Genomic DNA, 52618 nt, shown 5'->3' on the forward strand with positions numbered 1-52618 from the left:
GTGATAGGCATCGCCTGACAGCCCGTAGCCGACAACCTCGGCGTAGATCTTCGCTCCGCGCGCCTTGGCGTGCTCATATTCCTCAAGGACCACCACGCCGGCGCCCTCGCCCATGACGAAACCATCGCGATTCTTGTCATAGGGACGGCTGGCCTGCTCGGGCCGATCGTTGAAGCTCATGTTAAGCGCCTTGGCCTGAGCGAATCCCGCGACACCGAGCGGATTGATCGTGGATTCCGCGCCGCCGGCGAGCATCACGTCGGCATCGCCGTCCTTGATCATCCGCGCCGCGTCGCCGATCGAGTGCGCGCCGGTCGAACAGGCGGTGACGACCGAGTGGTTCGGGCCCATCAGCCCGTATTTGATCGAGACCTGGCCGCTGGTCAGGTTGATCAGCCGGCCGTGCACGAAATGTGGGCTGACCCGGCCGGGACCTTTTTCCGAAAGCACCAAGGACTCGCTCTCGATCCCTGGAAGCCCGCCGATCCCCGAACCGATCGAAACCCCGGTCCGCTGCTTTAGGTCATCGTCCATTTCCACAAGGCCGGCGTCTTCGAGCGCCTGTCCCGCGGCATCGATGGCATAGACGATGAAGGGATCGACCTGGCGCTGGACCTTGAAATCGACGCGCTTGTCCGGATCGAAGCCCCATGGATGATCCTTGGGCTTCACTTCGCCAGCGATCTTGGCCTTCTGGTCAGTCACGTCGAACCGGGTCAGGGCCGCAATGCCGCTCTTGCCCTCGATCAGGTTCTGCCAGGTCGTCTCGACGTCGCCGCCCAACGGCGTGACGAGACCCAGTCCGGTGACCACAACACGGCGCATCGCTTACTCCATCCCGTTCAAAAGCAAACGGCCTCCCGCGATACGGGAAGCCGTTCGTGCCGCCTCAACTGGCGTCATGCAAGGCGGCCAAATCGGCTCCGATCAGCCCTTGTTCTGGTCGATATAGTCGATCGCATCCTTGACGGTCGTGATCTTCTCGGCCGCGTCATCGGGGATCTCGACACCGAATTCCTCTTCGAACGCCATCACCAGCTCGACGATGTCGAGGCTGTCGGCACCCAGATCGTCGATGAAGCTCGCTCCTTCGGTGACCTTGTCGGCATCAACACCGAGATGTTCGACGACGATCTTCTTCACACGATCGGCGGTCTCGCTCATGAGGACTTTCCTTCCTGTTGTTCTTTGAAATTTGCCCTAGCGAGCGCCGATGCCGCCCGCAAGCATGTTAAGGCAGTTCCGATGAAGCAGTCGCGCCCGCTCACCGAAGGAGAAATCGACCTTGCCCGCTCGGTATTCGGAGAGAGCATCGACTATTCCAGAGTGCGGATCATCCGGGGCAAATGGTGGCCATTCCAGCCGCGCGGGATCGTCATGGCGCCTACGGGCAACGTGCATTTTCATCCCGATGATCAGCGCTGGTCAGAGGATTTTTCGAAAACACCGCTCGAACTCCAGGGGTTGCTGATCCACGAGCTTACCCACGTTTGGCAGAGCCAGACCAAGGGGCGCTTTTACCTGCCGATGATGAGGCATCCTTTCTGTCGCTATTCCTACGACCTCATTCCTGGCCGAACCTTCGACCGCTACGGCCTTGAGCAACAAGCGGAAATCGTTCGACATGCCTTTCTCGACAAGCATGGCATCCGCCTCGCCGCCGTCCCCGATCAGGGGCTCCTGCCATTCGCTTGAGCGCCTACATTCAACGAATCGACGAATGGCCAAGGGCTTTGCGACCAAGTTTGTGCTAACAATGCCGTAACGAATCGCCGGGGCTGTGCTTGGGCGACGAGTTGGCGGCATCCGCTGCCCTCTCGCGAGCGCCATGGCCCCGCAGAATCGGCCTCACCCTCCGTAAGGCGTTCGGACGGTGAGATCGACGGGGGGCGGTGCGCAGTCCAAGCCGCTCCCCGATAGTTTCAGCGCCGCTTGCTCCACCGGAGCGGGCGGCGCTGCTACATGGGCACGATGAAGCCCGTGATTGCTCCCCAATCGAAAGCCCGTGTCGCCGTCGTCGGCGCCGGCGTGTTCGGCGCCTGGACCGCTGAATATCTCCGTCGTGCCGGCCATCAGGTAACATTGTTAGATGCCAGTGGGCCTGCCCATCCTAAGGCCTCTTCGGGCGGCGAATCGCGCATGACGCGCGCCGCGTATGGCAAGGACGCGATCTACTCGCGAATGGCTCGGGACAGTCTCGCCGAGTGGAAATCGCTCGGTGAGCGCTTGAGCCTGACAATATTCCAGCCGCTCGGAGTCCTCTTCTTCACGACCACGCCCGACGATTTCTTCGCCCAGAGCCTGAGCGCAAGCCGCGACCTCGGGCTGCCAATCGTGGAAATGGACCCCAAGCAGCTACAGGCGCGCTTCCCGATGATCGACTTCCGCGGCGTCGAACTCGGGCTGTACGAGCCGCATTTCGGGGCGCTGATGGCGAGGCGCGCCGTCCAGGCGCTAGTCGCCGAATTCGTGGCTCAGGGCGGCGAATATCAGCAGCTGGAGGTTCGGGTCCCGAGCTCTCAGGGTGCATTAGCCTCAATTCGCCTCTCGGACGGGTCGCAGCTGGAAGCGGATGCCTTCGTCATCGCCGCCGGCCCGTGGTTAGGAAAAATGTTTCCAGAATTGCTGGGGGGCCGCATCGTCCCGACCCGGCAGGAAATCTTCTATTTCGCACCTCCTGCGGGCGAAACCTGCTTCGCGTCGCCACACCTGCCTGGCTGGGCCGAGTTCAGTGACGGCGATTTCCATTATGGCTTTCCGGCGCTCGAAAACGGCGGCGTCAAATTCGCCCATCATTGCGACGGCGCGATCGTCGATCCGGACACTCAGCGCCGGGAACATACGAAGGCAGCACTCGATGAAATCATCGCCTACCGCGACCGACGCTTCCCGTTACTTCGTGACGCGCCGCTGATCGCCGCCGAGGTCTGCCAATATGAGAACAGCTCCAACGGCGATTTCCTGATCGACTTCCACCCCAATATGCCAAACGTCCTGATTGTCGGCGGTGGCTCGGGGCACGGATTCAAGCATGGTCCGGAAGTCGGTCGCTATGCTGCCGAGCTGCTTTCCGGACAGGCACAAGTCGAGCCTCGCTTCAGCCTAGCCAGCAAGAGCGCCGCGCAACATCGGGAAGTTCATTAACCTAAGTCAGAAAGCAGCCCTGGTCTTAGCGGAATATTTACCGGAATCGGCGCAAACCTGTCCTTCCGCGGATGTTTGGCGGTGGCATGGGGCCTCGAGGAAACGTGAACGCATCAATGGACGAGAGCACCAACACTCAGAACCGGCGCTCACGGCGCTCGAACGTGTTGATGGCGGCGGCCATCGAGACGGAGAACGGGCTCGCCAACGTCATGTTGCGTAACCTGTCTGCGGACGGCGCGCTCATCGAGGGCGACGGAATCCCCTACCAAGGCGCACCCGTGGTCTTCCGTAAGAAGGACCTCGTCATTTCCGGTCACATCGCTTGGGTAAACGAGCGTCGTGCCGGCATTGCCTTTGATGCCAAGTTGGAGCCGGAGACGGTCATGCGCCACATCCCGGCGCCGCGTCACCGCATCGAGCAACAATTCAAGCGCCCGGGCCTGACATCCCAGCACCTGACTGCCGAAGAGCGCCGCTGGTGCGAAACGTTCATCTGGGACGGCCCGTTGCCGTCATACCAGAGCTAAAGCTCAGGGTTTCCGCGCGACCCCGACGAGGGCGGGCCTCAGCAGCCGGTCCTTCATCACATAGCCGGCCTGCATTTCTTCGACGATCGTTCCCGGTTCGACCTCATCGCTGGGGATTTCGATCATCGCCTGATGCTTGTGGGGATCGAGTGGCTGGCCCTTGGCTTCGACGCGGCTGATGCCGTTCCGGCTGAACACTTGGTCGAGCTCGCGAGCGGTCGATTCAATGCCCGCCAGGAAATTGGCCGCCGTCTTGTCGGCGCGCAGGTCGTCACCGACCGCCGCTAGCGCCCGGTCGAGATGGTCCTTGATCGCCAGCATGTCGCGGGCGAAGCCGGCCGAGGCATAGGCCTTGGCGTCGCTGACTTCCTTTTCCATTCGCCGGCGTGCGTTCTGCAGTTCGGCCGCTGCATAGAGCGCCTTCGAATTGGCCTCCTCCAACTGCTTCTGCAGCGCCGCCAACTGGTCGTGCTCCTGGAGCTCGGGCGAGTCCGCCGCCGTCCCGGAACGGATTTCCTCGGCTTCGTCGTGCAGCTTGTCGTTTTCGTCGTTCATGCCATCCATCTCGTCAGCGCCTGCGCGGTGAAATCCACCATGGGGACCACGCGGGCATAGTTCAACCTCGTGGGGCCAATGACACCGACAACGCCCACCACGGCGCCATCGCTCCCGCGATAGGGCGCGGCGATCACGCTGGATCCGGACAAAGCGAACATGCGGTTCTCACTGCCGATGAAGATCCGGCAACCCTCCGCCTCGCGCGCCTGCTCCAGCAATTGGGCGATTTCCTGCCGGTCTTCCAGCTCTTCGAGCAGCTTGCGGACGCGCTCAAGGTCGGCGGCCGCGGCCTCATCGATCAAATTTGCCTGGCCACGAACGATCAGCACCGGACGCTGCGCCGCGTCCCTGCTCCAGCTGGCAAGGCCAGACGCGACCAACTCGGCGGCGGCGGCGTCGATTGCTTCACGGCGCTCGGTGATCTCGGCCCTCAGGCGCGTCTCGGCTTGTGCCAGTGTCAGCCCAGCCAGGCGGCTGCTGACGTAATTGCCGACCTCGGCCAGAGCGACGGTGCTGGTTCCGGCGGGCAAGTCGACGACGCGATTCTCGACCGAGCCGTCGGCGCCGACGAGCACTGCCAGCGCCCGGCCCGGCGACAGGGGCACGAAGCTCAACTGGCGAAGGCGCAACTCCTGCTTTGGCGTCAGCACGACTCCTGCACAGGCGGACAGGCCGGAAAGGGTCGCGGTCGCCGCCTCCAGCGCCTCTTCGATCGGCCGGTCGCGGATTTGCCGTTCAATGGTTGCCTGGTCGGCAGGATTGGGAAGCGCGGATTGCATGATGCCGTCGACGAAGAGCCTTAGCCCGGTCTCCGTCGGCATCCGCCCGGCAGAGGTGTGCGGATGGGAGAGCAGCCCCAATTCCTCGAGGTCCTGCATGACACCGCGGATCGAGGCCGGCGACAGGCTGACGCTGCCAGTCAGCATCTTGGAACCGATCGGTGCGCCCCGGTCGATATAGGCCTCAACCACCAGTCCGAAGATCTGGCGCATGCGGTCGGTCAGTTCTGGGATCGGCGCGCTCATCGTGCGGGACATCTAGGATTGCGCCGCCGCCCGGTCTAGGGAGCGGCCCGCACCAGTATCAGGAGACCTGCATGCGCCCCTCCGGCCGCGCCCCCGACCAAATGCGTGAATTGAAGTTCGAACCCGGTTTCACCAAGCATGCCGAAGGCTCCTGCCTCGTCAGCTTCGGCGAAACCCGTGTACTCGTCACCGCCAGCGTCGAGGATCGCGTACCGCCATTCCTGCGCGGCAAGGGCCAGGGCTGGGTCACCGCCGAATATGGAATGCTTCCGCGTGCCACTCACACGCGTGGCAACCGCGAAGCCGCCAAGGGCAAGCAGTCGGGCCGTACGCAGGAAATCCAGCGGCTGATCGGCCGCTCACTGCGCGCAGTCGTCGACCTGACGAAGCTTGGCGAACGCCAGATTACCGTCGATTGCGACGTCATCCAGGCAGACGGCGGCACCCGCACCGCCTCCATCTCCGGCGCTTGGGTAGCGCTCCGCCTTGCAGTGGACGGGCTGAAGTTGGACGTCGATCCGATCGAAAAGCAGGTCGCTGCGGTGAGCTGCGGCATTCACAATGGCCAGGCCGTGCTGGACCTAGATTACATCGAAGACAGCGCCGCCGGATGCGACGGCAATTTCGTCCTCACCTCCGACGGCAATATCGTCGAGGCGCAGGTGACGGCCGAGGGGGAATGCTATGACGAGGAAGGCCTACTCCGCCTTCTCCGGCTGGCCCGCATCGGCTGCAACGAGATTTTCCAGGCGCAACTGAAGGCGGCGGGCCGGTGAAGAGCATCGAAAAGCTGGTCATCGCGACCCATAACCCAGGCAAGCTCAAGGAAATCCAGGACCTGTTGGCCCCGCTTGGAATCGAATGTGTGTCGGCGGCCGAGCTCGGGCTCCCGGAGCCGGAGGAGATCGGCAACACTTTTATCGACAACGCCGATTTGAAGGCCCGAGAGGCGGCAGACCTGTCCGGGCTTCCTGCCCTCGCCGACGACAGCGGCCTGGCGGTGGACGCGCTGCACGGATTGCCCGGCATCTTCTCTGCGCGCTGGGCAGAAGACGAAGATGGCGTTCGCGATTTCGGCCGGGCGATGGAGCGCGTTTGGCGCGAAGTCGAGGCAGCGGGCGAGGATGCCGGTCACGACGCCCATTTTGCCTGCGCTTTGTCGCTGGCTTGGCCCGATGACGGGCAGGTGCAGAGCTTCGAAGGGCGCGTCGATGGAACGCTCGTCTGGCCGCCGCGTGGCGACAAGGGTTTCGGTTACGACCCCATGTTCGTGCCCAATGGCTACGACCAAACTTTCGGCGAGTTCGACCCGGAAGCGAAGCACCGCATCAGCCACCGGGCCGATGCCTTCAGGAAACTAGTCGCCACTCTGGGCTAGCTGCGTGGAAGCCGGAATCGGTGCGAGCGGATCATGGCCGCTGGCGAGGAAGAAGCCATCCTTGTTGCCGGTCGGGGCGTAGCGGCAAACGAAATAGTCGGTGGTCACCGAGCTCGCCAGCGCGCAGCCGACTTCGGTCGTCGTCGGCCAGACGATCTGCGTATAGTGCGCAACCGAATGCCAATCGCCGTTGACGGCATTGTCCGGGAAAGCGCCGGGGCGGAAATATCGAGCCTCATCGACCATCACGCCGACCATGATGTCGTAGGAGAAGACGCCGCGCGTGCCGCGCCACAAATTCTCGCCGGACTTCTTGCGGCGGCCAGGCGTCTGGTCGTGTCCGTAGATGCCGGTCGCGGCCATATATTGGGCATGCGCCATGGCTCCAGCGGCGAGTTCGTCGCTCCAGGTAACAGGTGCGACGCCGAACTTGCTGCGGGCTGAATTGTGGGCCTTGAGGACGACGGACTTCAGCAGGTCGGGCCCACGATCGGCCGGTGCCGGCCAGTGCGGGTTGGGCACGCTCGCCGCCGAGCATGGCGTTGCCGCCAATAGGGCAATAAGGACCCAGCGCATCATGACGGCGAGTCTTGCAATTCAGACGGTTAAGGATGTGTCGACAGGCGTCCCGCAGCGGGACGGCCTGGCACTTTATGTGCACTGGCCCTTCTGCGTCTCGAAGTGCCCCTATTGCGATTTCAACAGCCATGTCCGCGACAGAATCGACCAGAGGGCATGGCGCGAGGCGCTGCTAGCTGACCTCGCCTACGAAGCTCAGCTTCTGCCCGACAAGCGCCTGACGTCCATCTTTTTCGGCGGTGGCACGCCTTCGCTGATGGAACCGGCGACCGCAGCGGCGATCATCGGGGCGGCCCGAACGCACTGGCGCGCCGATGACGACATCGAAATCACGCTGGAGGCCAATCCTTCGTCGGTCGAGGCCGCACGCTTCGCCGACCTCGCAGCCGCCGGCGTCAATCGTGTCAGCCTTGGGCTTCAAAGCCTTGATGACCGGGCGCTCGCCTTCCTTGGCCGCGCTCATTGCGTCGACGAAGGGCTCGCCGCACTTGAGACCGCGCAACGGTACTTCGGGCGCGTCAGCTTCGACCTGATCTATGCTTTGCCCGGACAGTCGATGGTCGAATGGGATGCCATGCTGAAGCGGGCGCTCGGCTTCGGCACTGGCCACCTGTCGCTGTACCAGCTGACGATCGAGCCGGGCACGCGGTTCGCGACGATGGTCGCCAAGCATGATTTCGAGCCGCTCGACGCCGACCATTCCGCCGAATTGTTCGAGTTGACACAGGAGCGTACGGCGGCCGCCGGCCTCCCGCTCTATGAAATCTCAAACCACGCCCGCCCCGGCGAAGAGAGCCGCCACAACCTCAGTTATTGGCGCTACCGCGACTATGCCGGTGTCGGCCCGGGTGCACATGGGCGCAGGCTCGGCCAGCGCACGGTCCGGCACAAGAAACCAGAAAATTTTCTCGCCGCAGTCGCCCGCAATGGCCATGGCATGGTCGAGGAAGAGACGCTTAGGCACCGCGAGGCGGCCCATGAGGCGCTGGTCATGGGCCTGCGTCTCGCTGAAGGTATCGATACGGACGAGCTGGCCCTTCGCCTCGGCGTCGACTCCATGGTCGACCAATCGGCGGTGGAGCGGCTTGAAAGGCTGGGCTTGATAGGCCGGCAAGGCACGCGGCTCACCGTCACGCCGGCGGGACGTTTGCTCCTCGACTCGATTCTCGGCGAAATCGCCGCCTGATCAGTCCTTCTTGGGCGCCGGGGCTGCGGCCGCGACGACCGGCGCGGGCGCCGGTGCTGGCGCTGCGCGCGGCGCGTCGAACTTCACCTTCGCCGCATATTTCTCCTGTGAACTCGCAACATAATCATCGAGCTGCATGTCGGCGTCGGAAGATGCCCTGTCGCGCTTGACACCATTCTTTGTGTCGAAGGCGACGAGCGCTGCCTTGAAGGTCGCGCCCTGCGAGGAACATTGCTGCTTGGCGAAGGCGCTATACTGGTCTGGGGCCACCTTCTGGGCTTCTGCCTGCGATTGAATTTTGTGCAGACAATTGGCGTAATCGTCCCTTGGACCCGCGATCGAGGCCTGAAGAACCATCAAACCAGCCACCACCCCAATTGCGAACGGAGTCATATCGACACTCCCGCACTTGGCTTCCGCGCGGGAGAATGACTCTTTTTTGACGGTGATGGAAGCGATTTAGGGGAAGGCGGTCGCCGCGGGTGAAACGACGGTCGTTCCCGCCGCAGTCACTTCTCGCACTTCGAGCGCCCGCTCCGCAACTCCATCGCGGCCGAAGCGGAAGATCCCATCGACTCCGGCGAAACCGTCGCTCTCCGTAAGGACTCGCTGCGGGAAGGGTTTTCCGGCTCCCCAGTTGCGCGACGCGCGCACCGTCAACAGGACGGCGTCATAGCCCAGGCTGCCAAGGCGGTAAGGCACCTTGCCGTAGCGCGCACGATATCGGGTCACGAGCTGGTTGAACCGTGCATCTGGCGCCGCCGCATACCAGGCGCCGCGCATGCGCGGCGTCGCGCCAATGGCATGGTCGTTCGCCCAAAGCTCCGTGCCAAGCAAACGCGGCCCGGGTTTCACGGCCGCGCCGGCCTGCGTCGCGACACGGCTGCTATCGCCGATGAGCACTGCGTCGAAATGGCCCTTGCCATTTAGCGCATTGGCGGCGGTCCGGACGTTTGCGGCGGTGCGGTTGTATGTCTCGACCGCGCCGACCGCGCCGCTTGCTTGCTGAACCGACACCGTGAAGGCCTGCGCGGCCCGCTCGCCGTAAACGCCGGACGGCACCAGCGCCCCATAACGTTTGGCACCGCGGCTGCCCGCGAAGGCAACGACCCGGCCGATCGACTGCCTTGGCGTGAAGCCAAGAATATAGACGCCGTTGCCGGCAACTCCTTCATCATTGGAGAAGGCGATAACCGGCACATGCGCGCGCTGCGCCACTGGCGCGACGGCTCTTACATCCTCAGCCAACAGCGGACCGAGGATCAGGCCATTGCCCTCTCCTATCGCCTTGGCCGCCGCTGCGGCCGCGCCGCCCTGCGTGCTGTCGTATGTAGTGAGGTCGATGGTCTGGTTGGCCATATCGAGCAGGGCCAGCCGCGCGGCATTGCTGATGGACGTACCAATGCCGCCGTCCTCTCCGGTCAGTGGCACGATCAGTGCCACGCGCTGCTTGGCGCCGGTTTGGGTTTGTTCGATTTCCCCGGGCCTGGGGCCACTCGGGGGCCTGGTCTGGCACGCCGACAGCGCGAAAACGCTGCAGATGATTCCTGCTGTGAAAACTCGCCGCGCTTGCCGCCAGTCGAAGGAAGGTGTCATTGGTCGCTCAACCTATGGATCAGTCTCTCCCCCCAGGCCTGTATATCGTCGCAACGCCGATCGGCAATCTGTCCGATCTCAGCCCGCGCGCGGCCGAAACGCTGCGGCGGGCTGAGCTGATCCTCGCCGAAGACAAAAGGGTCAGCGCCAAGCTCTTAGCGCATGCCGGCGCGCGCGCGCCGATGGTGACCTATCACGATCACAGCAGCGACGAGGATCGCCGGAAGGCGCTGGATGCGATTGCCGCCAAAGCAGTCGCATTGGTCAGCGATGCTGGAACGCCGCTGATTTCCGACCCTGGCTATAAGCTGGTGCGCGCGGCGCGGATGGCGGGCCTTCCGATCTTCACAATCCCCGGTCCTTGCGCAGCGATCGCCGCACTGACCGTCGCCGGTCTCCCGACAGACCGCTTCCTCTTCGCCGGATTCCTGCCGGCGAAATCGAAGGCGCGGCGCGATGCCATAGGCGAAATCGCCGACATCAAGGCCAGCCTCGTCTTCTACGAAAGTGGGCCACGGCTGGGCGACAGCCTGGCCGACCTTGCCGCAGTCCTCGGCGATCGCGACGCGGCGGTGGTTCGCGAAATTTCCAAGCTCCACGAGGAATGCGTGGCGGGCGGGCTGGCCGACCTTGCGACGCAATACGGTGACGCTCCGCCAAAGGGCGAAATCGTCATTGTGGTTGGACCGCCGAACGAGCGGGAAACAACCCAGGAGGACCTGGATACGGCCTTGCGCGCTGCCCTTGCCGAAATGTCGCCGTCGCGCGCCGCCGCCGACGTCGCTGCCCGTCTCAAAATCCCCAAGAAGCGTGCCTATTCCCGCGCGCTGGAGCTTGGGCGCTGAACCGGCGAGTCGTCGCCGAACAGCGCGGTCGCAAGGCGGAAACCGTCGCCGCCTGGTGGTTGCGTCTGCATGGCTGGCGAATCCTGGCGAGCCGCGCACGGGTGCCAGGTGGCGAAGTCGATCTCGTCGCGCGACGCGGACGGATCGTCGCGTTTGTCGAGGTCAAGGCGCGAGCCACGGAGGAATCTGCGGCCTTGTCCCTGGACGAATACCGCTTGCGCCGCGTCGTCGTCGCCGCCGAGCGGCTGGCGCCCCGCTTTGCCCGCGAAGGCGATGACATCCGCATCGATGCCGTCTTCCTGGTGCCGGGCCGCCTGCCCCGCCATCTCGCCAATATCTGGCATGGGTGACAGAGTCCTTCACCCACTCTAGAGGCGGGCCCATGTCGCTGACCGTCGCCGTGCAAATGGACCCTCTGGAGAAGATCAACATCTCCGGCGATTCGACCTTTGCATTGATGCTTTCTGCACAGGCGCGCGGGCACAAGCTCTATCACTATCTGGCCGACGCGCTGACCTGGCAGGACGGTCGTCTCTATGCCGGTGCGCACGCGGTGACGGTCCAGGCCGTTTCCGGCGAGCATTTCCGGATGGGTGAATTCGAGATCCTAGACTTGGGCAAGGACGTCGATGTCGTGCTGATGCGACAGGATCCGCCCTTCGACCTTGGCTACATCACGGCGACGCACCTGCTCGAACGCATCCGGGACGAGACACTGGTGGTCAACGACCCAGCATCGGTGCGCAATGCGCCCGAAAAAATCTGGGTACTCGATTTTGCTCGCTTCATGCCGCCGACGATGGTCACCCGCTCGCTGGGTGCAGCGCGCGAATTCCTGAAGGCGCACGACGACATTGTTCTCAAGCCTCTGCACGGGTTCGCTGGCGGCTCGGTCTTCCGGATCACGCGCGACGGCGCGAACCTTTCGGCGCTGATGGACTTGTTCAACGCGACCTATCGCGAACCCCATGTCCTGCAGGCATTCCTTCCTGCCGTTGCGGACGGCGACAAGCGGATTGTGCTGATCGACGGCGAAGTCGCCGGGGCCATCAACCGGCGGCCGGGCGCTGGCGAATTTCGGTCCAACCTCGCCGTGGGCGGGACCGCCGAGGCCACCGAACTAACGGATGGTGAGCGCGCAATCTGCGAAGCGCTCAGTCCCGAGCTGAAACGCCGCGGCCTTCTGTTCGTCGGCATCGACGTCATCGGCGGCAAATGGCTCACCGAAATCAACGTCACCTCGCCCACCGGAATCGTAGCCATCGACAAATTTAACGGGACGGACACCGCCGGTCGCCTATGGGATGCCATCGAAGCGAAGATTGAGAATCGGCGGGCAGCATAAAATATGAGTGACTGGGTTGTCCGCCTGATCGAGCAATCGGGCTATCTCGGCATCGGCTTCCTGATGTTCCTGGAGACCATTTTCCCTCCCATTCCTTCGGAAGTGATCATGCCGGTCGCGGGTGTCGCCGCTGGTCAGGGCAAGCTCAGCTATGCCTTAGTGGTGCTCAGCGGGACGAGCGGCGCCATGCTCGGCAATATCGTCTGGTACCTCGCCGCCCGCGCTTTGGGCCTCGACCGACTGCATCCGTTCATCGACAAATGGGGCCGTTGGCTGACCATTACCTGGCCGGAAGTTCAACGCGCTGATCGCTGGTTTCGGAGCCACGGACTGCCATTCGTGTTACTGGGACGCCTTGTTCCGACCGTACGTTCGCTGGTCTCCGTTCCTGCCGGCCTACTCCACATGCAGTTCCGTCGTTTCCTTGTTGCATCCATCTTGGGGACTGGTGCCTGGACGGCGTTGCTCGCGTTAGCCGGCTTCAAGATGGGCGAGAATTATGCGCGGATCGACGATGTTCTTGGGCCGATCTCGACTGGGATCATGGCCGTGCTTGTGATCGGCTATTTCTGGCGAGTCTGGACGCACCGCAATTACGAACCGCCCAAGGCCTGAGACCTAGGCTCGCGGATGGGCGTGGCGATAGATATCGAGCAACTGGGCGGCGTCTACCTGGGTGTAGATCTGGGTCGATGACAGGCTGGCATGGCCAAGCAGCTCCTGCAACGAGCGCAAATCGGCGCCTCCCGCCAACAAATGAGTCGCGAAACTGTGTCGAAGTGCATGCGGGGTCAGGCTGTCGGGTAGCCCGAGCCGGCGGCGTGCGGAGCGGACCGAACGCCTGACCAGGTCCGCATTGAGCGGCCCGCCTCGCGCGCCGAGGAATAATGGCGTGCTGCCGGTCAACGGATATGGACAGGCTTGTGTGTAAGCCGTGATCGCCTCGCGAACGGCGTCGACGACCGGTACGACCCGCGTCTTGTTGCGCTTCCCTGTGACGCGAAGAGTGCGGCCGATAGGCAGCACCGAAGCCGGAAGGCCCATGGCTTCGGCGATTCGCAGGCCGGAACCGTAGAGAAGCAGCAGAATCGCCATGTCGCGCGCAGCGGTCCAATCCTCGCTGGCGGAGCCGGCCTCTTCAGCCAAAGCGAGGGCGTCGTCGGGGCTCGCTGGGCGCGGCAAAGTGCGCGGGCGCTTGGGCGCACGCGTTCGCGGCAATTGCGGGATCTCGCCGAGATCTTCTGCGGCGAACGAAAGGAATGCACGAACCGCCGACATCTCGCGCGCCGCTGAGCTGGCGCCCAGTCCGCTGGCACGCCGATCGGCCAGGAAAGCGCGCAGATCCGATGCCGGTAGCGTCAGCAATCCGTAGCGGCCAATCTCTTCGCCGCGATGGCGGCCGAGGAATTCGAGAAAGCGGTGTGCTGTCGCGACATAGGCGCGCACGGTGTGCGGCGAGCGGCGACGGTCGTGAGCGAGGAAGCTGGCCCAGCGGACGGCGAGCGCCTGGGCAGGATGAGACAGGCCTATGTCGTCGGGTTGGTCAGCCACCGGCGGATCATAGCGGCGAGGCCGTTGCCAAGGAACAGCAGCAATTCCGAGCCGTGCCGGCCGTCGAGCTTCTGCTCGGAACGCTGGCCCAGCACGAGCAGACCGTAAGGCAGCGGGCTGTCGGCATCGATTCGGACTAGCGCTTCGGAGCGGATCAGGCTGCAGGCCGGGCCGAAAAGTGGATGGCCGCGCCCGACATTGCGCATTTCGACACCATCGACGCCCTTCACCGCCCTATCGACGATCTGCGGCGCGACGAATTGGACGCCATCAGCGTCGGCCCGGAATCCCTGGTCGCCAATGACCAGCGCCAGCGCGACAGAGTCGAGCCCGAGGATGAGCGGCCATTCCTGTGTAACGACGTGGAAGAGGCTCTCGAGACTATCGGTATCGAGCGCCGCCAGCATCGCTTCGTGGATCGATGCGACCGCGCCAGAATGGCCGCGGGCGAAGGCCAGAAGGTCCTGATTGGCCTCTTCGACCGCGCCGAGCCGTTCGCGCAGCCGCGCTACCGCGCGATCCTCGAAGGAAATCACCTTGCCCATGGCCGAAACGATACGCCCGAACCGGTTAATTTCCTACTTGCGTGCGCCGCCCCTACCCAATCTTTTGACCGGTCTTGTCCCAATCGGCGAGGAAGCTTTTGATGCCGGCGTCGGTCAGCGGATGCTTGAATAGCTGCTGGATGATTTTCGGTGGTGCAGTCATGACGTCGGCGCCGAGCTTCGCCGCTTCGACGACGTGCATTGGATGGCGGACACTGGCGACGAGGATCTGGGTCTCAAAGTCATACTGGTCGTAGATCTGGCGAACGTCGGCGATCAGTTCCATCCCGTTCTGCCCGATGTCGTCCAGGCGACCGACGAAGGGCGAGATGAAGGTCGCACCCGCCTTCGCGGCGAGCAGCGCTTGAGCTGCCGAAAAGCAGAGAGTCACGTTCACCATCGTCCCGTCGCTCGTCAGCTTCTGGCAGGTCTTGAGGCCGTCGGGGGTCAGCGGCACCTTGACCGCAATATTGTCGGCGATCTTCCGCAGCACTTCGGCTTCGCGCATCATTCCTGCGTGATCGAGCGCGACGACCTCGGCGGAAACGGGGCCCTTCACGATGCCGGCAATTTCCTTGACCACCTCGATGAAGTCTCGGCCGGATTTCTGCACCAGGCTCGGGTTAGTGGTGACTCCGTCCAGCAGGCCTTGGTCGGCGAGCTCACGGATTTCGGAGATTTCGGCGGTGTCGGCGAAGAACTTCATTGCGGTCCTCAGGATCAGGCTGGCTTGAAGCTGCGATAGCGACTGCTATCCCTCCCGTCATCCTATTCGCGAAGGACCCGTTGATGAGCGAGCATATCCAGGTCGAACGGCGAGGCGGTCGCCTCAGCATCCGCATGAACCGGCCGGAGCGGCGCAACGCCATCACCGTCGCCATGTATGCGGCGCTGGCCGACGCCATCGAGAACGCGGCCGACGACGACAGCATTCGCCTCATCACGCTGGAGGGCGTTGGCGAGGATTTCACCGCGGGCAACGACCTTGCAGACTTCATCGCCGAGATGCCGCCGCCTGGCACAACCGATATCCCGGTCTGGCGCCTGCTGAGGGCGCTGGCGAAGAACCAGGTTCCAATCCTCGCTGCAGTGCATGGCAATGCGGTGGGGATCGGGACCACCATGCTGTTCCATTGCGACATCGTGCTGGCCGAAGAAGGCAGCCGATTTGTCATGCCGTTCGTCGATCTCGGCCTGGTGCCGGAAGCGGCGAGTTCGCTGATCCTGCCGCGGCTGGCAGGGCGGCGCCGCGCGGCGCGCTATTTACTACTCGGCGAGAGCTTCGGCGCCGAGGAAGCGATGGAATTCGGGCTGGTGAGCCATGTCGTGCCGAGGGGAGAACTGGACTCAGCAGTGGTTTCCAAAGTCGATGCTTTGCTCGCAAAGCCTACAGAGGCCTTGCGCTTGACCCAGCGATTGCTGCGGCGGGAGGACACGGACGAAATCCTACAGCGAATGGAGCTGGAAAACGGCCACTTCGGCGAGCGGCTCACGTCCGACGAGGTGAAGCAGGCCATCGCCGCCTTCTTCGCGGCGCGGACCAAGAAGGCGTCCTAGCTCGCGACCCAGACGCGCTTCGAGCGCGTGACGGAAATATCCGGCCCCGGGAAAAGGAGCATGTCGGTCGACTGTGTGTAGGTCACGGTCAGGTCGAGATAGTTGGCGCCGTCAGCGGCGCCGGGGACCGGATCCTGGATCGTGAAATTCCCGGGCCCAATGCCGTAGACCGCGGCTTCGATCTTGTCGTGGATCTCTTGGTTGGTGGGTTGCGGATAGAGGGTCGCAAGACGTGCACCTTCGCCCAGGCCGTGCTGGATGCCCGACATGGCGCGGAAGACGAGGCCCATCTGCACCAACATCCAGAGCATGATGATGAGGGTTGGCAGAGCGAAGGCCATTTCGATGACCGCCGCGCCGCGCTCGTTGCGCCGAAGCTTGCGAAGCAGGCGCATCATTCCGTCCTCATGCCGGCGATTGTCGTGATGTGATACTTGCCGTTGTCGATCGCGGAGAAGTGATACGAGAAGAGCGGGTCGTAGTCGTAATCAACCTGGACCTGGATCCACCGGGACTCTTTCTGGCCCACCGGGCAATCATCGTCAGTGGCGGTCGTCTCCTTAAGAACGCCGTCGCACTCAAGCCGGTGCGTAACCGTGACGTCGGAGGTTGTCAGCGGCGCCGACTTGCAGGTGCCGTCCTCGTTGGTGCCATTGTACTGGCAGACGGCCTCGTTCGCGATCGTGTCCTCGACGGTCAATTCACCCGTCGTCTGCATGACCTTCTCGATCGAACGCTGAGCAGCCTGCTCCAGCCGCAGCTTGGAGCCAAATGCGTTCGCCATGTCGACGGTACCGATCGTCAGCAAAGCGAGCACGGGCGCGACGAGCGCCAGCTCGATGATGGCGGCGCCATCCTCGTCCGAACGAAGAGAGCGAACCAGGCGGATCACGCGACCAGCCTCACTTTTTGCGGGGCGGTGATCGCCGTGATGCCCTTGAGCGTGCAATTCTTGGTGAAGTTGTTGAGGCCCGAATTGCCCGACCAATAGATGCGCTTGGCGACGAACTGCGTGCAGGTCGCGGTGCCCGTGCCGGTGCCGTTATAGGTCAGCTGCTGGCTCGGGAAGTAGAGCACGCCCGTGACCTTCTGGGTCGAGTTGCCGTTGACCTTGTTCGGGCTCGACGCAGTGATGTTGCCGGTCGGTGCATCGTCGACGGCGCGGCGGTCCTGGTAGAGCGCCATTCCGGCCCATTTACCCGAGGTCATGGCTGTCGCGCTGATCGTTCCACTGGCGTTGTTGTCGAACTTGCCGATGGAGGCGGTCGTCGACGAATCTTTGTTCGTCAGCAACAGGACCGCATTGTCCAGAATCAGGTTACCCTGAATATCGGCGTTGCCGCCGTTGACGACAAAGACACCGTTTTTGAGCGTCAGCGCACGATTGCTCTGAACACTTAGCGAGGCAAAGCAGGCGCCGCCCGAAGTTGCGGCATCGGCGCCGTTGATCACCAAGCCGGTGTTGCCGTTGTTCACGGTCAGGGCCTTGCCTTTGTAGGCGGTGGTCGTATCCACGCAATTGTCGAAGTCGCCGTCAGCAGCCGACGGCGTCAGGTCCGCATAAGGATCTTCGAGCGACGGCGAGTAAGGCTGATAGCTGTTAATGTTCCAGGTCTTCGACTGCTGGATGCCGCCAGATGCCGCGAGCGTCGTGGCCGTCACGTTGGCGCTACCCTGACCCGCCGCTGCGTTGGTCGCCGTCGAATTGGTCATCATGCCGCAGTCCATGGTAATCGAGTTGTTACCCGTCGCCTGGATGCCGGTCTTGCTGTTGTTCTGAAGGCTGAGCACGCAGAATTCGCCCGAAACACCGACAGTGGCCGCCTGCGCGGTCGCGGTGATCATTGGCGCGGCGGCCATGAACATGGAGCTGAATGACAGCGAGCGCTGGACGCGCAGAACGACCCGAACCTGGTTCTTGTTGCTGCCCGCGTCAGCCGGATAGCTGAGCTGCGGATAGTTGGTCATCAGGTTGATGTTGGTGTGCTGGTTCAGCGCAAGATCGTGATCGACCGCCGTCGGCACGTTGTCGGTGCCGCCAGTATGCGCGACGCGGTCGTAGACGCCCGCAATAGCGGCCGAATCGGCTGCCCGCTGCAGCTGGCGCTTCCAGAGGGCCCACTGGATGGTGTCGGTGGCAAGGCCGGCCGAACCCAGCAAAAGCGGGAGCGCGGCAGCCGCCAGGATCAGCGCGTTGCCGCGCTTGTCATTCCACAAATTGCGAAGGTGTTTACGCATGCCGTCCTCTAGCCGCCGGTTAGATAGATGACGTGCATGTAGGCCGAACAAGGTGAGTAAAGGGTTCAAGCCAATGGTTAACGTTCGGCAAGCGGAACGAGTGTTCCAAATAAGGATGGCTAACCCAGAATAGTTTTCAGGAGTCGGCGAGCCCGAGCTGCATGTAGAGGGTGTCCAGCCAGCGCCCGAACTTGAAGCCGACCGACTTCATCCGGCCAGCCTCGACGAAGCCGAGGGAGCGGTGAAGGGCGACGGAGGCCGGCTCGGCACCGCCAACGACGGCGATCATCTGCCTGAACCTCTTGCCGCGCGCGGCAGCGATCAATTTGCCCAGCAGGGTTTTGCCGATACCCTGCCCCACATGGTCGGGCTGGATGTAGATGCTGTTTTCGCAGGTGAATGCATAAGCAGGACGGTCGCGGAACTGCGTCGCATAGGCATAACCGACGACCTGCCCGCCGGCCGTTGCGACGAGGAAGGGCCATCCTCTTCCCAAGACTGCTTCGATCTTCTCCTTCCAGAATGCGGCGGGCGGAGGAATCTCGTCGAAGCTGGCCGTCCCGTGGAGGACATGGTGGCCATAGATGGCGGCGATCGCGTCCGCGTCGTCAGCAGTGGCCGGCCTTATGTCGATCACGTGCGGCCTCCCCTTCGTGCAGGTCAGCGCGGTTATCAGAGATATTGAGCGTGGTTTCCAGCCGGCCGGTCAAACTGGCGTAGAGTCTGCTTTCGATCCAAATCGGCCTCTAGCCTTGGCCCGAAATCTCGACCCGCTACAGACATTTATCGATCAACGCCCTATCCTGTCTCTGGTGAAGACCTGGGGACGAGATGGATAAGAGAAAGCCACAAGGCCAATATCGGACGCAGCCCCAAGGAGGCCACGTACCGATGGTCTATGTCTGGGGCAGCGGCAGCCCGACCTATGTCACCGAAGCCGTCTACCGGGCGAAGGGCTATTTGCCTGCCTTCGAGGATCTTCCCACAGAAGACGAGTACGACGCCGCGAAGCCTTAAAGAACGAGAGTCGCGCGAAACTATCGCCTGGCGCTCTTGGTCGACCCATCGGCGTCCTTGTCGATCGGCATTCCCGCGTTGGCCCGGTCCCGAGACTGGCGGTCGAAGTCCTTGTTGGCGAGCCTTGCCGCGAGAGCATAAATTGCGATGAGTGCGGCCAGGCCACACCAAATGCTCACGAAGAAAAGGGGCATCACGGCAATCGTGAGCGGGACCAGCGCCAGTTTATACCAGTCCACGATTCATCCGAGGCGGCGGCGGTTTTCGCGCACCCGCTTTGCGTAAATACTGAGCGCCTTGCGAGCGGCCGATTGGGGAGAATTTACCTTGCCGCCAATCAGCGCCCCAGCCAGCTCCGCCCCAGCTTCGACCTTTTCGCTGATCATCCGCTCGACTTCCTGCCGGGCGACGGCGGGACCGCCCGCGATGATGCGCCAGGAGCGGAGGGCGACTACCATGGCGGCGTCGTCCCATAGTTGCGAGGTATCGAGCATCAGGCGAGGCCATTCGGCGGTCGTATTGGAGCGGGTCATGGGGATCCTTGGCCGAGGGAGAGAGGCGAGTGGCAACGTATGGTGAATTGGATTGGGCCCAGCCGAAGAGGCAGGAGCCGGAAATGTAAGTGAGGTTTTGCCGGCCATTTTGGCGCGCTCATCGGTCGTTGGCGGCCTTAGGGTCTGCCGGCAACGCCTGTGCCGACTTGCTACTTTCCACTGGCAAACTCTGTTCGCGGCTGCCCAGGCCCATGTCGAGGATCATGACGATTGGCGGGTCGCGCAACATGTCCTGAATGGTCTTGCTCATCTGTGAAATTCCTTCGGTTGAGTGCCGCCAGCGATCATGAAAAGGCGAAAAAAAGCGCACCTCCGATGGCTGTGACGGTCAGGAGTATCGGCAGTGCCCGTTTGGGCCAGGTATGTTCCATCATGTTGTGTTCCTTCATTGAAGCAAAGTGGTCGGACAGGCGGAGGATTACAGGCCTCCGCCTGTCCCCCTTGCGTTAGATCGAGTTCAGGTTGACTGCGCAGGGCTTGCCGTCCGTGCCCGTCCCCATCTCATAAGATAGGCGCTGTGCGGCCTGGGGATGGTCGCTGCGATTCCATTTGATTGCACTGTTTTCGAAGCGCAGGGCGTCGCCGCCGGCTTCCGGCTTGATCGAGCCAAAGCCCTTGTCCTTGTCGAACGACTGGACAGTTCCGAAGAGTTTCATGAAATTGATCCTTCCTTCCAGAACGGCCGGAATTGGCCGCTCGCGGCTAGAGAGGCGTCAAGGAGGGAATCAGGAGTGGCGTAACGCCTGGGACCGTCGATTACGACTGGTAGCCAAGCTTAGATGGGGATGAAGAGTGCGGAATGTAAGGAGGCCGCCGACGCCGATTGGCGCCAATGCAAATACGCGCGGCTCTTTCGAACCGCGCGCATCCGTGCCCCCGCTCTTCCGCAATCGCGCAAACTGTTACCCGCGGCGATTGCGGCTGATGTTGAGTTCCGTCACCTGGCCGCGATAATCGACGCGGCAGTTGAACCTGAGGTCAGCATAGGCCGCGTTATAGGCCTGGTTGCCATAGCCCTGGTTCGGATAACCGGGATTTGGGTAGGCCTGGTTCGGATAGCCAGGATTTGCCTGACCGTACTGTCCGTACTGGCCATACTGATTGTACTGGCCGTAGCCGCCCATGCGGGTGTCGATCAGGCCCGAAACCTTAAGGCCGTTGCGCTTGCGCTCGACGCCGGTGATGCCGACTACCTGCGCGTGGCCATAGGCCTGGTTGTACGCCTGGTTGCCATAGCCCTGATTGCCGTAAGCGTTGTTCCAGCGGCCATAGACGCCGCGGCGATTGTCCTGACTGACGCGAACTTCCACGGCACGGGCGCACTGGTCGACCGCGACGCGGTCGTTACCCTGGCCATAGGTGCCGTAGCGGCCGCCGCCGAGGACCGAATTGATCACCTGCCCGACTACGTTAGGCTGGCCGTAGCCCTGGTTGTACGTCGGCGGATAAGTCGGCGGATAATAAGTCTGGGCCGAAGCCGGAAAGGCAACAGCGGCGACGCTCGCGCCGGCAACACCGACGAGAAGCTTTGAAAATACTCTCATAACATTTCCTTCAAAAATGCAGCGAATTTCAGCGCTGTCGTTCAGTACAACAGCTGATGAGCTCTTTCGGATGCATTTAATGTGAATATCAATAAAGACAGCCGTTCATATTTATTCATGAACGTTATTTAAGAGTCGCGCTATTGGGCGCAGTCATCTGTCCGGCCGAGGCGCGCTCGTGCATGATCCGACACCCAGAGTCCGCTTTCCGCCCATTCCGGACTCTAGCGTGTCGCCGTCAGAACAGCCCTAATCCGCGCACCAGCGCCGCAGCCGCAGCCGCGAGCCAGATGCAGGCAATGGTCGCCGCTCCTCGCCGCGCCATGGTGAAATCGACCGAAACCGCGCGCTCACGCAATTCTGCCATGAGCGGCTTCGGGATCAGGCGTGCCGTGAGGAACATGCCGATCGCCAAAAGGAAAAGGTCGTCCATGTAGCCAATAACAGGGATGACATCGGGCGTCAGGTCGATTGGCGAAATGGCGGACGCCGACGTCAGGCCTGCGATCAGCTTCACATACCAGGGCGTTTGCGGTTCCCATGCCGCGAGCCACAAGGCGCCGGCGTCGCGCTGCGCGGCGTCCATCAGCGACTGGATACCGTGCCAGAGGCCGATGACGGCAGCGCTGATTGCTCCGAAGGCTGGCGCCACAACGGAAACCGGCTGCTCGATTGCCTCCGCGATGGGGGTCGTCGCCAGATATGCGGTGACGATCAGTGCAGCGGCTGCAGCCGAAGCCGCGACCGCCGCCGTCTTCGGGCGCAGCGCCGTTCCCGCAAGGCCCTTGTCCCAAAGCTCGGCCCAAAAGCGGCGCATGTCGCGTCGCTTTGAGCCGGAGCCTTCGGAAGCGGCGACAACGCCAATCTTCCTCGCGCCCTTATTGTTGAGATCGAGAGGGACCAGCCCGACCGGCTTCCCGGTCAACACCGCTTCGGTCACCATCGACATGCTGTCGCCCGTAACCACGACCTCGTCCGCGGCCGCGAACATGGCGGCAAGTCCGGATGTGCGCGAGGGTGCGATCCATCCATGCCGGGCATGCCGAAGCGCATTCCCTGCCGCGAGCAGAAGCTCGTCCGGAGTCCGCGGGCTTCCGCTGACCAGCAGCGAACCCCCGGCCGCATTGGCCTTTTCGGCGAGCGAACGGACGGTCTCGGCGACTCTTGCCGGCGCCAGCTCCCAATATTTGATCGACGCGCCAATCAACAGCAGCGTGCGGGGATGCGGAAGGTGGACGGCCCAATCGGCCGAGACGACATCGCTCGCGGTTGAAGCCGCAAGCGGCATCGGCACGACAACGACATTCGGGCCGCGCGGCTCAAGGTAATCGCGGGTGGCAAAGACAAGGTCGAAATGAGCCGGGTCGATGCGCGGATTGCCGAGGAAGACGACCCGCGAGCGGCCTTTGCTCCTCGCCTTGATAGCCCGGGCCACCGGCACGCTCCAGCGGCCAACGGCGATGACCAGCGGTGGCCAGGGCGGCGCCAGCTGTTTGCGGCTATCGCGATCTAGAGTGAGGAAGGTCGGTCCGAGGCGCAGCCCGAACCGCCGCAACCAATTATATTTGAGCTCTTTGGTTTCGAACGGCTGGCCGAGCGACTTTGCCAGTGCCAGAGCCTGGTTATTATCGCCGGTACGTGAGTAGAGCAGGACCCAGTTGCGCGTGTCGTCCAACGTCGATGCCTTCCGCCCCCGCGCGCCCTTTAGCGCCTGCGTCCGGCAACTGGAACCGAAATCATCGCTGACATCGTGATCGCTTGAAGCGATTCCGTATTACTCTTATAATACAGTTGAAGCCTTGCGCGGCGCTTGCCAGTGGTTCATCGCTGGAAGCGCAGTTTGCGCGGGCAGGGAGACGAACAAATGGCCAGTGATCCGGCAGGCACGGAAACGACGACGAAGACGGCGAACAAGCTGAAGCTCGACCCGCCCGAGGCGCTGCAGCCGGTGGCCGTGCAAGAGGCCGCGGGCCTGGTGCCGCTGAAGGACAGTGAGACCAGCGAACTCGACGACAAGGTCGCGAAATTCGTCAGCGAATTGGCGGCGCTGGACAGCAACAGCCCGGAATTCGGCAAGAAGGTCGACCAACTGACGGCGATGGGCCGCAAGGAAATCGCGGAAGCCGCCAATGCCTCGAACCGCTTCCTCGACCGGCCGGTGAAGGCGATCGACAGCGACACCGGCATCGGCGCCGACCTCGTCGAGCTTCGCCGCACCGTCGAGGAGCTGGACCCCAAGGAAAACAGCAAGTCCCTGACGACCCGCAAGTTCCTGGGGATCATCCCCTTCGGACGCCGCATCAACAATTATTTCGACAAATATCGCAGCTCCCAGACGCACATTTCGGCGATCCTCGGGCGACTGGGGAATGGCAAGGACGAGCTGTTGATGGACAATGCCGCCATCGACACCGAGCGCGCGGGCCTCTGGAAGACGATGCACCGCCTGGAGCAGATGATCCACATCTCCAAGGCGCTGGACGCGAAGCTCGAGGACAAGGCCAACGAGCTTGACGCGACCGAGCCGGCCAAGGCCAAGGCGATCCGCGAGACCGCGCTGTTCTATACGCGGCAGCGGACCACCGATTTGCTGACGCAGATGGCCGTGACGGTGCAGGGCTATCTCGCGCTCGACCTCGTCAAGAAGAACAATGTCGAGCTGGTGAAGGGCGTCGACCGCGCGTCGACGACGACGGTGTCGGCGCTGAGGACGGCGGTGACCGTCGCCCAGGCGATGACCAACCAGAAACTGGTGCTCGAGCAGGTCACGGCGCTGAACACCACCACCGCCAACATGATCGACTCGACCGGCGAAATGCTGCGGACGCAGACCGGCGCGATCCACGAGCAGGCGGCAAGCTCGACGATTCCGCTGGAGACGCTGCAGCGCGCCTTCCAGAACATCTATGACACGATGGACCAGATCGACCAGTTCAAGCTGACGGCGCTCGCCAACATGAAGCAGACGGTCGATACCCTGGGGAACGAGGTCGAGAAATCGAAGGGCTATATCGCGCGGGCCGAGGGCGTGGCGCAGAACAAGCTGGAAAGCGCCGCATCCCCGTTCACGCCCATTGAGAGCAAATGACCGGAGTAACCGACAAGGTTGACCGCGCGGTCGCACGCTTCGACCGCGTTACTGCGCAGCTGGATAGCCGCAGCGGGCTGGTGCGCGACGCGCGCAGGCGCGAACTCAAGCGGCTGAACGAGGGGCTGGTCGCGACGATCGTCAAGATCGGCCTCGCCGTCGGCGTCATCAGCGTGCTGACGATATTGGTAGGGCTCGTGACGCCGATCGGCATGTTCGGGTTCCTCGCTGCGGTCGGGCTCGCGATCGGCATAGGCGCGGCCATCGCGTTTTCCGGCGGCAAGGAAATCGCCAAGCCGGAAGTTACGCCGGACCTGCCGAACGGCGAAATGGTGCAGAGGTTCGACAGCTATATCTACCGGACGCGGGCGGCCCTGCCCGCCCCTGCGCAGGCCGAGATCGACCAAATGTCCGCGGCGCTGCCGGATCTCAAGAAGACGCTGGAGCGGCTGCCGACACTCGACCCCAGTGCGCAGGACGCGCGGCGGTTGATGTCGGTGCATTTGCCCGGCTTGATCGACAGATATCTGCACGTGCCACCCGCCTATCGCGGGGAGCTGGATGGCGAAGGTGTCAGTGTCGACGGGCGGCTGGTCGAAGCCTTGAACGCGGGCCGGAAGGCGCTGGCCGATATTTCCGAGAGTTTGGCGAAGGCCGATATGGCTGCGTTCGAGACGCAAGGGCGCTTCATCCAGACCCGCTACGGTGAGGAAAAGATCGACTAGGCGATGACACCGGCGCTACGGAGGCGCTCGATTTCGGCTGCTCCTAGCCCGAACTCCGTCAAAACCTGGTCCGTGTGCTCGCCGAGCGCGGGCGGCGGGAGATCGGCGTCGGCGCGCTGGCCATTGAAACGCAGTGGCGATCCGACGGTCGGGATTTCGCCGAGCGCGCCGGAGCCGAAATGGCGGACGGTTTTGCGGTGCTCCGCCTGAGGGTCACCGAGGGCCTGGCTGATGCGGTTGATCGGTCCGGCCGGGATGCCCGCAGCTTCGAGCCTGTCGAGCCACTCTGCTGCGGGCTTGCTGGCGATGCGTTCGGCGATCAGCGGCACGAGTATGTTGCGGTTGGCGACGCGGTCGGCGTTGGAGGCGAAGCGCGCGTCGTTTGCCCATTCGGGGGCACCGACCAGGTCCGCGAGTCGGGCGAACTGGCGGTCGTTGCCGACGGCGATGATGATCGGCTGATCGGCGGCCTCGAACGGCTGGTAGGGCACGATATTGGGATGCGTATTGCCCTGCCGCGGCGGATCCTTGCCCGAGATGAGGGCATTGGTCGCCTGGTTGGCGAGCATCGCGAGCTGGGTGTCGAAGAGCGACAAATCGATGGTCGCGCCCTCCCCTGTCACATGGCGCTGGTTGAACGCGGCGAGGACAGCGTTGCTGGCGTAGAGGCCGGTGAAGAGGTCGACGACAGCGACGCCGACCCGCATCGGTCCGCCGCCGGGCTCGCCGTCGGGCAGGCCGGTGATGCTCATCAACCCGCCCATGCCCTGGATGATGTAATCGTAGCCGGCGCGATCGGCGTAGGGGCCGTCCTGCCCGAAGCCGGTGATCGACGCGTAAACGAGGCGCGGATTTGCGGCACGGAGGGTCGAGGCATCGAGGCCGAACTTGGCGAGGCCGCCGACCTTGAAGTTTTCGACGACGACGTCGCTGGCCGCCGCCATCTTGCGGACGAGCGCCGCTCCTTCAGGCTGGGAGAAATCGATGGCGGCGGACTTCTTGCCGCGGTTGGCGGCGAGGAAATAGGCGGCGACCTTCTCGTCCCCATGGCTGTGCCACGGCGGACCCCAGTGGCGTGTGTCGTCGCCGGCGCCGGGCCGTTCGATCTTGATCACTTCCGCGCCCAAATCGGCGAGCAATTGCGTGCACCAGGGGCCGGCGAGGACGCGGCTCAAATCGAGGACGCGGATTCCGTCGAGCGGCTTCAACGGCGACGGCGCCAAGGCTTGCGGTCGGCGAGGATGGCGCGGGCTGCATTATGGCCGGGAGCGCCGGTGACGCCTCCGCCAGGATGCGCGCCCGAGCCGCAGAGGTAGAGGCCCTTCAGCGGCATGCGGTAATCGGCATGGCCGACCATCGGCCGGGCGCTGAACAATTGGTCGAGGCCCATCTTGCCGTGGAAGATGTCGCCGCCGATCAGGCCGAAGCGCCGTTCGAGATCGAGGGGTGAGTGGATCTGGCGGCCGAGGACCGAGGCGGCAAATCCGGGCGCGTGCGCATCCACCGTCGCAATGATCTGGTCGGCCGCCTTGTCCTTTTCCTTGTCCCAGCTGCGCCCCGGGCCAAGATTGTAACGGAAGTGCTGGCAGAACAGCGATGCGACATGCTTGCCCTTGGGCGCGAGTGTCTTGTCGAGGGTCGAGGGAATCAGCATCTCGATGATCGGCTGCTTCGCCCAACCGTCCTTCTTCGCATCGACGAAGGCGCGATCCATGTAATCGAGGCTCGGCGCCATGATGATGCCGGCTGTCAAATGATCGCCTTTCTTCGGAAGTACGGTGAACTTGGGCAATTCCGACAGTGCGACATTCATCCGGAAGGTCGCGCTTTCGCAAGACCAATGCTCCATATGGCTTTCAAACGTCTGATTTACCGCGCCTTTTGGCACCAGTCGGTCGAACAGCAGGCGTGGATTTACGCCTGCGGCAACAATTGTCGAACGCCAAGCTTTGCCGCCTGCAACAACGCCCGCGGCTCGCCCTTTGTCGATGATGATTTCCTCGACCGGATGGCCAAGCAGGATGTCGACCCCTTTTTCGCGGCAGGCATGAGCCATGGCCTGGGTGATGGAGCCCATCCCGCCGATGGCATGGCCCCAAGCGCCGGGGACTCCTGCGGCTTCGCCGAACAAATGGTGGAGAAGCACGTAGGCAGTGCCAGGCGTATAGGGTGAAGCGAAGTTGCCGACGATGCCGTCGAAACCGAACAGGGCCTTGGCAAGGTCGCCCTTGAAGTGACGGTCGAGAATGTCGCCGGCGTTCTTGGTGGCGAATTCATGGACGATGCGGATTTCGTCGGTCTTCAAACCAGCAAGGTCACGGCCCATCGAGGCCAGCGCCCTCAGTCCGCGCACTCCTGAGCCAGCGTTGGGAGGGGTCCGCAAAATCCATTTCTGGATCAGCGGGACGACCGTCTCCAGCTCCTTCATGTAGCGGTCGTAGCCGTCGCCGTCGGCGGCGTTGTGGCGGACGATTTCCTTGCGGGTTAGCCCGCCACGGCCGGCAAGCAGATAGGCGCCGTCGCCGGGCAGGAAATTGTCGAGCTTGCGAAGCACCACCTTCAGCCCATGCCGCTCCAGTTGCATGTCGCGGATGACCTTGGGATTGAGCAGGCTGACGGTGTAGCTGGCGGCGCTGTTGCGGAAGCCGGGCAGGAACTCGTCGGTGATCGCGGCACCGCCGACATTCGCCGAGGCCTCGAGGACCGCGACCTTGAGGCCCTTCTTCGCCAAATAATAAGCGCAGGTAAGGCCATTGTGGCCGGCCCCGATGATGATCGCGTCGTGCTGCAAATGGTCCCCCGGAACGAGCTTAACGCATAAGCACAAGCTCTTCCGACATGGTCGGGTGGAGCGCAATGGTGGCGTCGAAATCGGCCTTCTTGAGGCCGGCCTTCACAGCGATGGCCGCGGCCTGGAGGATCTCCGGCGCGTCCGGGCCGATCATGTGGATGCCGACAACGCGGTCGTTCGAACCATCGACGACCAGTTTGTAGAGCGAGCGCTCGTTGCGGCCGGCAAGCACGTTCTTCATCGGCCGGAAGTCGGAGGTGTAGGTGCGGACGGAGCCGAGCTTGTTGCGGGCCTGCCCCTCGGTCATGCCGACCCCGGCCAAGGGCGGGTGGCTGAACACGGCGCTGGGGATGCAATTGTAGTCGACCCGCCACGGCTTGTTGCCGAAGACCGTGTCGGCGAAGGCATGGCCCTCGCGGATGGCTACGGGCGTCAGCTGGACGCGGTCGGTGACATCACCGACGGCGTAGATGCTGGGCACGTTGGTGCGACTGTCCTCATCGACCATGATCTCGCCCTTTTCGCCGACCTTGATGCCGGCCGCCTCGCAGCCGAGGCCTTCGACATTCGGCTGGCGGCCGGTGGCGAACAGGACCGCATCCGCCTCGATATGGTCGCAGCCTTCCATGGTCAGGAACAGCGAACCGTCGTCGCGCTTCTCGATCTTCCTGAAGATCGAATTGAAGCGGAATTCGATGCCCTTGGTCAGCGAAATCTGCAGCAGGCGGTCGCGGATCTGTTCGTCATAGCCGCGCAGGATCACGTCGGACCGATTGACGATCGTCACATGGCTGCCGAACTGGTGGAAGATGCCGGCGAATTCGTTGGCGATGTAGCCGCCGCCGGCGATGACGATCCGCTTCGGAAGCTGTTCGAGCAGGAACGTCTCGTTCGAGGTGATCGCATGTTCGATGCCCTCGATGTCCGGCATGGCCGGGCGTGCGCCGGTGGCGATCAGGATATGCTTGGCCCGAATTTCCTCGCCCGATGAGAGGCGAACGCTGTTGGGCCCGGTCAGCTCGGCACGTTCATGGAAGATCTTCACGGAATGGTTGTCGAGGGTCTGCTTATAGAGCCCCTCGAGTCTGCCGACTTCGGCAAGGACATTGTCGCGCAAGACGGGCCAGCTGAATTCGCACTTGGGGACGTCCCAGCCGAACATGGCAGCGTCGTTCAAATCCTCGGCGAAATGCGCGCCGTAGACGAGCAGCTTCTTGGGCACGCAGCCGCGGATGACGCAGGTGCCGCCGACCCGGAACTCCTCGGCGACTGCGACCTTGGCGCCGTGCGCGGCGGCGATCCGCGAGGCGCGGACCCCGCCGGAACCGGCGCCAATGACGAACAGGTCGAATTCACTCAAAGCCCTGCCCTTTCGATGAGCGCGCGTGTCGACGCGTCGAAGCCGTCGCGGGATTCCGGTTCGCCGAGCTGGCGCGCCAGGCGCTTGCCTAGCTCGACGCCGAACTGATCGAACGGGTCGATGCCGAGCAGGACCGCATTGGCGAAGACGCGGTGTTCGTAAAAGGCGATCAGCGCGCCAAGCGTCCGCGGGTCGAGACGGTCGAGGAGGATGGTCGCGGACGGCCGGTTGCCGGGGCAGGCGCGATAGGGGTCATCGCTCTGCTCGCCCGCCATGAGCGCGGCTCCCTGGGCGAAGGCATTGAGGAGCAGCGCGCGATGGTGCGCGGGGTCCTGCCCGTCTTCATGCTCAGTGACGGCGATGAACTCGACAGGGATCGTGTCGCTGCCCTGGTGGAGCAATTGGAAGACGGCATGCTGCGCGTCGGTGCCGACGCCGCCCCAGGTGACAGGGGCTGACGGCCGTCCGAGAGGCTTGCCGTTTTCGCTCACGGACTTGCCGTTCGATTCCATCTCCAGCTGCTGGAGGTATGAAGACAGCAGGCGAAGCCGCTCATCATAGGCAAAGACGGCGCGCGACTGGCAGCCGAGCTTCTGGCGATAGAGCAAATCGGCGAAAGCGGCGAGGATCGGCGCGTTCGCGGCGGGGGGAGCGAGGCGGAAATGGCGGTCCATCTCGGCTGCGCCCTCGAGCAATTCCTCGAACGCCTGCCAGCCGAGCGCCAAAGCCGCCGAGAAACCGACCGCCGACCAGAGCGAGTAGCGGCCGCCGACGCCTTCATCGAAGGGAAGGATACGGGTTTCGTCGATGCCGAAACGCAGCGCCTCGTCCGGATTGGCGGTGATGGCGATGACCCGGCCATAGGGATCGTCGATCCCGGCATCCTTCAGCCATTTCAATGCGGATTCGAGGTTGAGCAGCGTTTCCGAGGTCGTGAAGGTCTTGGAGACGGCAACGATCAGCGCCGTTTCCGGATCGAGCGGGTCGACGGCGTCGTCGAACGCCTGGCCGTCGATGTTGGAGAGGACGCTGACGCCATAGCCGCCTAGGTTGCGGCCCAATGAGTCGAGCAACAGTTCCGGCCCCAGGGCCGAGCCGCCGATGCCGATATGCAGGACGCTGTGGACCTCGCCGAATGCGCCGCCTTCGATGGCGTCGATCAGCGAGCGCATGCGCTGGTGGCGGCCGGCGGCCTGGGCGACATGAGCCGGATCACCCTGCCCGCGCTCGGCGACGTGGGTCGCGGCGCGGCCTTCGCTCACATTGGCGATGGTACCGGCGAACAGCTCATTGCGAGCACCGGCCAGGTCCTGCGCCTCCGCGAGGTTGTCGAACGCGTCGATCAGCGCCGCATCGAGGTGGGTCTTCGACCATTCGAAATGAATGCCGGCGATGTCGAGCGACAGGCGCGAAAGGCGGTCGGGCTCGGCAACAAACAGATCGCCGAGCGGCACCAGCTCATGGCCTTCAATCTTCGCCCAGGGATCGCCGCTTTTGGCCCGTTCGCTCATCGCCGCCCTCTTAGAGCCTGCAATGCCAAATGCCACCCCGCTTGACCTGAAGCGGGCGGGTCGAAACAAGGCCGCCAATGTCTTACGCCGTAACCGAGACCGACAGGGCCTCCGCCAAGCGCGGGTTGTGGCCGCAAATCCGATTCTATGTGCTCCTGGCGATCGGCGCGTGGATCCTCCGCAGCCTGATCATCGCCCCGTTCAGCATCCCATCGGGATCGATGCTGCCGACCATGGCGATCGGCGACTATCTGTTCGTGACAAAGTGGCCCTACGGCTATTCGAAATACAGCTTCCCGTTCCAGTTCCCGGCCTTCAAGGGGCGCATCTTCGCAGGCATGCCGAAGCGCGGCGACGTCGTCGTCTTCAGCCGGCCGGGATCGGACGAGGACTGGGTGAAGCGGGTCATCGGCCTGCCCGGCGACACGATCGCGGTCGATGACGGCCAGCTGGTCATTAACGGCCAGCGCATCCCCAAGGAGAGCGAGGACATGATCGGTGTGCCGGTCAGCCCCAACAGCCCCTGCCGGGTGGCCCAGGGCGCCGAGGCGCAGGTGGTCGAGGCTGGCGGCGAGACGCTCTGCCGGTATCCTGTCTATCGCGAGCGGCTGCCGGACGGTCGCAACTGGCTGGTGATCGACCAGGTCGACGATCCCCGCGGCGACCATTTCGGGCCTGTGAAGGTGCGGGCTGGCCATGTCTTCCTGATGGGCGACAACCGCGACGACAGCCTGGACAGCCGATATCAGCCTTACGAGGGCGGCCTCGGCCCGGTGCCGATCGATCATATCGTCGGCCGCGCCGGCTTCGCCTTCTGGTCAACCGACGGCAGTGCCAGCTATTGGCTGCCTTGGACCTGGTTCACGGCCCTTCGGCCGGAGCGTATCGGCAAGGGTTACCGTCCATGAGCGATTTTGCGGCGTTCATCGAAAAGGCCATGGGGCGTCCGGCCGGCGACCTGGCGTTGTACGAGCGCGCGGTCACGCATGCGAGCGTCGGCAAGGACAGTTACGACCGCCTGGAATTCCTGGGCGACCGGGTGCTTGGCCTTGCCGTGTCGAAATGGATCTACGAGCGGTTTCCCGGCGAACCGGAAGGCCAGATGTCGCGGCGGTACAATGCCCTGGTTGCGCGTGAGACCTGCGCCGAGGTCGGGAGGGCGCTGGGCGTGCCCGGGCAGATCAAGCTCGGCAAGCAGGCGCGCGAGGACCGCGCCAGCGACAGCGACAATGTCGTCGGTGATGTGGTCGAGGCGCTGATCGGGGCCCTGTTCCTGGAGGCGGGATTCGAGGCGGCGGAGGCTTTCATCCGGTCGGCCTGGGGCGGCTATGTCGATAGCCAGAAGCGCGCCCCGCAGCACCCCAAGTCGGCTTTGCAGGAACTGGTCGCTGACATGAGCCTTGCGCCGCCGGTCTATGAGGTCATCGGCCGCGCCGGCCCGCATCATGCGCCGACCTTCCGCGTCCGGGTTTCCGTCAAGAATGGCGGCGAGGCGGAAGGGGAAGCGAAGAGCAAGCAGGACGCCGAGACGGCGGCGGCCGCGGCGTTGCTGGAGAAATTGCGTTGACCCAGCGCTGCGGCCTGGTGGCGGTGCTTGGCGCGCCGAACGCCGGCAAATCGACGCTGGTGAATGCGCTGGTCGGGCAGAAGGTCGCGATCGTCAGCCCAAAGGCGCAGACGACGCGGGCGCGGCTGATGGGCATTGCCATCGAGGGCGACGCGCAGATGCTGCTGGTCGACACTCCGGGCATTTTCGACCCCAACCGCAGGCTCGACCGGGCGATGGTCGCGGCGGCCTGGGAAGGTGCGGTCGGGGCGGACCGGGTGCTGCTGACGATCGATGCGGCGGCGAAGGTCGGCGCGCGGGTCGAGGCGGCGCTGGAAGGTTTCGAGAAGCGGAGCGAGCCGAAGGTCATCGTCCTCAACAAAGTCGACATCACCAACAAGGACGATTTGCTGGTGCTGGCGGCGAAGCTGTCGGAGCGGTTCAAGCCCGAAGCAATCTTCATGATCTCGGCGACCGAAGGCGACGGGGTCGCGGACCTCAAGCAGCATCTCGCCGACGCCATGCCCGAGGGGCCGTGGCATTATCCCGAAGACCAGCTTTCCGATGCGACCGACCGCATGGTCGCAGCGGAAATGACGCGCGAGCAGCTCTACCTGCAACTGCATGCCGAACTACCCTATGCGTCAGCGGTCGAAACGGAGAAATGGGAAGACCGCAAGGACGGTTCGACCGTCATCCACCAGCAGATCCTGGTCGAGCGCGACAGCCAGAAAGCCATCGTTCTCGGCAAGGGTGGATCCAAGCTGAAGGCCATTGGCGCGGCCGCGCGGGCTGAGATTTCAGAGCATCTCGGCCGCAAGGTGCATCTGTTCCTGCACGTGAAGGTCAATCCGCGCTGGGACGAGGATCGCGGCCTTTACAAGGAAATCGGGCTCGAGTGGGTCGGCTAACAGCGAGCTGAAGCTTGCACTGTCCGCTTGAAAGGCGCAGATTCCCGGCCGCTCGGGCAAGGGGGTCGTCATGGCCAGGGCACGAGTTTTCTTCATCTCCAACCGCAATTTGCAGCCGGACAACAAGACGGCGGTGTTCGGCGCGCGCTTCAATCCGGATGGGGTCGCGGCGCTTCGCTACGGCTGGGCGGATTTCGAGCCCGGCGCTGGGCGGGCAGCGCAGGTCAACGTTTATTCCGAAACGCCGGCCAAGGATCCCGCGGGCGGTTTCATCAAGGTGGGCAGCGCCGCCTTCTTCGACGATTTGAAGGCTCAGATGAGCAAGGGCGGCAGGGACACCGTCGTCTTCATCCACGGCTTCAACGAGAGCTTCAGCGACGCGCTGCTCGCCGCCTCGCGGATCTCGACGCAGACGATCATCAACGGCAAGCCGGTGAATGTCGTCGTGTTCAGTTGGCCGTCCGACGGCAAGATGATCCCTTGGATGTCCTATTACAGCGACCGCGACGACGCCCGCTCATCGGGAGCAGCGGTAGCGCGGGCATTCCTGAAACTCGTCGATTTCTTCGGCGAAATGCCTGAGGCGGAAGTCTGCGGGCAGGCGCTACACCTGCTTGCCCACAGCATGGGCGCCTATGTGCTCCGCAACGGCCTCCAGGCGCTGATCGCCAAGGACCCGACGAGGCTCCTGCGGGTCTTCCAGGAGATCATCCTCGCCGCTCCCGACGAGGACGACGACGCCTTCGAGACGGACCAGAAACTGCGGCTCTTGCCCAGGCTGGGGCGCCGGGTGACCGTCTATCACAATGAAGGCGACCGAGCCCTCTTCATCTCCGACAAGACCAAGGCCAATCCCGACCGGCTTGGCGCCGACGGCCCGCGCATGCTCGACCTCTTGCCCAAGAAGGTCGTCACGGTCGATTGCAGCCGCGTCGCGGCCACCGCCGACGCGACTTCCCGCCACACCTTCTTCATCAATTGCCCGCCGGTCAGCGCCGACCTTGGGGCGACACTGCATGGAGTGGATTCGGCGCTGATCCCCAATCGCGACGTGATCCGGGCCGAACGGGCCTATCGCATACGGGGTTAGGCGAGCACTTCTTCGACCCATTCGGGCACAAGGTCCCTGGCGCGCCCAAGACGAGTTTCGTTGAAGAAAAGACTGCCCTGGCTCGGTTCCAGGTTCATTTCGATGCAGTGGGCCCCGCAATAGCGGGCGGACTGGACGAAGCCGGCGGCCGGGTAGACCGCACCTGAGGTTCCGATCGAGACGAAGAGGTCGGCATTGCGGAGAGCGGCGTCGATGCGTTCCATGTCGTAGGGCATTTCGCCGAACCAGACGATGTCGGGACGGACCTGGCCGGTGGTTTGGCAGGACGGGCAACTCGCGCCCTCGCCCATCGGGCCGGACCAGCTGAAGCGCTGGTCGCAGGCAAGGCACCAGCCGCTGGTCAGCTCACCATGCATGTGGAGCAGGCGCTTGGCCCCTGCCCGCTCATGGAGGTCATCGACATTCTGGGTGACGATCAGCAGCTCTCCCGGCCATTCGGCATCGAGCCGGGCCAGCGCATGATGGGCGGCATTGGGTTCGACTTCAGAGAGCCGCGCCCTGCGCGCGTCGTAGAATTGATGCACCAGCGCCGGGTCGCGGCGATAAGCCTCGGGCGTCGCGACATCTTCAACATGATGGCCTTCCCACAGGCCGTCGGCGCCCCGGAATGTGGCGAGGCCGCTGTCGGCGCTGATCCCCGCGCCGGTCAGGATGACGATGTTGCGGACGTCCATCGCCCGACCAATATTCTGTCTCAGGGGAGACGCAACAGGCGGCGGTTTACTCCGCGATCAACCGTCGCGGCAGCAAAGTTTGCCAGCTCAAGTAATATTATTGACACCAATGTCAGTTATAGGCGTTATACGTCTATGGTGAGCCAGGCCTACCATCACCCGATCGGCATCCACGCCGAGGACATCGACCACATGGGTCATGTCAACAATAGCGTGTACCTGAAATGGGTGCAGGAAGCGGTGGTGCGATACTGGGAGAGCCTGGCCCCGCCTGACGCCATCGCAGGCCACCTCTGGGTCGCGCTGAAGCACGAGATCTCTTACCGGCGGCCAACCTTCCTGGACGATATCGTCTTCGCCGATGTCATCGCCGAGAAGGTCGAGGGCGCGAGGGCCCTGTTCACGACCGTCATCAAGCGCGGTGAGGACGTGCTGGCCGAAGTGCAGAGCACCTGGTGCTGCCTCGATGCGGCGTCGCTGCGGCCCGCGCGACTGGCGCGCGATATCGTCGCAAGGTTCCTGCCTAAGGATTGACCCCGCTTGCGCACGACACCGGCCGGTGATTGTCTCGCCGCCGCACCGACTCGTGCATGACGCAAGGGGGCAATCATGAGAACAGCGACATATTTGCTCGTGGGCGTGGCGTTGGGCCTGACGGCCTGCAAACCAGCCGAGGACAAGGCGGCGGCTCAAAAAGTCGACAAGGCTGCCGTAGAGCAAGCCATTCGCGACAAGGAAACGGGTTGGATGGCGGCCTATAACAAGCGCGACGCAGCGGCGCTCCAGGCTGAATATGACGACGATGCAGCCGTTGCCGGTTTCGGCATGGCGATGGCGAGCGATATCGCAGCCCGCAAGACGATGCTGGAAGGCGTCGCGGCCGACCCGGCTCTGAAGGTCGAATTCGCCAGCGACCGAATCACCGTCGCCGATTCAGGCGAGCTGGCTTCCAGCCGCGGCCATTACACGATCACCTTCACCGACACGGCGACGAAAAAGCCGAAAACCGAGAGCGGCACCTATTTGACCGTCTATCGCAAGGCTGCCGATGGCAGCTGGAAAGCGATCGAGGATATGACGACGGCAGGGCCGGCAGCCGATGCCGCGGCTGCGACGGCTGCGACGGCGACGCCAGCGGCCGACAACGCGACGCATTAGACTTTCGCGGCGGATCGTTGTTCATGCGGGCATGACCAAGCCCAACATTCGCGTCGGCATCGGCGGCTGGAACTACGCGCCGTGGCGGGACAATTTCTATCCCAAGGGCCTCGCCCAGTCGAAGGAGCTGGAATATGCCGCCAGCCGCCTCGGCGCGATCGAGATCAACGCCACTTTCTATGGCCGTCAGAAGCCGGCGAGCTGGGAGAAATGGGCGAAGACGGTCCCCGACGACTTCCAATTCGCGATCAAGGCGTCGCGCTTCTGCGTGTCGCGGTCGAAGCTTGCCGAGGGTGCGGAATCCATCGCCAATTTCGTCGGCCAGGGCTTCTCGGTTCTCGGACCGAAGCTGGGGCCGATCCTCTGGCAGTTCCAGGCGCGCCGTAGGCTCGAACTCGACGACATCGCTGCGTTCCTGAAGCTGCTGCCGAAGGAGGTCGACGGCGTCCGGTTGCGGCACGCGCTCGAACCGCGCCATGAGAGCTTCCAGGACGAAAATTTCTTCGCGCTCTGCCGTGAGCATGACGCAGCCGTCGTGTTCGACGACGCCGACGAATATCCGACCATCGAAGCTGATACGGCGAGCTTCACCTACGCCCGGCTGCAGCGGATGAATTCCGACATTCCGACCGGCTATGACGCGACTGCACTCGATCGCTTCGAGACCAAGGCGCGCCGATGGGCCAAGGACGGGCGAGATTGCTATGTCTTCATGATCAACGGCGCCAAGGAGCGCGCGCCCGCCGCCGCTATGGCCTTGCAGGACTTGCTTCGCTAACCCGTTGCCCATGCGCAGTGACGAGCAGCCGATCCGCATCACCCTGATCGCCCCCAGCGGCCGCATGGGCCGTGCCATCGCAGAAGCGGCCGAAGCCGACGGCGGTTTCACGATCGATGCAGATCATGGCGACGTCATCGTCGACTTCTCGGCTCCAGCCGCGCTGCAGGCGAGCCTTGACCGGGCGGTGAGCGCCGGCGTGCCGATCCTGATCGGGACGACCGGGCTGGACGACCTCGCCGCCAATCGCATCGAAATTGCCTCGCGCGAAGTCGCGGTGCTGCGCGCCCCGAACACGTCGCTGGGGATCGCCGTCCTCTCCGACCTGGTCGAGCGTGCGGCGGGCATGCTCGGTACCGACTGGGACATCGAAATCATCGAAATGCATCATCGGATGAAAGCGGACGCGCCTTCGGGCACCGCGCTGGCGCTCGGCGATGCCGCGGCGCGCGGCCGTGGCGGCAAGGCGACCGAAGAACGGTTCCGCCTTGGCACCGGCCTAACGCGAGAGCCGGGTGCGATCGGCTATGCCGCGCTGCGCGGCGGCACGGTTCCGGGGGATCATGATGTCGTATTCGCCGGATCGGACGAGCGAGTGATCCTCTCGCATCGCGCCGAGAGCCGGACAATCTTCGCCCGCGGCGCGCTGGCCGCCGCCCGCTTTCTGCTTGGCAAGCCGGCGGGGCTTTATTCGATGCGGGACGTCATCGGCGCGCTGTGAAGAAGGACGAGATTTTCGAATTCTTCCGGCGCCTGGCGGAGCTCAATCCGGATCCGCAGACCGAGTTGGAGTTCAAGGACCCCTATACGTTGGTCGTCGCCGTTGCCCTGTCGGCGCAGGCAACAGACGTTTCGGTCAACCTCGCCACTCGCAGGCTTTTCAAGGTCGCGGATACGCCCGCGAAAATGGTCGCGCTCGGCGAAGAGGGCCTGAAGGACTTCATCAAGACCATCGGCCTGTTCAACACCAAGGCCAAGAACGTCATCCTGCTATCCCAGAAGCTGATCGACGAATTCGGCGGCAAGGTGCCGGAGGACCGGGCGGCACTGGAGAGCCTGCCGGGGGTCGGACGGAAGACCGCCAATGTCGTGCTCAACACGGCCTTCGCGCAGGAGACCTTTGCGGTCGACACGCACATTTTCCGCGTCGGCAACCGCACTGGGCTGGCGCCGGGCAAGACGCCGCTCGATGTCGAACTGAAGCTGGAAAAGGTCGTACCGCAGCCCTTCCGGCGCGGGGCGCACCACTGGCTGATCCTGCACGGACGCTACATCTGCAAGGCGCGGAAGCCCGAATGCTGGCGCTGCCCAGTGATCGACCTTTGCGCCTTCAAGCCGAAGACGCCGGCGCCTACCGCCAAGTCCGCTGGAAGCGCGAGCCCAGCCCGGTAAGCAATTCGTATTGCGACATGTCGCTGACCATCGACGAATATTTCAGGTCGAATTCGATCTCGACCCAGTCTCCCTCGGCGATTTGAACGCCGTCGCAGGCGATGATCAGAAGATCCATCGACACCCTGCCGAGCACCGGGAGAATTTCGCCGCCGAACCTGGCACCGCCGCGGTTGGAGAAACCGCGGAAATAGCCGTCGGCGTAGCCGATGTTGACGACCACCGCGTCTCGGTCGAAGTCCGGAACAAAGGTCGCGTTGTAGCCCACAGTTTCGCCGGCAAGAATGCGGCGGCGTTGGATCACCTGAGCCTCAAGAAAAGCGACCTGGCGTATGTGACCTTCGGCTTCCCTGCGCGGAATGCCGCCGTAAAGGGCGAGGCCGGGCCGGACGAGGTCGAAGCTATAGTCGGTGCCAAGGCAAATGCCGGCAGAATTGGCGAGGCTGTGACGCCGCGCCGGAATGCTCGAGACCGCCGCACGAAAGCGCTCGAGCTGAATCGCGTTAAGTGGATGATCCTCGTCGGCGCAGGCGAGATGGCTGAGCAATGTTTCGATGTTGAGGCCATCGAGCACGCCCGCTTCTTCCGGCCTTAGCCCAAGGCGGTTCATGCCCGTGTCGATCATCACATCGCAGGGCTGGCCGCCGCCGATCGCCTTCCATCGCGCAACCTGCTCTGGCGAATTCAGCGTGGGCCGGGCGTTGCCGATGGCATCGTCGGGACCGGGGCCGTGAAGGACGGACAGTGACAGCCCGTCCAGAATCGGGCCCAATTGCTCGGCTTCCCACCAGGTTGAAACCAGGAAGTCGCGGCAACCGGCCTCCGCCAGGGCCTCCATCGTGCCGCGCGCGCCGATACCGTAACCGTCGGCCTTGATCGCGGCGCCGGCTGCGGTGCCCGCCTTTTGCGAAAGCCAGCGCCAGTTGGACTGGAGCGCGGCGCGGTCAAGGGTGAGGCGGAGCGGCTGGTGCATTACTGACCGCCTAGCCAGCGGGATTTGCGCCGTCGAGGGATGCTTTGGCATTTTCCCAGTTCCGTCCGTCGAACCGTTCGATCTCCAATTCGACCGGCTCGTCGAAACAATTGGCGTTGAGGCTCCAGCAGTTGGGATGGCTGCGCGGCTGGTAGAAGCTTTTGACGCCGCAGGTCCTGCAAAAGAGATGCTCGGCAGCGCCGGTGCCGAAGCGGTAGCTGCTGAGCGCATCTCGGCCGGTGATGAGTTCAAAGTCCGAATGCGGCACCATGACGTGCAGGAAGCCGGTCCTCGAACAGACCGAGCAATTGCAGTCGAGCGCGGGCACCGGCGGTTCGGGCAGCTCCGCCTCCCACCGTACCGCTCCGCAATGGCATCCGCCGCTGACCTTCATCGACACCTTTCCCCATTCAGATTGGAGCTATTCATCCGAGACATTCGAAAAGCTTCCATCAAACTACGCCCTTGGCTGCCGCAAATTACATCCAAAATGGAAGTAAATTGCCACCGAATTGGATGAAAGCTACGGCTCAAGTTGCCCCTGTGAAAGAGTGACAGAGAATGTGCGGTATTGTCGGCATTATCGGTAAGGAACCGGTCGCGCAGCGGCTATTCGATGGCCTGAAGCGGCTGGAGTATCGGGGCTATGACAGCGCCGGTATCGCCACCGTCGCCAGCGGCGGCTTCGAGCGTCGCCGCGCCGAGGGCAAGTTGGACAATCTCGCTCGCGTCCTTGCCGGTGAGCCGCTGCACGGCAATGTCGGCATCGCCCATACGCGCTGGGCGACTCATGGGGCGCCGACGGTCGGCAACGCCCACCCGCACATCGCTGGTCCGGTGGCACTAGTCCACAACGGCATCATCGAGAATTTCAAGCCGCTCCGCGACGAACTGATCGCCGATGGCCGCACTTTCACGTCCGAAACCGACAGCGAGGTGGTCGCCCATCTCGTCGCCCGCGAGATTGAGCGCGGAGCCTCGCCGCAGGAGGCGGTTGCGACTGTCCTGCCGCGCCTGCACGGCGCCTTCGGCATCGCCTTCCTCTTCCAGAACGACCCTGACCTCATCATCGGCGCGCGCATGGGCTCGCCACTGACGGTCGGTTACGGCGAAGGCGAGAATTACCTGGGCTCCGACGCGCTCGCCCTCGCGCCATTCACGCAGCGCATCGCCTATCTCGATGAGGGCGACTGGGCGGTGCTGCGCCGCGACAGCGTCAAGATTTTCGACCGCGCCAACAATCCGGTGACACGCGAAATCGTCAATTCCGGCGCCTCGGCGGACCGAATCGACAAAGGCAATTACGCGCACTTCATGCTCAAGGAGATCTTCGAGCAGCCGATCGTCGTCGCGCAGACCCTGCAGAGCTACGTGCGCCCGTTCGAAGGCCAGGTCGCGCTTCCCGATTTCGGCTTCGACCTTGCCAGCATTAATCGCGTCACCATCGTCGCCTGCGGCACCAGCTATTACGCCGGCCTCGTCGCCAAATATTGGTTCGAGCAGTTCGCCCGCGTGCCGGTCGACATCGATGTCGCGTCCGAGTTTCGCTACCGAGAGCCAGTGCTGGAGAAGGGCGGCCTGTCGCTTTTCATCAGCCAGTCGGGCGAGACTGCCGACACGCTCGCCGCGCTCCGCCATGCCAAGTCCGAGGGCCAGACCATCGCCGTCGTCGTCAACGTGCCGACCAGTTCCATGGCGCGCGAGGCGGACCTGATGCTGCCAACCCATGCTGGGCCGGAAATAGGCGTGGCTTCGACCAAGGCCTTCACCTGCCAGCTGGCAGTGCTCGCCGCCCTCGCGACAAATCTCGCCCGCGACAAGGGCCGACTGACGGCGGACGAGGAAAAGGAGATCGTCGCTCACCTGCAGGAGGCTCCGCAGGCGCTGAACGACGCGCTCGCCCATGACGATGACATCGCCGCCATGGCGCACCTGATCGTGCCGGCGCGCGATGTGCTCTACCTGGGACGCGGCCCCGATTATCCGATGGCACTGGAAGGCGCGCTGAAGCTCAAGGAGATCAGCTACATCCACGCCGAGGGCTATGCCGCCGGCGAAATGAAGCACGGGCCAATCGCCCTCATTGACGACAATGTGCCGGTGATCGTTCTCGCCCCCTCAGGCCCGCTCTTTGAGAAGACGGTCAGCAACATGCAGGAAGTGCGCGCCCGCGGCGGCAAGATCGTCCTGATCAGCGACGCGCACGGCATCGCCGAGGCCGGCGAAGGCTGCATGGCGACGATCGAGATGCCGCAGGTGCACCCGCTAATCGCGCCGCTTGTCTATGCAGTGCCGGTGCAGCTGCTCGCCTATCATGTCGCGGTGCTGAAAGGCACAGACGTCGACCAGCCCCGCAACTTGGCCAAGTCGGTCACGGTGGAGTGAGCTAAGCCGCTTCGGCGGCGCGCTTCTCTTCCAGCATGCGAATGTGGGCAGTCAGTTTTTCGTAGAGAAAATCGATGACTGCACGGACGCGCGGCGTGTGGCGGACGCGCTCATGAGTCACCAGCCACATCGACCGGCCATGCCCCGCTTTCGGGGGCACGCACTGGATCAGGTCCTGTTCGGCGTCGGCGACGATGGCCGGTAGAACGGCAATGCCAAGGCCGGAACGGATTGCCGACATCATCCCCATTGCCGAGGCGTGATGCATGATGACGCGGTCGTCGAGGTCGAGTTCGTGCAGCCAGGCGGAATAAGCGCGCCACAGCTTGGGCCCGCCGCCGCCGATGAAGGCATGGGTCTTCAACTGCGCGCGCGTCGTCGGCACACCGTGCTGCGCGGCGTAATCGCGACTGCAGTAGAGCGTCCAATCGTCGTCGCCGAGCCGCCTTCCGACGACGCCTGAACCAAGGTCGCCGTAGGCGCTACGCAGTGCGATATCGGCCTCGCCTTCGCCAAGGTCGCGGAAGTTCTGGCTGTCGTCGAGCTCGATCAAAATGTCCGGATGCCGCTCATGCAACTCACGCAACATCGGGCCGAGCAGTCCGACCGCGAAGATTTCCTGGGTCGTGATCCGTACGATGCCGCTGACTGCACGCTTCTCCGCATCGGCTGCTTCGGCAAAGGCATTGGCGGCGGCATCCACCTGCCGCGCGCGCTCGACCAGCTCCTCGCCTGCGGGGGTGAGGGCGTAGCCGGCCTGCCGTTTCTCGAAGAGCGGGAAACCGACCGCTTCCTCCAAAGCGGCAATGCGTCGCGCGACCGTCGTCTGACTGACTCTCAGCGCCTTGCCGGCGGCAAGCGTGCTGCCGAGATCGGCCACGCCGAGGAAGTATCGAAGGTCGTTCCAGTCGAGCATCGCCAAGGTCTTACCCCCGCCGCATACCATATCGCATTCTGCAATTTCGCAGAATCATAACGCAAACTCGTTGCTTATCAAAACTGATTTTGAGGCATAGATAGACGGTCGCTCCCGAACCACCGGGTTTTGAAAAAGGGGAACGACCATGAGGAACACTGCTCTTTTCGCACCGGCGCTGATCGCTTCCGCCGTCACCGTCACTCCGACCGTCGCTCAGGCGCTGGAACCGGTGACCGCCACCAGCATCGTCCGCACCGCCGACCTCGACTTGGGCAGCGCTGACGGCCAGCGGGAGCTCGACCGCCGCATCGTCCGCGCCGCCTATGAAGTCTGCGGCGAAGCGTCGGACGTCGATCTCGAAGGCAAGAATGATGTGCGCCAGTGTCGTGCTGACACGGTCGCCGCCGCCGCCGTGCAGCGCCAGCAACTCGTCGCCATCGCCCGCACCGGCGCCCCGATCATCGTCGCGGCACGCTAACCATCTGCAAACAGGCGCCAACCCTCGGCGCCAAGGGCGCGGTCTCCCAGGGCCGCGCCCTATTCTTTGACTGCGTCCTTCTTCGCCTGTTGGCGCTTGCGGAAGCGGGCGGCCCAGCCGGCCAAGCCCTTTTGGTCGGCGCGGGTAACGGCGAGCTCGTCGGCTGCGACATCCTTGGTGATAGTCGAACCGGCACCGATGATGGCGCCGTCGCCGACGCTGACCGGTGCGACGAGCGCGGTGTTGGAGCCGATGAAGGCGCCGGCGCCGATCTCGGTCCGGTACTTGCCGAAGCCGTCGTAATTGCAGGTGATGGTGCCCGCGCCGATGTTCGCTTTCGAGCCGACGTCCGCGTCGCCGATGTAGCTGAGGTGGTTGGCCTTGGCGCCCTTGCCCAGGCGTGCCTTCTTCACCTCGACGAAATTGCCGACCTTTGATCCCTCCTCGAGGGTCGCACCGGGGCGCAGGCGAGCGAACGGGCCGACTTCGCAGTCGCCGGCGATGGTCGCGCCTTCGATGTGGCAGAAGGCACGGATGGTCGCGCCCTCGTCGATGACGACGCCCGGCCCGAAGACCACATGCGGTTCGATTGTGCAGTCGCGGCCGAGCTTTGTGTCATGGCTGAACCAGACGCTTTCCGGATCGACGAGCGTGGCGCCCTGCTCCAGCGCTTCCTCGCGGCGGCGGCGCTGCCAGTCGAGCTCCAGGTGAGCGAGCTCGGCGCGGCTGTTGACGCCGGCGGTTTGCCAGCTGTCGGTTTCGACGGCGACGGACGCGCGCCCTTCGTGCGAAGCGACCATGACGATATCGGGAAGATAATATTCGCCGGCGGCATTGTCGTTGCCGACCTTGGCAAGCCAGCGCCATAGGTCGACGGACCGCACGGCCATCATGCCACTGTTGCACAGGCGAACCGCGCGCTCCGCCTCGGTCGCATCCTTGTATTCGACCATCTTCGCGATTGTGTCGCCGGACCCGAGGATGACGCGGCCATAGGCCTTGGGATCGTCCGGGGATGATGCAAGGACGACGACCGCCGGGGCGTCCGGACGATCCAACCGTTGCAGCATTTCAGTGAGTGTGTCCGCGGCAACGAACGGCGTGTCGCCGTAAAGGATGATGATGTTGCCGTTGAATCCGGCGAGCACATGCTCGGCCTGCTGCACGGCGTGGGCCGTACCCATCTGTTCTGCTTGGTGCGCAATCTTTACGCCACGGCCGTTCAGCGCTTCCTCAAGCTGGTCGCGGCCCTTGCCGACGACCACGACCCGTTCCTCCGCGCCCAATCCGTCGACCGTATCGAGAAGGTGCATAAGCATCGGCTTGCCGGCGATCGGGTGTAGGACCTTGTGCGTGTCGGAACGCATGCGCGTGCCCATGCCGGCGGCAAGGACAATGACGGAAAAAGGGGACGGCGAATTCATCGCCGTCCCCAATGGCATGGCCGATTGGCTTTCGCCAGCGGTCGCTTAGCTGCTTGCCTTGCCGCCGGTCGGCTTCGTTGTGCGCTTGCGGGATGCGGCGCCGCCACGACGTGCCGGAGCGCGCTTCGGTTTGGAGACCGAGGATCGCTTCGCAGCCGGTTTGGCAGCGGCCTTGCGTGTCGTCGTCTTGCGAGCGGCCGGCTTGCGGGTCGTCTTGCGGCCTGTGGATTTCTTCGCCGCCGGCTTGCTGGCCGCGGCTTGTGCGCTGCCATCATTGTCGTTGTTCGCCCAATTGCCGGACAGCACGCGCTGCGCGGCTTCGGCGACGGCTTCGGCGATAAGGCTGCCGAGCTTGGAGGCGCTGCTCGCCATCGCGTTTGCCGCCGAACTGGCGGTATCAGCGGCGTCGAGGCCTGCGTCGCGGATCGCCTTGCGGGCCTTCGGGCTGGCGGCAATTGCCGCTGCCGCCGCGGTCAGGCCGGCCGCGAGCATTTCGCGGCTCATCGCCGCCTTGGCGATCTTGTCCATCGTCGTCTTGGATCCGGATCCACCACTCTTGTTGCCGCCGCCACTTCTCGAGCTTGCCCTGGCCATCTGTGACTCTCCTTTGTGTACGCAACTTTGTGCGCAAAGCGGTCCATAGCCGAAACGGTTCCGTTCGCTAAGGGCACGAAACGAGCGGATACGTAAAAGGGAGCTGATGCCACCACGGCACCAGCCCCCTTCGACATGGGTCAGCGGCCGGAGAGCTCCAGCCCGGGGCCCAGCGCTTTGGTTAGAAGCGCAGCTCCCGAACGAACTTCACCGATCTCCCTGCTGAACCATGAGACATCGGATCACCTCCTTTCGCTGCGTTGATGGCAAGCACAACATGTTGTGTGCCAAGCGAAAGAACAAGGCTTGTAATGGTATGAATAGGGCGTAATCTCTTGCACTTCGCGCGCCGGGCAGGCGGCGATCAACTCCCGAGTTTGTCGACCTTCGCCTGCAGCGCCGCGAGTTCCGCGCGTAGCTTGTCGACTTCGCTCGCCTTGTCCGCAACATCGGGCTTCGGCTTGGAACCGGAAAATGCGCGCCCGGCTTCCTCGAACATCGCCATGTTTCGCTTGGCGAGGTCCGCGAAGACTTTTCCGCCGAACGCATCGCGCATGGTTTCCTGGTTCTTGCTGAACGCATCCATCGCTGCTTCGAGATATTGCGGCACCGCCGACTGCATCGAACCGCCGTAAAGGCCGATCAACTGGCGCAGGAAATTGACGGGCAGCATGGTGCCGCCCCGGGCCTCTTCCTCGACGATGATCTGGGTCAGCACCTGATGCGTAATGTCGTCGCCGGTCTTGGCGTCGACGACCTCGAAGTCGCGGCCTTCGCGGATCATCGCTGCGAGTCGATCGAGCGTGATGTAAGCCGAGCTTTCGGTGTCGTAGAGACGACGGTTCGCATATTTCTTGATCGTCACCTTGGCGCCTGTCTTGGCCATGCTACGCTCCCCGAGTGGTAGACGCTCTAACACCGCCGGATAGTGCGCCGCAACAAAGGCGCGCGCCACGGCCATTACCGCTGTTTCTCGAATTGGTACGGCAGGTGTCGAAGACCGATGCAGCAGCGGCGCGAAAAGCGTTGGCGGGACTCGATGCCTATGCCGCGGCCCCGCGCTTGCCGAAGCGGCCCGAGCGCGTTGCCGTTGCCCGAGTCGGCGGCGCGGCGTTGCGCGATTTCGGCGGCAACGGCTCGCCGATCGTCCTCGTGCCGTCACTCATCAATCCTCCGCATGTGCTCGACCTCGATGACGAAGTTTCGCTGGCGGGTGCCCTGGCAAAAGGCGGGCGTCAGGTGCTGCTGCTCGACTGGGGCAAGGCCTCACGGCGTGCTGACCTGGACATTGCCGGCCATGTCGAGACCCTGTTGCTGCCGTTGCTCGACGCGGTCGGCGAGCCGGCTTCGGTGATCGGCTATTGCCTTGGCGGCACCATGGCGGTTGCGGCCGCGCAACTGACCAAGATGCGGCGGCTAGTGACGCTGGCCGCGCCGTGGAATTTTTCGCGCTACCCGGACGAATCGAGGCGCGCCCTGCTCAACCTCTGGGAACAAAGCCGCGCTGCATCCGAGCTATTGGGCGCGTTGCCGATGGAGGTGATGCAAGCCGGGTTCTGGGCGCTCGATCCCGAACGCACCGTCCGCAAGTTCGCCGAGTTCGCGGCGGCGGACCAGGATGGCGATCTTGTGCGTCGCTTCGTCACGCTCGAAGACTGGGCGAACGAGGGCGAGCCCCTGCCCCTTCCGACCGCGCGCGAATTGTTCGAGAAATTCTATCGCGACGACGCGCCTGGATCGGGCCAGTGGACGGTGGGTGGCATAACCGTCGCAGAACGGCCGGGCGTGCCGGCGCTTCACTTCGTTGCCGGCGACGACCTGATCGTCCCGCCAGCGAGTGCGCCAAACGGTGACCAGGTCATTATTCCAGCCGGCCACGTCGGCATGATCGTCGGCCGGGCGCGGACGCAGCTCCATCACGCATTGAGTGACTTCCTGGCCGATTGAGCGCCTTGCCGCCGTCACAAGGCGCCGCTACATCGCCCTCTCACGCACCCGTAGCTCAGCTGGATAGAGCGCTGCCCTCCGAAGGCAGAGGTCACAGGTTCGAATCCTGTCGGGTGCGCCATTCCCGTGCAAAACTGGACGTCGCTGGCTCTGTTTGGTCAGGCCGTATCTGTCCCGACAATGCAGCCGTCGGAAAACCACTGCCCGAGCCATTTGCCTAGCGATTCAATCGCTACATCGGGCGTCAAAGCCGCGCAGACTGTGTCGCAGACTTCACCGAACCTCGCCCCGGATGAGAGCATCTCCAACGCTTTACCTTCCAGGGGCTCGGCGCGGCGAAACTGGCAAACCTCGTCGGATCGCCAAACCAGGATCGTTCGCGAAGTTTCGGAAGTATCTGCCGAGGGTATCGGCCTGTCGTGCTTGATGGCTGACCATATGTCAGTTGCGTTCGTATCTTGATGTAAGATCTTGAAAGAGGGTGCGAGATTCAATCGCGCGGCATCCCAGTCGATGCCTTCGCATCCTTCCATCGAGATGCCCGGCTCATCGCCGCTTACAAACGCCTCGCTTAGCGCCCATTCAAATTCGGCGAGCTCATGACACTCCGGCGCATCGGGCAATTGCCGTTTGAGGGTTGCCGGGAAGTCCGCGGGGTAGGCATCCAGGGTCCAGCTTCGCGGCGTTACGGAATCGATGTGGTCAGCAACCGCAGCCTCAAATCTCGTCCAACCGATCCATTCCAGAGTCATTGGGTAGGCGACCTCGAGGCAGGTGCGGAGCTGCGACCGATAATTGTTTCTGTAGACATCAAGGCCAGCGCGGGCGCCGGATCCCAATTGCGCGGCAAATTGGTCGTCCCCGTCCAGCAACCAGTCGCGGAAGCCCGACTGCAATTCGCCGAGGTTCACGCCGCAGCTTTCCCGAACGAGCCCGCGATAAAGCGCGCCGTGTCGAGTTCACTCAGCAATTCCGACAATTCGGGGATCGCGTCGTCCCGTTCGATCATGGTCGCGACCGGGCCGAGTTTCGGAAGCACATGCCGATACAGCTGCCATACGCTGTCAGGAACTTCCTGATCGTGTGTATCGATGAGGAGTTCTGTTCCCTTGCTGTGGCCCGCCAGGTGAATTTGATAGACGTCCTTCGGGAACAATCCGTCCAGGTACTGAATGGCATCAAAGCCGTTATTGCACGCGCTGACGTAGACGTTGTTGACGTCCAGGAGCAGGCCGCAACCCGTTCTCGCGCACAATTCGCTCAGAAACTCCCATTCCTTCATCTCGCTCGTGAAATTGAGGTAGCTTGACGGGTTTTCGAGCAAAATCTCCCGGCCGAGCACCTCCTGCGTTTTGAGGACATTTGCCGTGACGACCTCTAGCGTTTCACCGTTGAACGGCAGGGGCAGCAGGTCATGCGAATTGAATGAGGTCGTGCGCGTCCAAGACAAATGATCCGACACGAAAAGTGGTTCGACCTCGTCGACCAGATTTCGCAACCGGCGGAGATAATCGAGATCCACTCCGTCGACAGACCCCACGGACAGGGAAACGCCGTGCAGGATGACCGGATACCTCTCCCGGACCTGGCGAAGGATCCTACGTGGCCGCCCGCCATCCACCATGAAATTTTCGGAAATCACCTCGACAAAGTCGACGGGCACCCGAGTCTCGAGAAACTCGGAATAATGTTGCTTTCGGAGGCCGAGGCCGAAACCGTGGAACGGAAGAATTGCCATGGGCTATCGTCGGGGGAAGCAAGGCCCGGCCATGTACGGCCGGGCCCCGCAACTTACTTGCCGGCCTTGAGCGTTCCGCCCTGCGCCTTGCATTCCTTCGCCGTCAGGTCCTTGAAACCCTGGCCCTTGCATTCGTTCTGGCCCTTGCACTCGTTGTGAGCGCTCTTGCAGTCCGACTGGCCCTTGCACCCATTGACGCCGAAGCATTCGACTTTGGCAGCTTCCTTGCCACCGTCCTTGGCGAAGGCAGGTGTCGAACCGCCGGCGGCAAACGCGAGGAGGGCGGCCGAAGCGGCAATGCTGATTCCAGACTTTGTGATGTTCATTGTGGGAGCTCCCGAAAGGGTTGAGCCTGATTGGCTCTTCCATTTCGGGGCGCATAAGTACGCGGTTACATTACCAGCGAAGAAGTCTTGGGCCCGTCAGTATCCCGACCGCCGTGGAAAGCAGCATCCCAAGACTATACCAAGTGAATACGAACAACGTCGAAGATTCAGGACAATGGAGGCAATAGATCATTGCCGCGCACGCTCCTGCGGCAAGGCCGGCCATTCCCCCTGCGAAGCGCAGTCGCGTGGGCGCCAGCCGCCGAAGGGACAGCAATAGCGCAGCAAATATCGGAAGTGATAGTGCGAATACCAGGAACGGACACTTGGCGGCTGTTTTCCCCAGCCACATCGACATCCAATGAGATTGCGGAGCAGCCGATAACTCCATGATGCCCAGGAATCCCAGGATCGTTATTGGCGCGGCCAGCATCCACAGCCATTTGGGGGCTTGATTAGGCCTGCCGAGCCGCAAAGTAGCCAAGATCGCAATGGATGCGATCGAAGCCGCGTAAACCAGCTTGATCCAGAATCCCGGCTCTTGAAGCGCCGTCAGGAAGTCCGCGCGAAAGCCCAGCGTTCCAGCGACGACCCCCAACGAAAGGATGACTCCGATGATCAGGCCGCCGGAGACCAGCCGGCTAAGCGCCTGACGCGGAACCGGCTGCAAATCCTCGCTCAACGAGCGAATAAGGGCTTCGGAATCCATCATTTGCCGCCAACCTTGAGCGCAAGTGCCTTCATTCCGCGATGTACCGAGACCTTGACGTCCGATTGACCCACGCGATTAGCGGCCGCAGCTTCGGCGACACTCGCGCCTTCCAGACGCGTGGCGCGGATCAGTCGCGCCTGTTTTTGGGGCAGGGTTTCCAGCAGGCTATTGATATCGACGCTCGCATTTACGACGTCCTCAAATCCCTCACTCAAGAGAATGTCCTCCAGGCCCTCGATCGGGACCGTCCGGCGCGTACGCCGGTGAAGGTCGATCATCTTGTATCGAGCGATGGAAAACACCCAGGGAGTGAAGGCGCGGGTCCGATCATAGGTCAGCCGACGCGTGTGTATTGCGATGAGCGTCTCTTGGACCATGTCTTCCACATCATCGAATCTATCGGACATGCGTTTACGGAAGAAAGCCCGTAGCAGCAGCACGAGCTCGCGCAGTAAGCTGGCGTAATCAGGCTCGCTCCCCTCAAGCGCCGCCGTCATCCAGACCCTCAGCTGTCGCTCATCTACTCGCATGTCATGTCTCGAGCTATTCGGGGTGGCGGGGTAATCGGTTACAAATCTCCCGCCGCGCCAGGTGTGTCCTCCTGGAGCACAGCCAGTCGAAGATCATACCAGTCGCCCCGCATAAGCCAAAGCCCGCCGCACTCCGAACGGTTCGAGATGTCGATTCAAAATTCGACTAATCGTTGAAGAGGTGGGTCGCGTGGGTCAGCGCGCCACCGGCCCGGATTGCGGCCGCGACGAGCGCGGTTTCGGCCAGCTGTTCGTCCGTCGCTCCTTCCTTGCGAGCGGCATCGACATGCAGCTTGATGCAGTATGGGCACTGCGTGGTCAGCGCGACGCCGATCGCAATAAGCTGCTTTTCGCGAGCAGTCAGGGCTCCTGCTTCAAAGGACGCTTTGTCGAATGCCCAGAACGCGCTCATGCCACTCGAGGCGGTCTTGTCCAGCACTCCCAACTTACTCAGATTGTCCATATCGTACATCGAATTTACCTTTGAATGTTCAGATGTTCAGTTCAGTCAGCCCCGGATGACCGGCGGGTCGAGGGCCTGGCGCCGGCCAACGGAACAAGCGATCGCTTTCCGCTATCCCAAGATCATTGATGGTCGCATATCGGCGCCGCATGAGGCCGTCAGGGTCGAACTCCCAGAGTTCGTTTCCAAACGACCTGGTCCAGTTCCCTGCTACGTCGTGGCTCTCGTAGCAGAAGCGGACCGCCATGCGGTTCTCGCGAAAGCCCCAAAGCTCCTTGATAAGGCGATAATCCAACTCCTTCCTCCACTTGTCATGGAGGAAGGCTTGGATCTCATCACGGCCGGCGAGGTTCTCTGTCCGGTTCCGCCAAAGGCTGTCCTCGGTATACGCAAGGACGACCTTCGACGGATCGGTAGTGTTCCAGAGATCTTCAGCCAGCCTGACTTTCTTCCTGGCAGAATCCAGGTCGAAAGGCGGAACAAGTGCGTGGGTCACGCGGCTCGCGATACCTTCACGACTGGGAAGTCGATGTCGGTCTGGGCAACGTTGTTGACGAAGTTGGTCAGGACATTTTCCGCAACGAGGGCGACTACGTCGACCATCTCGGACTCCTGCAGGCCAGCGGCAACTGCGGCGGCAAGGTCCTCATTGCTGACTCGGCCACGCTTTTCGGCGACGAGGGTCGCGAAGCGTACGATTGCCGCAGTTTTCGGATCGGCGGCGCTGCCCTTGCGGTTGAGCGCGATGTCCTCACCACTAAGACCCGCAAGGTTTGAACCGAGATAGGAGTGGGCGGAAAGGCAATAGTCGCAGCCGTTCACCTCGGCGACGGCAATCGCGACCTGTTCGCGGATCTTCGGCGTAAAGGCGCCTGCCAGCGACGCGTTTAGCTGAGCGTAACCTTCCAGGACTCGCGGGCTCACTGCCAGCAAACGGAACAGGTTGGGAATGACGCCGAACTTGCGATCGATTTCATCGAGGACGTCGTGAGACGCGCTGGGCGCACCGTCCCGCGTGGGGATGTTGATTCGAGACATGAACGTGGACTCCAAATGGCAAAAATGCCGGCGCGCCCCATTTAATCTTTCTTAATATGATGATAATCAGTCCATATCGGGCAATTATTTCTCGGGATTTGGAATAATGGACCGTTTGCATGCCATGCGCTTGCTCGTCGAGGTAAGCGATTGTGGGAGCTTTTCCCGTGCGGCGCAGAAGCTGAACGTTCCCCTTTCGACGCTGAGCCGGAAAATCACGGACCTGGAAGAGCATGTCGGCACGAAATTCCTCGTCCGCACGACACGAAAGATAGCGCTTACAGACGCCGGTAGAGCCTATCTGAATTCATGCCGGGACATTTTGGAGCGAGTCGATGCGGCCGAGCAGGCCGCAGCGGGCACATTCGCGAATCCCAAAGGCGCACTGGCCATGACCTCGCCAGTCATGTTTGGGCAAAGATTGGTGATCCCAATCGTCCAGGACTTCCTTGAGAGATATGCCCAGATCACACTTGATTTGGTGCTTTCTGACCGCAACGCGGACCTGGTCGAGGAGGGTTTCGATCTTGCCGTCAGGATTGGACATTTACCCGACAGTTCGATGTCGGGGGTTCGCCTCGGCGCGACGAGGAGGATTATTTGCGCCAGTCCGGCGGTGCTCGCCAGACATGGCATGCCTCGGCGGCCGGAGGATCTGGCTGACCTCCCCTGCGTGGCGCATGATTTCCAGGTTTCCACAACGAGCTGGAGTTTCCGCGGCGAGGGCAAGAAAGCTGACCTGAAGGTCGGAGTCTCTCCGCGCCTGTCCGTTTCAACAGCCGAAGGCGCGCTTGAAGCCGCCATCCAGGGCGCGGGTTTCGTGCGACTCTTTTGTTACCAGGCTGCGGAAGCAC

The 52618-nt window shown here is 63.1% G+C and carries 66 protein-coding genes and 1 tRNA gene (2 of these 67 cut by a window edge); 28 read left to right on the forward strand and 39 right to left on the reverse strand.

The window, feature by feature from the left end; translation table 11 throughout:
* Both fabF and LZ536_RS03470 read right to left on the reverse strand, forming a co-directional pair.
* A protein-coding gene (fabF, locus tag LZ536_RS03465) for a beta-ketoacyl-ACP synthase II (protein ID WP_249846898.1) crosses the window boundary here: on the reverse strand, positions 1-825 show its 5' portion. The gene continues 432 nt to the left of window position 1, outside the view; only the first 825 of its 1257 coding nucleotides appear in the window; the start codon lies at positions 823-825; the stop codon falls past the left edge of the window.
* Positions 826-927: 102 nt separating this feature from the next.
* Positions 928-1164 carry an acyl carrier protein gene (locus LZ536_RS03470; protein WP_249846899.1) on the reverse strand — a complete coding sequence of 79 codons (237 nt, stop codon included), beginning with the start codon at positions 1162-1164 and terminating at the stop codon, positions 928-930.
* Between the two features lie 81 nt (positions 1165-1245).
* Here LZ536_RS03470 and LZ536_RS03475 point away from each other — a divergent pair, with 81 nt between their 5' ends.
* The 3 genes from LZ536_RS03475 (at position 1246) to LZ536_RS03485 (ending at position 3674) form a co-directional block, all read left to right on the forward strand.
* Positions 1246-1695, forward strand: a complete 450-nt coding sequence (locus tag LZ536_RS03475; RefSeq protein WP_249846900.1) for a vgr related protein — start codon at positions 1246-1248, stop codon at positions 1693-1695.
* Positions 1696-1962: 267 nt separating this feature from the next.
* Positions 1963-3144, forward strand: a complete 1182-nt coding sequence (locus LZ536_RS03480) for an FAD-dependent oxidoreductase (RefSeq protein ID WP_249846901.1) — start codon at positions 1963-1965, stop codon at positions 3142-3144.
* Positions 3145-3248: 104 nt separating this feature from the next.
* Positions 3249-3674: a PilZ domain-containing protein gene (locus LZ536_RS03485; RefSeq protein ID WP_249846902.1), complete on the forward strand. Its 426-nt coding sequence runs from the start codon at positions 3249-3251 to the stop codon at positions 3672-3674.
* A gap of 3 nt (positions 3675-3677) precedes the next feature.
* On the opposite strand, the gene grpE is transcribed toward LZ536_RS03485, so the two are convergent.
* Positions 3678-4229: a nucleotide exchange factor GrpE gene (gene grpE, locus LZ536_RS03490; RefSeq protein WP_249846903.1), complete on the reverse strand. Its 552-nt coding sequence runs from the start codon at positions 4227-4229 to the stop codon at positions 3678-3680.
* The gene (gene hrcA, locus LZ536_RS03495; RefSeq protein ID WP_431357935.1) at positions 4226-5257 is read right to left on the reverse strand and encodes a heat-inducible transcriptional repressor HrcA; all 1032 of its coding nucleotides are present in this window, start codon (positions 5255-5257) and stop codon (positions 4226-4228) included. Before hrcA ends, grpE begins: the two co-directional genes overlap by 4 nt.
* Positions 5258-5328: 71 nt before the next feature.
* Here hrcA and rph point away from each other — a divergent pair, with 71 nt between their 5' ends.
* Together rph and rdgB are read left to right on the forward strand one after the other, a co-directional pair.
* Positions 5329-6033 (forward strand): ribonuclease PH, encoded by a 705-nt coding sequence (gene rph, locus LZ536_RS03500; protein WP_249846905.1) that lies wholly within the window; start codon positions 5329-5331, stop codon positions 6031-6033.
* Entirely contained in the window at positions 6030-6635 is a 606-nt protein-coding gene (gene rdgB, locus LZ536_RS03505; RefSeq protein WP_249846906.1) for an RdgB/HAM1 family non-canonical purine NTP pyrophosphatase, read from the forward strand. Before rph ends, rdgB begins: the two co-directional genes overlap by 4 nt.
* Here rdgB and LZ536_RS03510 read toward each other — a convergent pair.
* Positions 6615-7214: a CAP domain-containing protein gene (locus LZ536_RS03510; protein ID WP_249846907.1), complete on the reverse strand. Its 600-nt coding sequence runs from the start codon at positions 7212-7214 to the stop codon at positions 6615-6617. The genes rdgB and LZ536_RS03510 overlap by 21 nt on opposite strands.
* Here LZ536_RS03510 and hemW point away from each other — a divergent pair.
* Positions 7213-8400, forward strand: coding sequence for a radical SAM family heme chaperone HemW (hemW, locus tag LZ536_RS03515; RefSeq protein WP_249846908.1), 1188 nt, complete (start codon positions 7213-7215; stop codon positions 8398-8400). The two genes, LZ536_RS03510 and hemW, sit on opposite strands and share 2 nt — an antisense overlap.
* Here hemW and LZ536_RS03520 read toward each other — a convergent pair whose 3' ends face one another.
* Positions 8401-8757 (reverse strand): hypothetical protein, encoded by a 357-nt coding sequence (locus LZ536_RS03520; protein ID WP_249846909.1) that lies wholly within the window; start codon positions 8755-8757, stop codon positions 8401-8403.
* Positions 8758-8859: 102 nt separating this feature from the next.
* Positions 8860-9843: a penicillin-binding protein activator gene (locus LZ536_RS03525; protein WP_249846910.1), complete on the reverse strand. Its 984-nt coding sequence runs from the start codon at positions 9841-9843 to the stop codon at positions 8860-8862.
* A 167-nt stretch (positions 9844-10010) separates the two neighbouring features.
* On the opposite strand from LZ536_RS03525, the gene rsmI reads away from it, so the two are divergent.
* Genes rsmI through LZ536_RS03545 form a run of 4 tightly spaced genes read left to right on the forward strand, consistent with a single transcriptional unit; the run spans position 10011 to position 12801 of the window.
* Entirely contained in the window at positions 10011-10841 is an 831-nt protein-coding gene (rsmI, locus tag LZ536_RS03530; protein WP_249846911.1) for a 16S rRNA (cytidine(1402)-2'-O)-methyltransferase, read from the forward strand.
* On the forward strand, positions 10838-11191 hold the full coding sequence (locus LZ536_RS03535) for a YraN family protein (protein ID WP_249848550.1): 354 nt from the start codon (positions 10838-10840) through the stop codon (positions 11189-11191). The genes rsmI and LZ536_RS03535 overlap by 4 nt, the downstream gene beginning before the upstream one ends.
* Before the next feature lie 32 nt (positions 11192-11223).
* Positions 11224-12186: a glutathione synthase gene (gene gshB, locus LZ536_RS03540; protein WP_249846912.1), complete on the forward strand. Its 963-nt coding sequence runs from the start codon at positions 11224-11226 to the stop codon at positions 12184-12186.
* Positions 12187-12189: 3 nt separating this feature from the next.
* On the forward strand, positions 12190-12801 hold the full coding sequence (locus LZ536_RS03545; RefSeq protein ID WP_249846913.1) for a DedA family protein: 612 nt from the start codon (positions 12190-12192) through the stop codon (positions 12799-12801).
* A 3-nt stretch (positions 12802-12804) separates the two neighbouring features.
* On the opposite strand, the gene LZ536_RS03550 is transcribed toward LZ536_RS03545, so the two are convergent.
* From LZ536_RS03550 to fsa, 3 genes are read right to left on the reverse strand one after another with little or no spacing between them, the layout of a single operon-like run.
* On the reverse strand, positions 12805-13737 hold the full coding sequence (locus LZ536_RS03550) for a tyrosine recombinase XerC (RefSeq protein WP_431357911.1): 933 nt from the start codon (positions 13735-13737) through the stop codon (positions 12805-12807).
* On the reverse strand, positions 13713-14282 hold the full coding sequence (locus LZ536_RS03555) for a DUF484 family protein (RefSeq protein ID WP_249846914.1): 570 nt from the start codon (positions 14280-14282) through the stop codon (positions 13713-13715). Before LZ536_RS03555 ends, LZ536_RS03550 begins: the two co-directional genes overlap by 25 nt.
* A 52-nt stretch (positions 14283-14334) precedes the next feature.
* The gene (fsa, locus tag LZ536_RS03560) at positions 14335-14988 is read right to left on the reverse strand and encodes a fructose-6-phosphate aldolase (protein ID WP_249846915.1); all 654 of its coding nucleotides are present in this window, start codon (positions 14986-14988) and stop codon (positions 14335-14337) included.
* An 83-nt stretch (positions 14989-15071) separates the two neighbouring features.
* On the opposite strand from fsa, the gene LZ536_RS03565 reads away from it, so the two are divergent.
* Positions 15072-15839: an enoyl-CoA hydratase-related protein gene (locus tag LZ536_RS03565; protein WP_249846916.1), complete on the forward strand. Its 768-nt coding sequence runs from the start codon at positions 15072-15074 to the stop codon at positions 15837-15839.
* Here LZ536_RS03565 and LZ536_RS03570 read toward each other — a convergent pair.
* The 4 genes from LZ536_RS03570 to LZ536_RS03585 all read right to left on the reverse strand — a co-directional run bounded on the left by LZ536_RS03570 (position 15836) and on the right by LZ536_RS03585 (position 18714).
* Positions 15836-16237 (reverse strand): TadE/TadG family type IV pilus assembly protein, encoded by a 402-nt coding sequence (locus LZ536_RS03570; protein WP_249846917.1) that lies wholly within the window; start codon positions 16235-16237, stop codon positions 15836-15838. The genes LZ536_RS03565 and LZ536_RS03570 overlap by 4 nt on opposite strands.
* Complete coding sequence (locus LZ536_RS03575; protein ID WP_249846918.1) at positions 16234-16731, reverse strand: TadE/TadG family type IV pilus assembly protein; 498 nt, start codon at positions 16729-16731, stop codon at positions 16234-16236. Before LZ536_RS03575 ends, LZ536_RS03570 begins: the two co-directional genes overlap by 4 nt.
* Entirely contained in the window at positions 16728-18077 is a 1350-nt protein-coding gene (locus LZ536_RS03580) for a pilus assembly protein TadG-related protein (protein ID WP_249846919.1), read from the reverse strand. Before LZ536_RS03580 ends, LZ536_RS03575 begins: the two co-directional genes overlap by 4 nt.
* A 136-nt stretch (positions 18078-18213) precedes the next feature.
* Complete coding sequence (locus LZ536_RS03585; protein ID WP_249846920.1) at positions 18214-18714, reverse strand: GNAT family N-acetyltransferase; 501 nt, start codon at positions 18712-18714, stop codon at positions 18214-18216.
* A gap of 254 nt (positions 18715-18968) precedes the next feature.
* On the opposite strand from LZ536_RS03585, the gene LZ536_RS13025 reads away from it, so the two are divergent.
* Positions 18969-19094, forward strand: a complete 126-nt coding sequence (locus tag LZ536_RS13025; RefSeq protein WP_283938380.1) for a hypothetical protein — start codon at positions 18969-18971, stop codon at positions 19092-19094.
* A 20-nt stretch (positions 19095-19114) separates the two neighbouring features.
* Here LZ536_RS13025 and LZ536_RS03590 read toward each other — a convergent pair whose 3' ends face one another.
* The 6 genes from LZ536_RS03590 to LZ536_RS03615 form a co-directional block, all read right to left on the reverse strand.
* The gene (locus LZ536_RS03590) at positions 19115-19333 is read right to left on the reverse strand and encodes a hypothetical protein (RefSeq protein ID WP_249846921.1); all 219 of its coding nucleotides are present in this window, start codon (positions 19331-19333) and stop codon (positions 19115-19117) included.
* A gap of 3 nt (positions 19334-19336) precedes the next feature.
* The gene (locus LZ536_RS03595) at positions 19337-19627 is read right to left on the reverse strand and encodes a hypothetical protein (RefSeq protein WP_249846922.1); all 291 of its coding nucleotides are present in this window, start codon (positions 19625-19627) and stop codon (positions 19337-19339) included.
* Positions 19628-19745: 118 nt separating this feature from the next.
* On the reverse strand, positions 19746-19898 hold the full coding sequence (locus LZ536_RS03600; RefSeq protein WP_249846923.1) for a hypothetical protein: 153 nt from the start codon (positions 19896-19898) through the stop codon (positions 19746-19748).
* Between the two features lie 196 nt (positions 19899-20094).
* On the reverse strand, positions 20095-20304 hold the full coding sequence (locus LZ536_RS03605) for a cold-shock protein (RefSeq protein WP_249846924.1): 210 nt from the start codon (positions 20302-20304) through the stop codon (positions 20095-20097).
* A gap of 246 nt (positions 20305-20550) precedes the next feature.
* On the reverse strand, positions 20551-21192 hold the full coding sequence (locus tag LZ536_RS03610; RefSeq protein WP_249846925.1) for a hypothetical protein: 642 nt from the start codon (positions 21190-21192) through the stop codon (positions 20551-20553).
* A 238-nt stretch (positions 21193-21430) separates the two neighbouring features.
* Entirely contained in the window at positions 21431-22867 is a 1437-nt protein-coding gene (locus tag LZ536_RS03615; RefSeq protein ID WP_249846926.1) for an ELM1/GtrOC1 family putative glycosyltransferase, read from the reverse strand.
* A gap of 189 nt (positions 22868-23056) precedes the next feature.
* Here LZ536_RS03615 and LZ536_RS03620 point away from each other — a divergent pair, with 189 nt between their 5' ends.
* Both LZ536_RS03620 and LZ536_RS03625 read left to right on the forward strand, forming a co-directional pair.
* Positions 23057-24280: a toxic anion resistance protein gene (locus tag LZ536_RS03620; RefSeq protein ID WP_249846927.1), complete on the forward strand. Its 1224-nt coding sequence runs from the start codon at positions 23057-23059 to the stop codon at positions 24278-24280.
* Positions 24277-25005 (forward strand): hypothetical protein, encoded by a 729-nt coding sequence (locus tag LZ536_RS03625; RefSeq protein WP_249846928.1) that lies wholly within the window; start codon positions 24277-24279, stop codon positions 25003-25005. The genes LZ536_RS03620 and LZ536_RS03625 overlap by 4 nt, the downstream gene beginning before the upstream one ends.
* Here LZ536_RS03625 and LZ536_RS03630 read toward each other — a convergent pair.
* The 4 genes from LZ536_RS03630 to pgi are packed head-to-tail and all read right to left on the reverse strand — an operon-like array spanning position 25002 to position 30667.
* Positions 25002-26213 carry a CaiB/BaiF CoA transferase family protein gene (locus LZ536_RS03630; protein WP_249846929.1) on the reverse strand — a complete coding sequence of 404 codons (1212 nt, stop codon included), beginning with the start codon at positions 26211-26213 and terminating at the stop codon, positions 25002-25004. The genes LZ536_RS03625 and LZ536_RS03630 overlap by 4 nt on opposite strands.
* On the reverse strand, positions 26210-27796 hold the full coding sequence (locus LZ536_RS03635; protein WP_249846930.1) for a phytoene desaturase family protein: 1587 nt from the start codon (positions 27794-27796) through the stop codon (positions 26210-26212). The genes LZ536_RS03630 and LZ536_RS03635 overlap by 4 nt, the downstream gene beginning before the upstream one ends.
* Before the next feature lie 19 nt (positions 27797-27815).
* On the reverse strand, positions 27816-29156 hold the full coding sequence (gene gorA, locus LZ536_RS03640; protein WP_249846931.1) for a glutathione-disulfide reductase: 1341 nt from the start codon (positions 29154-29156) through the stop codon (positions 27816-27818).
* Positions 29153-30667 (reverse strand): glucose-6-phosphate isomerase, encoded by a 1515-nt coding sequence (gene pgi / locus LZ536_RS03645; protein WP_249846932.1) that lies wholly within the window; start codon positions 30665-30667, stop codon positions 29153-29155. The genes gorA and pgi overlap by 4 nt, the downstream gene beginning before the upstream one ends.
* 77 nt (positions 30668-30744) lie before the next feature.
* Here pgi and lepB point away from each other — a divergent pair, with 77 nt between their 5' ends.
* The 4 genes from lepB to LZ536_RS03665 all read left to right on the forward strand — a co-directional run bounded on the left by lepB (position 30745) and on the right by LZ536_RS03665 (position 34214).
* Positions 30745-31575 (forward strand): signal peptidase I, encoded by an 831-nt coding sequence (gene lepB / locus LZ536_RS03650; RefSeq protein ID WP_249846933.1) that lies wholly within the window; start codon positions 30745-30747, stop codon positions 31573-31575.
* Positions 31572-32234 (forward strand): ribonuclease III, encoded by a 663-nt coding sequence (rnc, locus tag LZ536_RS03655; protein WP_249846934.1) that lies wholly within the window; start codon positions 31572-31574, stop codon positions 32232-32234. The genes lepB and rnc overlap by 4 nt, the downstream gene beginning before the upstream one ends.
* Positions 32231-33124, forward strand: coding sequence for a GTPase Era (gene era / locus LZ536_RS03660; protein WP_249846935.1), 894 nt, complete (start codon positions 32231-32233; stop codon positions 33122-33124). The genes rnc and era overlap by 4 nt, the downstream gene beginning before the upstream one ends.
* A 70-nt stretch (positions 33125-33194) precedes the next feature.
* A complete protein-coding gene (locus tag LZ536_RS03665) occupies positions 33195-34214 on the forward strand; it encodes an alpha/beta hydrolase (protein ID WP_249846936.1) in 1020 nt (339 codons plus the stop codon).
* Here the strand turns inward: LZ536_RS03665 and LZ536_RS03670 are convergent.
* Positions 34211-34909 carry an NAD-dependent deacylase gene (locus tag LZ536_RS03670; RefSeq protein WP_249846937.1) on the reverse strand — a complete coding sequence of 233 codons (699 nt, stop codon included), beginning with the start codon at positions 34907-34909 and terminating at the stop codon, positions 34211-34213. The two genes, LZ536_RS03665 and LZ536_RS03670, sit on opposite strands and share 4 nt — an antisense overlap.
* Positions 34910-35044: 135 nt before the next feature.
* On the opposite strand from LZ536_RS03670, the gene LZ536_RS03675 reads away from it, so the two are divergent.
* The 5 genes from LZ536_RS03675 (at position 35045) to nth (ending at position 38237) form a co-directional block, all read left to right on the forward strand.
* Positions 35045-35443, forward strand: coding sequence for an acyl-CoA thioesterase (locus LZ536_RS03675; RefSeq protein ID WP_249846938.1), 399 nt, complete (start codon positions 35045-35047; stop codon positions 35441-35443).
* 75 nt (positions 35444-35518) lie between these two features.
* Entirely contained in the window at positions 35519-36067 is a 549-nt protein-coding gene (locus LZ536_RS03680; RefSeq protein WP_249846939.1) for a YybH family protein, read from the forward strand.
* A 31-nt stretch (positions 36068-36098) separates the two neighbouring features.
* On the forward strand, positions 36099-36845 hold the full coding sequence (locus LZ536_RS03685) for a DUF72 domain-containing protein (RefSeq protein ID WP_249846940.1): 747 nt from the start codon (positions 36099-36101) through the stop codon (positions 36843-36845).
* Between the two features lie 10 nt (positions 36846-36855).
* The gene (gene dapB, locus LZ536_RS03690; protein ID WP_249846941.1) at positions 36856-37566 is read left to right on the forward strand and encodes a 4-hydroxy-tetrahydrodipicolinate reductase; all 711 of its coding nucleotides are present in this window, start codon (positions 36856-36858) and stop codon (positions 37564-37566) included.
* Positions 37563-38237, forward strand: a complete 675-nt coding sequence (gene nth, locus LZ536_RS03695; RefSeq protein WP_249846942.1) for an endonuclease III — start codon at positions 37563-37565, stop codon at positions 38235-38237. The genes dapB and nth overlap by 4 nt, the downstream gene beginning before the upstream one ends.
* On the opposite strand, the gene LZ536_RS03700 is transcribed toward nth, so the two are convergent.
* A complete protein-coding gene (locus LZ536_RS03700) occupies positions 38197-39210 on the reverse strand; it encodes an alanine racemase (protein ID WP_249846943.1) in 1014 nt (337 codons plus the stop codon). The two genes, nth and LZ536_RS03700, sit on opposite strands and share 41 nt — an antisense overlap.
* A gap of 10 nt (positions 39211-39220) precedes the next feature.
* A complete protein-coding gene (locus LZ536_RS03705; RefSeq protein ID WP_249848552.1) occupies positions 39221-39604 on the reverse strand; it encodes a GFA family protein in 384 nt (127 codons plus the stop codon).
* A 167-nt stretch (positions 39605-39771) separates the two neighbouring features.
* Between LZ536_RS03705 and glmS the strand changes: the two genes are divergently transcribed.
* Positions 39772-41595 (forward strand): glutamine--fructose-6-phosphate transaminase (isomerizing), encoded by a 1824-nt coding sequence (gene glmS / locus LZ536_RS03710; protein ID WP_249846944.1) that lies wholly within the window; start codon positions 39772-39774, stop codon positions 41593-41595.
* A 1-nt stretch (position 41596) separates the two neighbouring features.
* Here the strand turns inward: glmS and LZ536_RS03715 are convergent, their stop codons facing one another.
* Positions 41597-42511 (reverse strand): LysR family transcriptional regulator, encoded by a 915-nt coding sequence (locus LZ536_RS03715; protein WP_249848553.1) that lies wholly within the window; start codon positions 42509-42511, stop codon positions 41597-41599.
* A gap of 148 nt (positions 42512-42659) precedes the next feature.
* On the opposite strand from LZ536_RS03715, the gene LZ536_RS03720 reads away from it, so the two are divergent.
* Positions 42660-42992: a UrcA family protein gene (locus tag LZ536_RS03720; RefSeq protein ID WP_249846945.1), complete on the forward strand. Its 333-nt coding sequence runs from the start codon at positions 42660-42662 to the stop codon at positions 42990-42992.
* A gap of 59 nt (positions 42993-43051) precedes the next feature.
* On the opposite strand, the gene glmU is transcribed toward LZ536_RS03720, so the two are convergent.
* The 3 genes from glmU to phaR form a co-directional block, all read right to left on the reverse strand.
* On the reverse strand, positions 43052-44416 hold the full coding sequence (glmU, locus tag LZ536_RS03725) for a bifunctional UDP-N-acetylglucosamine diphosphorylase/glucosamine-1-phosphate N-acetyltransferase GlmU (protein ID WP_249846946.1): 1365 nt from the start codon (positions 44414-44416) through the stop codon (positions 43052-43054).
* A 45-nt stretch (positions 44417-44461) separates the two neighbouring features.
* Positions 44462-45010: a hypothetical protein gene (locus LZ536_RS03730; protein WP_249846947.1), complete on the reverse strand. Its 549-nt coding sequence runs from the start codon at positions 45008-45010 to the stop codon at positions 44462-44464.
* Between the two features lie 364 nt (positions 45011-45374).
* Positions 45375-45896 carry a polyhydroxyalkanoate synthesis repressor PhaR gene (gene phaR / locus LZ536_RS03735; protein WP_249846948.1) on the reverse strand — a complete coding sequence of 174 codons (522 nt, stop codon included), beginning with the start codon at positions 45894-45896 and terminating at the stop codon, positions 45375-45377.
* A gap of 104 nt (positions 45897-46000) precedes the next feature.
* Between phaR and LZ536_RS03740 the strand changes: the two genes are divergently transcribed.
* Positions 46001-46957 carry an alpha/beta fold hydrolase gene (locus LZ536_RS03740; RefSeq protein WP_249846949.1) on the forward strand — a complete coding sequence of 319 codons (957 nt, stop codon included), beginning with the start codon at positions 46001-46003 and terminating at the stop codon, positions 46955-46957.
* A 44-nt stretch (positions 46958-47001) separates the two neighbouring features.
* A tRNA-Arg gene (locus LZ536_RS03745) sits at positions 47002-47078 on the forward strand.
* A 37-nt stretch (positions 47079-47115) separates the two neighbouring features.
* On the opposite strand, the gene LZ536_RS03750 is transcribed toward LZ536_RS03745, so the two are convergent.
* The 8 genes from LZ536_RS03750 to LZ536_RS03785 form a co-directional block, all read right to left on the reverse strand.
* A complete protein-coding gene (locus LZ536_RS03750; RefSeq protein ID WP_249846950.1) occupies positions 47116-47868 on the reverse strand; it encodes an HvfC/BufC family peptide modification chaperone in 753 nt (250 codons plus the stop codon).
* The gene (bufB, locus tag LZ536_RS03755; RefSeq protein ID WP_249846951.1) at positions 47865-48695 is read right to left on the reverse strand and encodes an MNIO family bufferin maturase; all 831 of its coding nucleotides are present in this window, start codon (positions 48693-48695) and stop codon (positions 47865-47867) included. The genes LZ536_RS03750 and bufB overlap by 4 nt, the downstream gene beginning before the upstream one ends.
* 53 nt (positions 48696-48748) lie before the next feature.
* Positions 48749-49021, reverse strand: a complete 273-nt coding sequence (gene bufA2, locus LZ536_RS03760) for a BufA2 family periplasmic bufferin-type metallophore (protein ID WP_249846952.1) — start codon at positions 49019-49021, stop codon at positions 48749-48751.
* Positions 49022-49091: 70 nt separating this feature from the next.
* Complete coding sequence (locus LZ536_RS03765) at positions 49092-49733, reverse strand: NrsF family protein (protein WP_249846953.1); 642 nt, start codon at positions 49731-49733, stop codon at positions 49092-49094.
* Positions 49730-50230: a sigma-70 family RNA polymerase sigma factor gene (locus LZ536_RS03770; RefSeq protein ID WP_249846954.1), complete on the reverse strand. Its 501-nt coding sequence runs from the start codon at positions 50228-50230 to the stop codon at positions 49730-49732. Before LZ536_RS03770 ends, LZ536_RS03765 begins: the two co-directional genes overlap by 4 nt.
* A gap of 199 nt (positions 50231-50429) precedes the next feature.
* Positions 50430-50735: a carboxymuconolactone decarboxylase family protein gene (locus LZ536_RS03775; RefSeq protein WP_249846955.1), complete on the reverse strand. Its 306-nt coding sequence runs from the start codon at positions 50733-50735 to the stop codon at positions 50430-50432.
* A 19-nt stretch (positions 50736-50754) separates the two neighbouring features.
* Positions 50755-51222 carry a nuclear transport factor 2 family protein gene (locus tag LZ536_RS03780; protein ID WP_249846956.1) on the reverse strand — a complete coding sequence of 156 codons (468 nt, stop codon included), beginning with the start codon at positions 51220-51222 and terminating at the stop codon, positions 50755-50757.
* Positions 51219-51764 carry a carboxymuconolactone decarboxylase family protein gene (locus LZ536_RS03785; protein WP_249846957.1) on the reverse strand — a complete coding sequence of 182 codons (546 nt, stop codon included), beginning with the start codon at positions 51762-51764 and terminating at the stop codon, positions 51219-51221. The genes LZ536_RS03780 and LZ536_RS03785 overlap by 4 nt, the downstream gene beginning before the upstream one ends.
* Before the next feature lie 124 nt (positions 51765-51888).
* Here LZ536_RS03785 and LZ536_RS03790 point away from each other — a divergent pair, with 124 nt between their 5' ends.
* Positions 51889-52618, forward strand: the 5' portion of a protein-coding gene (locus LZ536_RS03790; protein ID WP_249846958.1) for a LysR family transcriptional regulator. It continues 188 nt past the right edge of the window; 730 of the gene's 918 nt are visible here — the first part of the coding sequence; it begins with the start codon at positions 51889-51891; the stop codon falls past the right edge of the window.

Origin of the sequence: Sphingomonas alba (assembly GCF_023516555.1) — a bacterium.
GTDB classification, from domain to species: domain Bacteria; phylum Pseudomonadota; class Alphaproteobacteria; order Sphingomonadales; family Sphingomonadaceae; genus Sphingomicrobium; species Sphingomicrobium album.

Excerpts from the sequence above, each read along its gene's own strand:
- LZ536_RS03470 (WP_249846899.1), bottom strand. The coding sequence starts at position 1,164 with ATGAGCGAGACCGCCGATCGTGTGAAGAAGATCGTCGTCGAACATCTC.
- LZ536_RS03475 (WP_249846900.1), top strand. The coding sequence starts at position 1,246 with ATGAAGCAGTCGCGCCCGCTCACCGAAGGAGAAATCGACCTTGCCCGC.
- LZ536_RS03480 (WP_249846901.1), top strand. The coding sequence starts at position 1,963 with ATGGGCACGATGAAGCCCGTGATTGCTCCCCAATCGAAAGCCCGTGTC.
- grpE (WP_249846903.1), bottom strand. The coding sequence starts at position 4,229 with ATGAACGACGAAAACGACAAGCTGCACGACGAAGCCGAGGAAATCCGT.
- hrcA (WP_431357935.1), bottom strand. The coding sequence starts at position 5,257 with ATGAGCGCGCCGATCCCAGAACTGACCGACCGCATGCGCCAGATCTTC.
- rph (WP_249846905.1), top strand. The coding sequence starts at position 5,329 with ATGCGCCCCTCCGGCCGCGCCCCCGACCAAATGCGTGAATTGAAGTTC.
- hemW (WP_249846908.1), top strand. The coding sequence starts at position 7,213 with ATGACGGCGAGTCTTGCAATTCAGACGGTTAAGGATGTGTCGACAGGC.
- LZ536_RS03510 (WP_249846907.1), bottom strand. The coding sequence starts at position 7,214 with ATGATGCGCTGGGTCCTTATTGCCCTATTGGCGGCAACGCCATGCTCG.
- LZ536_RS03520 (WP_249846909.1), bottom strand. The coding sequence starts at position 8,757 with ATGGTTCTTCAGGCCTCGATCGCGGGTCCAAGGGACGATTACGCCAAT.
- rsmI (WP_249846911.1), top strand. The coding sequence starts at position 10,011 with ATGGATCAGTCTCTCCCCCCAGGCCTGTATATCGTCGCAACGCCGATC.
- gshB (WP_249846912.1), top strand. The coding sequence starts at position 11,224 with ATGTCGCTGACCGTCGCCGTGCAAATGGACCCTCTGGAGAAGATCAAC.
- LZ536_RS03545 (WP_249846913.1), top strand. The coding sequence starts at position 12,190 with ATGAGTGACTGGGTTGTCCGCCTGATCGAGCAATCGGGCTATCTCGGC.
- LZ536_RS03555 (WP_249846914.1), bottom strand. The coding sequence starts at position 14,282 with ATGGGCAAGGTGATTTCCTTCGAGGATCGCGCGGTAGCGCGGCTGCGC.
- fsa (WP_249846915.1), bottom strand. The coding sequence starts at position 14,988 with ATGAAGTTCTTCGCCGACACCGCCGAAATCTCCGAAATCCGTGAGCTC.
- LZ536_RS03565 (WP_249846916.1), top strand. The coding sequence starts at position 15,072 with ATGAGCGAGCATATCCAGGTCGAACGGCGAGGCGGTCGCCTCAGCATC.
- LZ536_RS03570 (WP_249846917.1), bottom strand. The coding sequence starts at position 16,237 with ATGATGCGCCTGCTTCGCAAGCTTCGGCGCAACGAGCGCGGCGCGGCG.
- LZ536_RS03580 (WP_249846919.1), bottom strand. The coding sequence starts at position 18,077 with ATGCGTAAACACCTTCGCAATTTGTGGAATGACAAGCGCGGCAACGCG.
- LZ536_RS13025 (WP_283938380.1), top strand. The coding sequence starts at position 18,969 with ATGGTCTATGTCTGGGGCAGCGGCAGCCCGACCTATGTCACCGAAGCC.
- LZ536_RS03595 (WP_249846922.1), bottom strand. The coding sequence starts at position 19,627 with ATGACCCGCTCCAATACGACCGCCGAATGGCCTCGCCTGATGCTCGAT.
- LZ536_RS03600 (WP_249846923.1), bottom strand. The coding sequence starts at position 19,898 with ATGAGCAAGACCATTCAGGACATGTTGCGCGACCCGCCAATCGTCATG.
- LZ536_RS03605 (WP_249846924.1), bottom strand. The coding sequence starts at position 20,304 with ATGAAACTCTTCGGAACTGTCCAGTCGTTCGACAAGGACAAGGGCTTT.
- LZ536_RS03610 (WP_249846925.1), bottom strand. The coding sequence starts at position 21,192 with ATGAGAGTATTTTCAAAGCTTCTCGTCGGTGTTGCCGGCGCGAGCGTC.
- LZ536_RS03620 (WP_249846927.1), top strand. The coding sequence starts at position 23,057 with ATGGCCAGTGATCCGGCAGGCACGGAAACGACGACGAAGACGGCGAAC.
- LZ536_RS03625 (WP_249846928.1), top strand. The coding sequence starts at position 24,277 with ATGACCGGAGTAACCGACAAGGTTGACCGCGCGGTCGCACGCTTCGAC.
- pgi (WP_249846932.1), bottom strand. The coding sequence starts at position 30,667 with ATGAGCGAACGGGCCAAAAGCGGCGATCCCTGGGCGAAGATTGAAGGC.
- lepB (WP_249846933.1), top strand. The coding sequence starts at position 30,745 with ATGTCTTACGCCGTAACCGAGACCGACAGGGCCTCCGCCAAGCGCGGG.
- rnc (WP_249846934.1), top strand. The coding sequence starts at position 31,572 with ATGAGCGATTTTGCGGCGTTCATCGAAAAGGCCATGGGGCGTCCGGCC.
- LZ536_RS03665 (WP_249846936.1), top strand. The coding sequence starts at position 33,195 with ATGGCCAGGGCACGAGTTTTCTTCATCTCCAACCGCAATTTGCAGCCG.
- LZ536_RS03670 (WP_249846937.1), bottom strand. The coding sequence starts at position 34,909 with ATGGACGTCCGCAACATCGTCATCCTGACCGGCGCGGGGATCAGCGCC.
- LZ536_RS03675 (WP_249846938.1), top strand. The coding sequence starts at position 35,045 with ATGGTGAGCCAGGCCTACCATCACCCGATCGGCATCCACGCCGAGGAC.
- LZ536_RS03680 (WP_249846939.1), top strand. The coding sequence starts at position 35,519 with ATGAGAACAGCGACATATTTGCTCGTGGGCGTGGCGTTGGGCCTGACG.
- LZ536_RS03685 (WP_249846940.1), top strand. The coding sequence starts at position 36,099 with ATGACCAAGCCCAACATTCGCGTCGGCATCGGCGGCTGGAACTACGCG.
- dapB (WP_249846941.1), top strand. The coding sequence starts at position 36,856 with ATGCGCAGTGACGAGCAGCCGATCCGCATCACCCTGATCGCCCCCAGC.
- LZ536_RS03700 (WP_249846943.1), bottom strand. The coding sequence starts at position 39,210 with ATGCACCAGCCGCTCCGCCTCACCCTTGACCGCGCCGCGCTCCAGTCC.
- LZ536_RS03705 (WP_249848552.1), bottom strand. The coding sequence starts at position 39,604 with ATGAAGGTCAGCGGCGGATGCCATTGCGGAGCGGTACGGTGGGAGGCG.
- glmS (WP_249846944.1), top strand. The coding sequence starts at position 39,772 with ATGTGCGGTATTGTCGGCATTATCGGTAAGGAACCGGTCGCGCAGCGG.
- LZ536_RS03715 (WP_249848553.1), bottom strand. The coding sequence starts at position 42,511 with ATGCTCGACTGGAACGACCTTCGATACTTCCTCGGCGTGGCCGATCTC.
- LZ536_RS03720 (WP_249846945.1), top strand. The coding sequence starts at position 42,660 with ATGAGGAACACTGCTCTTTTCGCACCGGCGCTGATCGCTTCCGCCGTC.
- glmU (WP_249846946.1), bottom strand. The coding sequence starts at position 44,416 with ATGAATTCGCCGTCCCCTTTTTCCGTCATTGTCCTTGCCGCCGGCATG.
- LZ536_RS03730 (WP_249846947.1), bottom strand. The coding sequence starts at position 45,010 with ATGGCCAGGGCAAGCTCGAGAAGTGGCGGCGGCAACAAGAGTGGTGGA.
- phaR (WP_249846948.1), bottom strand. The coding sequence starts at position 45,896 with ATGGCCAAGACAGGCGCCAAGGTGACGATCAAGAAATATGCGAACCGT.
- bufB (WP_249846951.1), bottom strand. The coding sequence starts at position 48,695 with ATGGCAATTCTTCCGTTCCACGGTTTCGGCCTCGGCCTCCGAAAGCAA.
- bufA2 (WP_249846952.1), bottom strand. The coding sequence starts at position 49,021 with ATGAACATCACAAAGTCTGGAATCAGCATTGCCGCTTCGGCCGCCCTC.
- LZ536_RS03765 (WP_249846953.1), bottom strand. The coding sequence starts at position 49,733 with ATGATGGATTCCGAAGCCCTTATTCGCTCGTTGAGCGAGGATTTGCAG.
- LZ536_RS03770 (WP_249846954.1), bottom strand. The coding sequence starts at position 50,230 with ATGACGGCGGCGCTTGAGGGGAGCGAGCCTGATTACGCCAGCTTACTG.
- LZ536_RS03775 (WP_249846955.1), bottom strand. The coding sequence starts at position 50,735 with ATGTACGATATGGACAATCTGAGTAAGTTGGGAGTGCTGGACAAGACC.
- LZ536_RS03785 (WP_249846957.1), bottom strand. The coding sequence starts at position 51,764 with ATGTCTCGAATCAACATCCCCACGCGGGACGGTGCGCCCAGCGCGTCT.